The following is a 55,391-nucleotide window of genomic DNA, read 5'->3' on the forward strand; positions in this document are numbered from 1 at the left end:
TGCCGCCGCGCGCTCCGGTCGCGCCCGCGCCACCGGGCGCACAGGCCGCGCAGAGGAGCGCGGCCGCCAACACACAGAAAATCGTCTTCATCTTCGCATCGCGTCACATGCGGCGGCCCGCTGCCGCCGCGTCCGGCCATTCTACGCGTGCCCTGCAACCGCCCGCGGCCGGTCCGCGCAGCGGCGCCGCCGCTGCGTTCGACATTTCATCCGAAAGCGAAACATCGAATGCGGGCACCGACTACACTGCCCCTCATCCCGCTCGACGAGACACGACGATGACCGATCAAGACGACCACCATTTTCCAGGCCTGAGCCGCATCGGCGCGCTGCTCGCCGATCCCGGCCGCGCCGCGATGCTGTGGGTGCTGATGGACGGCAGCGCGCGCCCGGCCGGCGAACTGACGATGATCGCGGGGCTGTCGCCGTCCGCGGCCAGCGCGCACCTCGCGCGCCTGACCGAAGGCGGCCTGCTGGCCCTCGACGTGCGCGGCCGGCATCGCTACTACCGCATTGCATCGGCCGACATCGCGGCCTCGCTCGAAGCGATGGCCAACGTCGCCCGCGCGGCCGCGCCGCATCGGCCGGTTCCGCCGCCGTCGCGCGCGGTCCCGGCCGAACTGCGCTATGCACGCACCTGCTACGACCACATGGCCGGCGAGCTCGCGGTGCGCATCTTCGACGGCCTCACCGCGCGCGGCTGGCTGCTCGCAAACGGCGACGCGATCGAGACCACGGAGCTCGGCACGCAGGCGCTCGCGCAATGGGGCATCGACGTCGCGCAGCAGCGCACGCGCCGGCGCCGCTTCGCGTGCGGCTGTCTCGACTGGAGCGAGCGGCGCTCGCACCTCGGCGGCGCGCTCGGCGCGGCGCTGCTCGATAGCTTCTGTTCACACGGCTGGATCGAGCGTGCTGCCCGGCCGCGCGTGCTGCGCGTCACGGTGCGCGGGCAGCAGGTTTTCGACGCGTGGCTTACGTCCGCTTGACGCCGGCATTGCAACTGCACGACAACGGCGCGCGATGGAGAGGTTTTGTTACATCGCGTGCCACTCGACTTACAAAACACCGTGCCTTGAAACAGGCCAAGCGGATATTGTGAACTCGACGGCACGAATCGACGCGCCGCGATCACGACAATGACGCTCACCATGGCCACCCTGTTCACGCTCAAGCGCACCGCCCGCTGCACGCTGCTCGCGTTCGTCGCGCTTGCGGCGCTGCCGCCCGCCGTCGCGCAATCAGTCGACGCGCCGCCGAATATGACCGCGGCGCGGCAACCGGGCGGCGATCCGCCGGGCCGCGTCGCGCGGCTCAATTACCTGTCGGGCGCCGTGACGACCGAACCGGCCGGCACCGATACGTGGTCGTATGCGGCAGTCAACCGGCCGCTGACGACCGGCGACCAGCTCTGGAACGATGCCGGCGCGCGCTCGGAACTGCACGTCGGCTCGACCGCGGTGCGGCTCGGCGAATCGACGAGCCTGTCGGTGCTGAACCTCGACGACACGACGACGCAGTTGAAAGTGGGACTCGGCACCGTGTCGACGCACGTGCGCGGTCTGCCGGCCGGCGGATCGTACGAAATCGACACGCCGAATCTCGCGCTCGGCATCACGGGCCCGGGCGACTACCGCGTCGATGTCGCGCCGAATGGCGCGAGCACGACGGTGACGATGCGCAGCGGCAGCGCGACCGTCTACGGCAGCAACGGACAGTATCCGCTGTCGCCCGGCCAGCAGGTCGTGTTCACGGGCACCGACCTGCAGGTCGCGCAGCAATCGGCCGCACCGGCCCCCGACGCGCTCGACCAGTGGGCCGCCAGCCGCGACGCGGCCGAAGCGCGCTCGGTGTCGGCCCGGTACGTGTCCCGCGACATTCCGGGCTACCAGGATCTCGACGCAAACGGCACGTGGCGCGAAACCCCGAATTACGGCGCGGTATGGGTGCCGAACAACACGCCGGCCGACTGGGCGCCGTATCACGACGGTCACTGGATCTGGCAGGCGCCGTGGGGCTGGACCTGGGTCGACGACGCGCCGTGGGGCTTCGCGCCCTATCACTACGGCCGCTGGGCGTACGTCGACGACAGTTGGGCATGGGTGCCCGGCCCGATGGTCGTCAGCCAGCCGCCCGTCTACGCACCGGCGCTCGTCGCGTTCGTGGGCAGCGGTGGCGGCGGCGGTTCCGACTGGAGCGTCGCGCTCACGGTCGGCGGCGTGGCCGCGGCCGGCTGCGCATGGTTCGCGCTCGGCCCGGGCGAGGCGTGGCATCCGGGCTGGGGCGGCTGGAGCCCGCACTACTACGACCGCGTCAACCGCAACATCGTGGTGAACAACGTCAACGTGAACAAGACCGTGAACGTGACGAACATCACGAATATCACCAACATCAACAAGACGTACGTGAACTTGCGCGCGCCGCACGCGATCACGGCCGTGCCGGCCGCCGCGTTCGTGCACGGCCAGCCGGTCGCGCACTTCGCGCAGCCCGTCGATCCGCGGCAATGGCGCAACGCGCACGTGATGCCGGGCACGCCCGGCATCGCGCCGGTGCGCCAGAGTTTCACCGGCGGGCTGCGCAATGCCGGCTACCGCCCGCCGGCGGCGATCGCGCAGCACCCGTTCGTGGCGACGCGCAATCCGGCCGTGCCGGCCGCGTATCGCGACCAGGCCGCCGCCCACCTCGCGCAGCAGGGCGGGCGCGTACCGGGGGCCGGCGCGCCCGTCGTGAAGACGAACGTACCGGCCGACTATACGGCTCGCCCGGTCCGCGTGCCGGGCAAGCCGGGCGGCGGCGCATGGGCGATGCACAACGTGCAGCTCGTGAATCCGCACGGCCCGGTCGTGCAGCCGGCCCGCGCGCCGCGCGAAGGCCAGCCGGCCGACGTGCGGGCTGGACAGCCGGGCGCACCGGCGCCGGGCATGCCGAATGTCGCGCGGCCGGCGAACGGCGAAACGCCCAACGCACCGCGTTTCGCCAACGGCGGCACGCCGCAGGCGCCCGGCAATCCGATGCCGCATCAGGCGTTCGCGCCCGGCAATGGCGTCCCGCATCCGCCGGGCGCGAACGACGTTCCGGCGCGGACGGGCGATCCGCACGCAGCGAACGCGCCGTCGCCCGTGTGGATGCAGCCGCACACGCCGATGGCGCATCAGCGCCCTGCTCCAGCTGCCGCGCTACACGCGGCGGGACAGAACGCGCTGCCGCCCGTGCGCAGCGCGGCAATCCCGCATCCGGACGGCGTGCCGGCTCCGCAGGGTGGGCAATCCGGCGGGCGCAACGAAGCGCCTCGCGCGCTGCCGCAACCGCAGTCCGACCATACCGCGCAGATTCCGCAACCGCATCCGCGCCCCGATTTCCCGACGCCGGCCCGGCATGCGCAGCCGCAACCGGAGCGGGCCGCCCCCGCGCCGCAACCGCGCCCGGACTTCGCCCAACCGGCGCCCCGTCGCGAAGTCGCGCCGCCGCGCGTGAACGAGTACCGTCCGCCGGCGCCCGCGGTGCACGACATGCCGCGTCCGCAGCCGCAGGCGCCGCGCATGGAGCCGCGGCCGCAACCGGCGCCCCGCATGGAACCGCGCCCGTCGATGCCCGCCCCCCGGATGGAACCACGGCCGCAGCCGGCGCCGCACGTCGAGGCGCCGCGCCCGGGCAGCCCGCCGCCGCAGGGCGGCCACGAAGAGCGGCATCGCCAGTAAGTGCCGCGGACATGAAACAAAAGGCTCGACCGGCTGATACCGGTCGAGCCTTTTTGCGGCGTGCGGATCGATGAAACCGCGCGGCCCCGCCGCGCGATCAGACCGCCATCGGCGCGGTCAGCGGCTCATGGTGGCGATAGCCGACGAGCGAGAAATCGGACGGCTCGATCTGCTCCAGCCATTCCGGCGCATAGACGCCCGTCTTCGCGCACTCGGGCACGCGCTCGGCAATCTCGAGCCGCGGGCTTTCGTACGGGTCGCGCGTGAGCTGCCGTTGCAGCATGTCGAGCTGGTTCTCGTAGATGTGGGCGTCGCCGATGAAATACGTGAACCAGCGGGGCGTGTAGCCCGTCAGCCGGCCGACGAGCGACAGCAGCGCGGCGCCTTCGGTCAGGTTGAACGGCGTGCCGAGGCCGACGTCGTTGCTGCGGATGTACAGGCACAGCGAGATTTCGCGCTTCGTCGCGTTCGGCAGGAACTGGTACAGCAGATGGCATGCGGGCAGCGCGATCTGGTCGAGCACGGCCGGATTCCACGCGTGAAACAGGATACGGCGATCGGACGGGTTCTCGATGATCGTGTCCAGGCACTGGCGCAACTGGTCGATCGCCTTGTACAGCAGCACCTTCGACGTGCCGTCCTCATCGAAACGCGTGACGATCCGGAAGCCGCGGCGCGTCGCATCGGCGATCTGCGCGTCGGCGCTCGCGTCGAGCACCTTGTAGCCCGGCCACTGGCGCCATTGCACGCCGTAGACGTCGCCGAGATCGTCCACGCCCTGGCGATACGGGTTCGCGAGCCACTGCGCGTTCTCGTTCGCGTTCGCATCCCACACCTTGCAGCCGAGCGCGCGGAAATCGGCCGCGCTGCGCGATGCGCGCAGGAAGCCGACGAGCTCGCCGATCGCGGACTTGAACGCGAGCTTCTTGGTCGTCACGGCCGGGAAGCCTTGCTGCAGGTCGAAACGCAGCATCGCGCCCGGCATGCTGATGGTGCGGATTCCCGTGCGGTTCTCCTGCCAGGTGCCGGTATCGAGAATGGTACGAACGAGATCGAGATACTGTTTCATGCGGGTTCCTTCGGCCGCGAGGGGCGGCCGCACCCGCCAATTTTAGCAAGCGTGGCGCGGAAGCTCCGGCAACGGCGCCGAAAACCCTGCCAGCGTGTCGCCGCGCTCGCGCATGCCGTGCGCGCACATCAGCCGGTAGAGCGTGACGCGCGACACGCCGAGCTCCCGCGCGGCATCCGCGAAACGGCCGCGATGGCGCAGCAGCGCCTGCTCGATCGCCTGCCGTTCGGCCGCCTCGCGCGCCTCGAGCAGCGACACCGGCGCGAGCGTCGCATAGTCGTTCAGTTCGAGGTCGGTCGCGGTGATCATCCGGCCTTCCGACATCACGATCGCGCGGCGCACGCGATTGATCAGCTCGCGCACGTTGCCGGGCCACGAATAGCCGTACAGCGACGCGACCGCGTCAGGGGAAAAACCGCGCAGGCGGCGATGCGCATCGCCCTTGAAGCGCTCGAGCATGTGGCGCGCGAGCACCTCGATGTCCTTGCCGCGCGCACGCAGCGGCGGCTCCTCGATCTTCAGCACGCACAGCCGATGAAACAGGTCCTCGCGGAAGCGCCCTTCGCGCAGCGCCGCTTCCATGTCCACGTGCGTCGCGCAGATCACGCGTACGTCGACCGGCACCGACACGTGCGCGCCGAGCCGCTCGATCTTGCCCTCCTGCAGGAAACGCAGCAGGCTCGCCTGGCTTTCGAGCGGCAGATCGCCGATCTCGTCGAGAAACAGCGTGCCGCCGTTGGCGGCCTCGACGCGACCGATCTTGCGCTGGTTCGCCCCGGTGAATGCGCCGCGCTCATAGCCGAACAGTTCGGCCTGCAGCAGCGTCGACGGTATCGCCCCGCAATTGATCGCGATGAACGGCGCCTGCGCGCGCGACGACCGCTCGTGAATCGCGACCGCCGTCAGCTCCTTGCCCGTCCCCGACTCGCCGGAGATGAACACCGGTGCGTCCGTCGCCGCGACACGGCGGATCGTCCTGAAGAGCCCGAGCATCGCATCGCAGGTGCCGACCATCTCGCCTTCGGTACGCCCGGCGCCGACGGGCGGCGCAACGGCATCGGTCAGTGCGACCATGCCGTGCGCATGGCCGACGGTCTCGACGATGCGCGCCGTTTCGTACGGCATCGTCACGTAGTCGAAGCAATAGTCGCGGATGAGATGGCGCAGCGTCGCGTCCTGCAACTGGCCGCGCCGCGTCGCCGCGATCCAGCCGATGTGCTGGATGCTCAGGCAGGATTCGAGTTCGCGCAGATCCGACGGCTTGAAGCCCGGCGAAAAATCGAGCAGGCCGGCGGTTGCCACGCCCTGTTGCACGACGCGCCGCACGTCGCGCACGGTCTCGGCAAGATCGACGCGCCAGCCGCATTCGTCGAAATGGCCGCGCAACGCATCGTTCGGTTCGCGCGAATAGTAGATCACGTGCCGCTGATCGGCTCCCATATCCTCACCCCGTTCATCAACCGTCTAACGATTGCCGCACACGTCAGGTCGCGTGCAAAAGGATCGAATCGGGTCAGCCCAAGGTGGCTCGATTCGCCATGCCGATGCGCGGCAACGACAATGCCTCGCATGATGGCGCTTATCTTGCGTCCAGTTATTTTGATCAAACAGCTTGTTACAGGCGCAGAATACGACAAGCCCGTTTCAGCGCCGATGGCGATCCGGCCCAATCGCTCAGGAGGTCGATGCAGATCAATCATCTGCACATAGCGCATGCGCAGGAAGGGTTCGTCATCAACACACGCGCCGATTTTCATCCTTGAAGCGGGTTGGTTGAATCAGCAATATTCCCGAGCCCCCTCGTTTCAGGCCTGAAACATTTTCAGGCGTTTTCGGCCACAATTCTCAACGCTCGAGCGCGAATCGCAATGGCGGCAATGGTCCCGGTATCGTGGCATGTATTTCGCTGAATACGGAAACGACCGGAGACAGTCACCATGCGAAAAATCCTTTTACTTTCTTTCGTGCCGACGACGCTCCTGCTTTCGGCCGCCGGCCCGCCTGCCCCCGCATGCGCGGACGAAGGCATGCGGCCGGATCGCGCGATGCTGCTTGTCGAAAATGTGCCGGTCAGGCAGCACGGCAACGGGTTCGGTATCGTGACCGTGTCGGCGCCGCAACCGCTGCCGGCGCGCCAGGCCTCCGTGACGCTGTGGGACGAGATTCCACCGCCGCCCCAGTTGCCGATGCCGGCACCGCAACCGGGCAACATGCAGCATGCGATGGGAGGCAACGCGCGAAGCAATACGCATCCCTGATCATTTTCCGTGTCGATTCAATCAGGATTGCGTATTGAACCGACGATCCGGTCGGACGGAATGCCATCGACCGGAACCGGTATCGCCGATCTCGCGACGCAAAATGTTTTGGTGCTCCGTCCCCCGGCGGGCACTCTTTTTATTCGGACGGCCGCCGTGATGCGGGCATCCCGCGTCGCGGCGCACCGCGCAACACACGCCGATGCCCACGTGGGCAGGCGGAATCCGGCGCGCGCCGCCGTTCCGGTAAAATCGGCTCATTGCATGTCCCCTCTTCCCCGACCTTCATGACGACGTTGACCCTGATCGTCGCGCGTGCCCGCAACGGCATCATCGGCCGCGACAACCAGTTGCCCTGGAAACTTCCCGAGGATCTCGCGTTCTTCAAGCGCACGACGATGGGCGCGCCGATCGTGATGGGCCGCAAGACCCACGAGTCGATCGGCCGGCCGCTGCCCGGCCGCCGCAACATCGTCGTCACGCGCGACGCCACGCGCCGTTTCGAAGGCTGCGACACGGTCACGTCGCTCGCCGACGCGCTGGCGCTCGCCGCGCGCGACGGGGTGCCCGAGGCATTCCTGATCGGCGGCGCGCAACTCTATGCGGAAGGTCTCGCGCTCGCCGACAAGCTGGTCATCACCGAGATCGATGCCGATTTCGACGGCGACGCGTCGTTCCCGGCGCCCGACGCCGCGCACTGGCAGGAAGTCTCGCGCGACGCGCATCAGGCTGCCGCGCCGAACTCGTTCGGCTATGCGTTCGTCGTCTACACACGCAAGCGCGGCTGACGCCTTCTTCCGCACGATGAAAAAACCCGACCGGCTCACGCCGGTCGGGTTTTTCGTTGACTGTCGGCCTGCGCCGCGTGCGGCTTACTGCCCGGCGATCGTCATCTGCTCGATCAGCACCGAGCCGGTTTCCTTCGTGCCGCGCACGATCGAATCCGCACCGATCGCGACGATATGGCGGAACATCTCCTGCAGCGTGCTGGCGACGGTGATTTCCTCGACCGGATACTGGATCACGCCGTTCTCCACCCAGAAACCCGCCGCGCCGCGCGAATAGTCGCCGGTCACGTAGTTCACGCCCTGCCCCATCAGCTCGGTCAGCAGCAGGCCCGTACCGAGCTTCTTCAGCATCGCGTCGAAGTCGTCGCCCGCCTGCGTGTTCGAGCTGCGCAGCGCGAGGTTGTGCGAGCCGCCCGCGTTGCCGGTCGTTTGCGTGCCGAGCTTGCGCGCCGAATAGGTCGACAGGAAGTAGCCCTCCACGACGCCGTCCTTCACGACGCTGCGCGCACGCGTGCGCACGCCTTCCTCGTCGAACGGCGCGCTGCCCATCGCGCGCGGCACGTGCGGATCCTCGACGACCTGGATGTGCGGCGCGAACACCGGCTTGCCGAGGCTGTCGACGAGGAACGACGTCTTGCGGTACAGCGCGCCGCCGCTCACCGCCTGCACGAATGCGCCGAGCAGGCCGGCCGCGAGCGGCGCCTCGAACAGCACGGGCACCTTGCGCGTGTCGAGACGGCGCGCGCCCATCCGCGCGAGCGCGCGCTCGGCCGCGTAGCGGCCCACCGCTTCGGGCGCGGCGAGATCGATCGCGCTGCGCTTCGACGAATACCAGTCGTCGCGCTGCATGTGACGGCCGCTGCCCGCGATCGGTGCGCACGCAATGTAGTGGCGCGAGTACGGGTAGCCGGCGAGGAAGCCGCGCGACGTCGCGAGCACGAACTGCGAGTGCTGCGCCGACACGCTCGCGCCTTCCGAATTGCGAATCTGCGGGCTGACCGCGAACGCGGCGTCTTCCGCGCGGCGCGCCAGCTCGACGGCCTCGTCGGCGCTCAGCGCCCACGGGTGGTACAGATCGAGGTCGCGCGGGTCGGTTTCGAGCAACTCGGCTTCGGCAAGGCCGGCCGCTTCGTCCTCGGCCGTGAAGCGCGCGATGTTGTAGGCGGCGGCGACGGTATCCTTGATCGCGGCCGGCGAGAAGTCCGACGTGCTCGCGTTGCCGCGCTTCTTGCCGATGAACACGGTGACGCCGACCATCTTGTCGCGGTTGTGCTCGATCGTTTCGACTTCGCCGCGGCGCACCGACACCGACAGGCCGTCGCCCTCGGAGATTTCGGTCGCGGCGTCCGTCGCGCCGAGCGCCTTCGCATGGCGAAGGATGTCCGATGCGATTTCCTTGAGCTGGTCCTGCGTGTGCGGGAAATAGCGCGCTTGTACGTCGAGATTGGCTGCCATCGTCTTGGTATCCGGTGGCGGGCGGGCGCCCGCATGGTCAAAATGTTGCGTATCCCGCGATCATAGCAAGGTCCGGGGCCGCGCACAGACAAGCTTGGGGTGTCCGCGCCGCGATACAATGCGGCCCATGACACGCAAAACCCGAATCCAGCCGATCGAACCTGCCGTCGAGGACGACGACCATGGCTACGATCGCCCCAGCAAATCCCAGTTGAAGCGCGAAATGCACGCGCTGCAGGAACTCGGCCAGGCGCTCGTCGACCTGCCGAAGGATGCGCTCAAGCGCATGCCGATGCCCGAAGACCTCGCGGACGCCGTGCGCGAGGCGCGCCGGATCACCGATCACGAAGGCAAGCGCCGCCAGCTCCAGTACGTCGGCCGCGTGATGCGCTCGCTGACCGACGACGAAACGGCCGCGCTGCGCACCGCGCTCGACGCGCAACGCGGCGTAAACAAGGCCGCCACCGCCCGCCTGCACTGGATCGAGCGCACGCGCGAACAACTGCTCGCGAGCGACGACGCGCTGACCGAATTCCTGCGCCAGCACCCCGACGCCGACATCCAGGAAGGCCGCACGCTGATCCGCAACGCGCGCAAGGAAGCGCAGCAAGGCAAGCCGCCGCGCTATTTCCGCGAGCTGTTCCAGTGGATCAAGGCCGCGGGCGGCGCATCCGACAGCGACGACGAAGCGGCCGACGACGCCGGAGACGACCATGACGACGAAGCGTAACCATCCGGACGAGCTCGTGGTCGGCCTCGTGTCGATCAGCGACCGCGCGAGCACGGGGATTTACGAAGACAAGGGCATTCCGGCGCTGCAGGAATGGCTCGCCGGCGCGCTGGTTTCGCCGTGGCGCGCCGAGACGCGCCTGATCCAGGACGACACACCGACGATCTCGGCCACGCTCGCCGAACTGGTCGACGTCGCCGGCTGCGACCTCGTGCTGACGACGGGCGGCACGGGCCCCGCGCGCCGCGACGTGACGCCGGAAGCCACGCTGGCCGTGGCGACGAAGGAAATGCCGGGATTCGGCGAACAGATGCGGCAGATCAGCCTGAATTTCGTGCCGACCGCGATCCTGTCGCGGCAGGTCGCCGTGATCCGCGAAACGGCCGACCATGCGGCGCTGATCATCAACCTGCCCGGCCAGCCGAAGTCGATCCGGGAAACGCTGGAAGGGCTGCGCGACGCCGACGGCAAGTCGACTGTGCCCGGCATCTTCGCCGCGGTGCCCTACTGCATCGACCTGATCGGCGGCCCGTATATCGAGACCGACGCCGCGGTGGTCGCGGCGTTCCGGCCGAAAAGCGCGCGGCGCTGAGCGTTTGCCGCGCGCCGCACGCGTGCCGGCCTGCTCAGGCGGCCGGCACGGAATCGCCTGCCGGCGCCGAGGCGGCCGGAATCAGGAAATGCTCGCGGTAGTACTTCAGCTCGTCGATCGACTCGTGGATATCGGCGAGCGCCGTGTGCATCGCCCGCTTCTGAAAACCCTTGTAGATGGCCGGCTGCCAGCGGCGGCACAGCTCCTTGAGCGTACTGACGTCGAGATTGCGGTAGTGGAAGAACCGCTCGAATTCGGGCATCCAGCGCGCCATGAAGCGGCGGTCCTGGCAAATCGAGTTGCCGCACATCGGCGACTTGCCCGGCGACACGTACTGCGCGAGGAACGCCTGCAGTTGCGCGGCGGCTTCCGCCTCGGTCACGGTCGATGCGCGCACGCGGTCGATCAGCCCCGAACGGCCGTGCGTCGACTTGTTCCAGTCGTCCATCTTCGCGAGCGTCTCGTCGCTCTGGCGGATCGCGAACACCGGGCCCTCGACCGCGACGTCGAGCGTGGAATTGGTCACGACGACCGCGATCTCGATGATGCGGTCGTTATCCGGGTCGAGGCCCGTCATTTCCATGTCGAGCCAGACGAGGTTCAACTCGTTGCGCACGAGCGCGGGCTGGCTGGCGGAAGCGGCGGTATCGGTCATGATTCATCCTGGAAAATGGCGGACCGGGCGCGCCGATGCGGCGCCGCCCGGGCGGCCGGCATCGCGTGAGCGGGGCCGGTCCGCAAGAACATATAATTCTCGCATAGAACCCTTTGGCGCCTTCGATGTCACCCTTTTCGTTCACCCTGCTGTTCGCGATCGCCGTGCTCGCGATGGTCGTCACCAAGCTGTGGCTCGCGTCGCGGCAGATCCGCTTCGTCGCCGCGCACCGCAACGGCGTGCCCGCGCAGTTCAGCGCCACCATCCCGCTGACCGCCCACCAGCGCGCGGCCGACTACACGGTCGAGCGCACCCGGCTGACGATGTTCGAGATCGTCGTCAGCGCGGCCGTGCTGGTCGGCCTCACGCTGCTCGGCGGCGTGGGCGCGCTCGACACGCTGCTGACCGGCTGGCTCGGCCGCGGCTACGGGCAGCAGGTCGCCCTCGTCGCCGCGGTGCTCGTGATCACGGGCGTGATCGACGTCCCGTTCGAGTACTACCGCCAGTTCGGCATCGAGCAGCGTTTCGGCTTCAACCGAATGACGAAGCGGCTGTTCTTCACCGACATGCTGAAAAACACGTTGCTCGGCGCCGTGCTCGGCCTGCCGCTGCTGTTCGTCGTGCTGTGGCTGATGAATCAGGCCGGCAGCCTGTGGTGGCTGTGGACCTGGATCGTGTGGGTCGCGTTCCAGATGCTCGTGCTGCTGATCTACCCGACCTTCATCGCGCCGCTCTTCAACAAGTTCGAGCCGCTGAAGGACGATGCGCTGCGCGCGCGCATCGAGTCGCTGATGAAGCGCTGCGGCTTCGCGGCCAAGGGCCTGTTCGTGATGGACGGCAGCCGCCGCTCCGCGCACGGCAACGCGTACTTCACGGGTTTCGGCGCATCGAAGCGGATCGTGTTCTTCGACACGCTGCTCGCGCGCCTGTCCGGCCAGGAGATCGAAGCCGTGCTTGCGCACGAACTCGGCCACTTCAAGCGCCGCCACGTGATGAAGCGGATGCTCGTGTCGTTCGTGCTGAGCCTCGTGCTGCTCGCGCTGCTCGGCTGGCTCGCGCAACGCACGTGGTTCTATACGGGGCTCGGCGTCACGCCGTCGCTCGACACCAGCAACGCGGGCGCCGCGCTCGTCCTGTTCTTCCTCGCGATTCCCGTGTTCCTGTTCTTCGCGACGCCGTTCAGCAGCCTCACGTCGCGCAAGCACGAATTCGAGGCCGACGCGTTCGCGGCCAGCCAGACCGACGCGCAGGATCTCGTCAGCGCGCTCGTGAAGCTCTACGAGGACAACGCGTCGACGCTCACGCCCGACCCCGTCTACACGGCTTTCTATTACTCGCATCCGCCCGCGTCGCAGCGGATCGACCGCCTGCTGCAGCACGCATGAGCCGGCCGACCTCCCGCAAGCCGGCCGCGCGCGCGTCGGGCGCGCAACGGGCCGAAGGCCGCGTGATCGCGGCGCACGGCCGCCACTACATCGTCGCCCCAGACGACGGCGGCCCGATGCTGCAATGCTTCCCGCGCGGCAAGAAGAGCGACATCGCGGTCGGCGACCGCGTCGTGTACGAACTCGCGTCGGCCGACCAGGGCGTGATCGTCGAGATCGGCGAACGGCGCAACCTGCTGTACCGCTCCGACCAGTTCAAGTCGAAGCTGTTCGCGGCGAACCTCGACCAGTTGCTGATCGTGCTCGCGACCGAGCCCTATTTCAGCGAGGATCTCCTCGGCCGCGCGCTGATCGCGGCCGAAGCGAACGAACTGAAGCCGCTCGTCGTGCTGAACAAGATCGACGTCGAGGCCGCGCTGCCGGTCGCGCGCGAGCGCCTCGCGCCGTACCGCGCGCTCGGCTACGACGTGCTCGAGCTGTCGGTGAAGGGCGCGCCGGACGACGCGCGTGCACAACTGATGCCGCACCTCGCCGGGCATTCGACGATCCTGCTCGGCCAGTCCGGGATGGGCAAATCGACGCTCGTGAACCTGCTCGTGCCCGACGCCGAAGCCGCGACCCGCGAGATTTCGGCCGCGCTCAACAGTGGCCGTCACACGACGACGTTCACGCGCCTGTACCCGCTGGAAGGCGGCGGTGCGCTGATCGATTCGCCGGGCTTCCAGGAATTCGGCCTCTACCACCTGACCGAAGGCCGTCTCGAACGCGCGTTTCCGGAATTCCGGCCGTTGCTCGCGGACTGCCGTTTCTATAATTGTCATCATCTGCACGAGCCCGGCTGCGCGATCCTCGAAGCCGTCGCCGACGGCCGTATCGCGCCGTCGCGGCACGCGCTGTACGCGCAACTCGTGCACGAGGCGAGCCAGATCGTCCGCTGATCGCGCGAGGTGCGCGACGGCCGGCCGGCGCCATGCCGGCCTTCATCGACAGGAGCCGCGATGCGTTTCAAGGCACCCGACCTCGCGACCGCGCAGCATTGGGCCAACGTGCTCCAGGTGGCCGGCATCGGTTGCGAGCTGCACAACTGCTACGCGACCGGCGCACTCGGCGGCCTGCCCGCCGATGCGTGCACGCCCGAGCTGTGGCTCGACGACGAACGCGACGATGCACTCGCCCGCCGGCTCCTCGATGCCGCGTCGCACGGCCCGTCGGCCGGCGCGGCACCGTGGCGCTGCCGGCAGTGCGGAGAAGCGCTTGAAGCGCAATTCACCGCGTGCTGGCAATGCGGCGCCGTGCGCGACCCGCTCGACGACTGAACGCACTGCGCCGACCCACAGCGAAAAGGCCGACATCCAGCCGGCCTTTGTCTTTCATCGGGTACTGCGCTGCGCCGTCACGACACCCAGACGGCGAGCGTCAGCATCAGCAGCAGGATCATCCACAGGATCACCGCGCGCCACACGAGGCCGACTGCCGACTGCAGCGTGCGCGGCGTGCAATCGTCACCAACCGTCAACGGACCGCTGTCGCCGACCGCCAGCGCATCGAGGCTCGACGGTTCCGCGAGCGGCCCGGCGAGACGCGCACCGAGCGCCCCGCTGCCGGCCGCCAGCAGCACGCCGTCGTTCGGGTCGGGCCACTGGCGCGTATGGTTGCGCCACGCATAGATCGCATCCTCGAAATTGCCGACGATCGCGAAGCCGAGCGCCGTCAGTCGGGACGGAATCCAGTCGATCACGAAGAACGCGCGCTGCGCGAACGTCGAGAACGCGGCCGTGCGATCGTCGCCCGGCGTCGACCAGCTGCGCGCGAGGTATTCGGAAATCCGGTACAACACGGCGCCGGCCGGGCCGATCGGCAGCACGTACCAGAAGAACACGCCGAAGACGTGCCGATGCGACGCGACGACCGCATGGATCAGTGTATGGCGGACGATTTCGCCGACCGGCATGTCGACCGTGTCGATACCCGTCCACTCATGCAGGATTTCGCGCGCGCGCGGCACGTCGTCGTTGTTGAGCGCGAGATGGATATCGGTGAAGTAGTGGCTGAACTGACGGAAGCCGAGCGTGAAATACACGACGACGACGTTCCATATGAACGCGAGCACGAAGCTCACCTTGTACAACAGGAAATAGACCAGCGCGACGATCAGCACCCACGGCAGCACGACCGCGAGCCATGCGAGGAGCCCGTGCTTCTGCTTGCCGGCGTCGAGGCCATGCGCGACGGTTTCCGCATGAAACTGGAACAGCGCGAACACCGGATTGCTCGGCGACAACGCGCGGACCTGTTCGATGATGAGGGCGAGGAGAACCGAAAAGAAAGTCATGCGTGGCGCCGTCTTCGGAGTTATGTCATTTTTTGCATAACGATAGCACAGCGTCAGCCGCGCATGGCTGCCGGCGCGGTCGCCGGGCAGCCGCTCGCGCGCGCCGGCCGGCGCGCCCGCCTAGCCGGCGGCCAAGAAGCGATACAGATTGCGAAACATGGCGGCAGTTGCGCCCCAGATGAAGTATTGCCCGCCCGCTTCGCCGTTCGGGTAAGGCATGGCAAAAAAACGACGCTCGCCGCCTTCCCACCGAAACACGCGGACCTGATGGTTCGCGGGATTCATCAAGAACGCGAGCGGCACTTCGAAAATCTCGGCGACTTCGAACGTGTCGGCCTGCACGGTGAACGGCGGATGCACGAGGCTGACGACCGGTGTCACGCAGAAGCCCGTGCCGGTCAGGTAGTCGGGCAGCACGCCGAGAATCTCGACGCGTTCGGCGGCCAGCCCGATCTCCTCTTTCGCCTCGCGCAACGCGGTGGCGGTCGCGTCTCGATCGAACGGCTCGCGACGGCCGCCCGGAAAGCTGATCTGTCCGGCATGGTCGTTCAGGTGATCGGCGCGCTGCGTCAGCAGTACGGTGAGGCCCGTCTCGCGTGCGACGAGCGGCATGAGAACGGCCGCGCTGCGCGGATCGACACCTTCCTGCAGCCTCGCCTCGCCGGGCTCGACGCTCCATTCGAGCGTGCGTGAGAAACGTTCGCGCAGGCCGGACGGCGTCATCAGCCGGGAATCGATGACAGGCAGGCCGGCGCCGGTGCCTTCGACCGGCAATACTTCGGGATCGATGATGGGGCGGCGATTCAATGGGGCTCTCGGGTTCGTGTCGTATCGAGCATATTGTCGCGCCAGAATGAAAAAAGCACCCGGTTGGGTGCTTTTTCCTTACAGCTCTTACTCTTGGGAAGCTGCTGCGGCGCGATCCTTCGACACCAGCTTTTCCTTGATACGAGCCGACTTGCCCGAACGCTCGCGCAGGTAGTACAGCTTCGCACGACGCACATCACCGCGACGCTTCACGACGATGCTTGCCAGCAGCGGCGAGTACGTCTGGAACGTACGCTCGACGCCTTCACCCGACGAGATCTTGCGAACGATGAAGTTCGAGTTCAGGCCACGGTTGCGCTTCGCGATGACGACGCCTTCGTAAGCCTGAACGCGCTTGCGGTTACCTTCAACCACGTTCACGTTCACGATCACCGTGTCGCCCGGGGCGAAATCGGGGATCGTCTTGCCGGCGAGCGCGCGCTCGATCTCTTCCTGCTCAAGTTTTGCGATCAGATTCATTACTGACTCCTTATGCCATCGTGTCGGCGTTCGTACCCGCCTGCTTCCAGGCTCGGCCCCGATAGAGGATGGATTCACATCAGGCGCCGCACACGCATGTACGGCACCGCCAATTCCCGCCCGCGCAGCCGCCTCAGGAGGCGTCCTTCGCTTCGCGTGCGAGGTTCGCAAGCCACGCCTCGTCGGCCCGGCTCAACAACTTCTCGCGGCGCGCCCGGGCGATCAGGTCCGGGCGCTTCCGCAACGTATTCCTCAATGCTTCCTGACGCCGCCACTTCTCGATCTCGGCATGATGCCCGCCGAGCAGCACGTCCGGCACGCGCACGCCCTCGTATTCCTCGGGCCGCGTGTAGTGCGGACAATCGAGCAGACCGTCGGCGAAGCTGTCCTGCACGGCCGACAGCGAATCGTTCAGCACGCCGGGCAGCAGCCGCACGACTGCATCCATCAGCGCCATCGCCGGCAGTTCGCCGCCCGACAGCACGAAATCGCCGAGGCTGATTTCCTCGTCGACGCAACGATCCAGCAAGCGCTGGTCGATCGCTTCGTAGCGGCCGCACAGCACGACGACGCCGGGTTCCTGCGCCATCCGCACCGCACGATCATGCGTGAGCGGCGCGCCTTGCGGCGACATCATCACGACGCGCGTGCTCGCGATGCCCTGCTCCGCCTGCGCCGCTTTCGCGGCGTCGATCGCGGCTTCGAGCGGCCTGGCCAGCATCACCATGCCCGGACCGCCGCCGTACGGACGATCGTCGACCGTGCGGTAGTTGTCCGTCGTGAAATCACGCGGGTTCCAGGTGCGCAACCCGAAGCGCCCCTGCTTCACGGCCCGGCTGGTGATTCCCCAGTCGGTCAGCGCGCGGAACATCTCGGGAAAGAGCGTGACGACGTCGAACTGCACCGCGCGCTCGGTAACCTGGTTCATTTCAGTAATCGGCTTCCCAGTCGACGACGATGCGACGCGCCGCCTGATCCACCGTTTTGACGTAGACGCCGACGAACGGAATCAACCGCTCGTCGGTGGTCGGCTGACCGTCTTTGCCGGTCGCCGGATACTCGACACGCATGATCGAATGCACGCCGTTGTCGATCATCCCGCTCACCTTCCCGAGCGCCACCGATTGCTCGTTGACGACGTCGAGACCGATCAGGTCGACCCAATAGAATTCGTCCGCGGCCAGTGCCGGGAAATCTTCCCGGCGCACGAACACGCGAAAGCCGCGCATGGACAGCGCGGCATCGCGGTCGCTGACGCCCGCGGGTTGCGCAACGACAGTGTCGCTGTGCGTCTTCGACTGCATGATGCGGGCGGAAAGCCGCTCCGCACCGCGTTCCAGCCACCAGCGACGCGCGTTGAGCAGCGCGTCGCCACCGCGACCGGCATCGGCATGCGTCGCCACCTTGATCCAGCCTTTCAGGCCGTAGGCGTCGACCACCGCCCCGACCTCGACGGCATCGTCAGGCCAGGCTTGCGTCGCTTCGGGACTGCCTTGTTCGGCAGCCTGACCGGCGTTCGCGACCGTGTCGCGCTCGACCGGCTTGCGGACGAATGCGCCAAATGACGCACGCCCGCGCCTTGCATTACCGGAATCGTGACCCGCCATCAATGCACCTCACAGCCGGCACGACCGGCACACCGTGCCATGTCAGGCAGCCGGTTGCGCCTTTTGCGCTTCCTTCACGAGACGCTGGACGGTCGGCGACAGTTGCGCGCCAACGCCTTGCCAGTACGTCAGGCGATCCTGAGCGATACGCAGCGATTCGCCCTTCGTGGCGACCGGGTTGTAGAAGCCGACGCGTTCGATGAAGCGGCCGTCACGACGGTTGCGCGAATCGGTAGCAACGATGTTGTAGAACGGGCGCTTCTTCGAGCCGCCACGAGCCAGACGGATGATAACCATATGATGTCCTTCGGGAAAACCGGGTTCGAAACTACTGAAACACGCGATTATAGCCGGAAAGCAGAGGTACAACAAACACTTACGCGTAAAAATCCGCGGACGGCCCGTCCAGCAGGCATACAATCGGCGTGTCCACGACGCTCCCGACCGTCATGCCGCCCTTTCGCGCCGCCCCCGCGCGCCGCGCGCAGCACCGATTCGCGGTGCTGCTTGCCGGCCTTGCCTGCCTCGTCTCCCTGCCGGCGTTTGCCGCGCCGTTGCCGGTCAACGAACTCGTCGTGCCGCCCGGCTTCCACGTGGAAGTGCTGACGGACGCGGTGCCGGCCGCGCGCGAAATGGCGTGGTCGCCACGCGGCATTCTGTATGTCGGCACGCGGGAAGGCCGAGTCCATGCATTCGTGATGCGCGAGGGTCGGATCACCGCGCGCTACGTGATCGCGTCCGGACTCGATATGCCAGTCGGCGTCGCCTATCGCGATGGCGCTCTCTATATATCCGCCGTGTCGCGTATCGTGCGCGTCGACCGTATCGACGACCGGCTCGCCAGACCGCCCGCCCCCGTCGTCGTGACCGACGCGCTGCCGACCGACCACCATCACGGCTGGAAATTCATCGCGTTCGGCCCCGATGGCAAGCTCTACGTACCGACCGGCGCGCCGTGCAATGCCTGCCTCGCCGATCGCAGCCGCTACGCGATCATTGCGCGAATGAACGCCGACGGCAGTGGGCGCGAAGTGTTCGCCCGCGGCATACGCAATACGGTCGGCTTTGCATGGCACCCCGATTCGGGGGAGCTGTGGTTCACCGACAACGGGCGCGACATGATGGGCGACGACGTACCCGACGACGAGCTGAACCGTGCGCCGCGCGCCGGCCTCGACTTCGGCTTTCCATACTGCCACGGCGGCGATACGCCCGACCCCGAATTCGGCAGCGCCGACGTCTGCCGCCGTTATGTAGCACCCGTCCTGAAACTCGGCGCACACGTGGCGGCGCTCGGCATGCGCTTCTACACCGGATCGATGTTTCCGGCGTCGTATCGAAATAATGTCTTCATCGCCGAACACGGCTCGTGGAACCGCAGCACGAAGGTCGGCTACCGCGTGATGCGCGTGGTCGCCCCCCGTGGACGGCAGCCACGCACGTCAGACGCCGTTCATCGCCGGCTGGCTGCGGCCCGACGGCACGGTATGGGGACGCCCGGCCGACGTACTGCCGCTGCCGGACGGTTCGTTGCTCGTCAGCGACGATTACGCGGGCGCGATCTATCGCGTGACTTATGCGGCACCTTGACGCAGCCGAGGGGTGACCGGGCCCGACCGGGCATCGTAGAATGCGTGCCGGGCCGTGCGCCCGCGCCGGCTTGCCGGCCGCCCAAGCCAACGACAATACGCCGCCATCCATGTCCAGCAGCACCGCATCACCCCGCCGCTTCCGCTCCAAGACGCTCACCGCCGCCCTCGCGTTCCTGCTCGGATCGCTCGGTGCGCACCGCTTCTATCTGTACGGCTTTCGCGACGTGTACGGCTGGGCCCACCTGCTCGCGACGATCGTCGGCATCCCGGGCTTCCTGCTGCTCGCGGCAACCCAGCGCAGCGCCGGCCTCGGCTGGTGGCTCGCGGTGCCCGGCGCAATCTCGCTGCTGGCGGCGTTCCTCGCCGCCCTCGTCTACGGGCTGCGCCCCGACGAAAAATGGGATGCGCAATTCAATGCGGACACCGGCAAGCACAGCCAGTCGGGCTGGACCGTGATCTTCGTCGTGATTTTCTCGCTGCTGATCGGCGCGTTCCTGCTGATGACCGCACTCGCGCTGTCGTTCCAGACGTACTTCGAATCGCAGGTCCAAGCGGCCAAGCAGATTTCGCAGTAAGCCCGGCCAGCACGATCGATACGGGACACCGGCGACTACGTTGCTCGTCGGTCAGAACAGGCTCAACTGCATGTCGTCGCGCGACTTCGCGCCGGCTGCTCGAACCGCAACAGGCGGCGCCGACACCCCAGCGACCGGCGCGCCGCGGAATCGCGACAGATCCAGAATGCCGTTCGTGCGCTCGTTCAGCCCGAGCCGCTTGACGGCCTGACGGAAGCGTTGCCGCAACAGGTCGGCCCAGATCCCCTCGCCCTTCATCCGTTTCGAGAAGTCCGAATCGTAATCCTTGCCGCCGCGCATGTCGCGCACGCGGTTCATCACGCGCTCCGCACGATCGGGAAAATGCGCGGCAAGCCACTGCTTGAACAGCGGCGCGACCTCCCACGGCAATCTCAGGATGATGTAGCTCGCATGCGTCGCACCGGCTTCCGCGCAGGCTTCGAGCACGCGCTCCATGTCTGGCTCGGTGACGAACGGAATCACCGGTGCAATGCTCACGCCGACCGGCACACCCGCATCGCGTAGCGCCCGGATCGTGCGCAACCGCCGCGCCGGGGTGGCCGCGCGCGGCTCGAGCGTGCGCGCGAGCTCGGCATCGAGCGTCGTGATCGTGACCGCCGCCATCACCTGCCCGCGTTCGGCCATCGGCGCGAGCAGGTCGAGATCGCGCTCGATCAGCGACGATTTCGTGATCGCCGCGAACGGCAGCCCGCGATCGTGCATCACCTGGATCACGCTGCGCGTGATGCGCAGGTCGCGCTCGACCGGCTGGTACGCATCGGTGTTGACGCCGAGCGCGATCGGCTCGGGCACGTAGCGCTTGCGCGAAATCTCGCGCTCGAGCAGTTCGGCCGCGTTCACCTTCGCGTAGATGCGGCTTTCGAAATCGAGCCCCGGCGACAGCCCGAGATAGCTGTGCGTCGGCCGCGCGAAGCAGTAGATGCAACCGTGCTCGCAGCCGCGATACGGATTGAGCGACACGCTGAACGGAATGTCGGGCGACTGGTTGTGCGTGAGGATGCTCTTCGCCCGCTCCTCGAAGACCTGCGTGCGCAGCGGCGCGGGGAAATCGGCATCGTCGGACTCGTGCGTCCAGCCGTCGTCGACCGCTTCGCGCTGCGCGATTTCATACCGCCCCTGCAGGTTGTCGACCGCACCGCGCCCCTTGCGGGGCACGGGCGGCGCTACCGGAAATTCGTTGTCGGACCGATCGTCCATGTGCCCACCCATTCGCCTGTGCCCAATACTGTACATTTATACAGTATTGGGCACAGCATGCCAAGAGCGGGATAAAGGGCCCGACGGCCGGCCGGCGGCACGTCACTCGCCGACGGCGATCGTCAGCGTTTCCTTGATTTCCTCCATTACGACATAGCTCTTCGACTGCACGGCGCCCGGCAACTGCAGCAGGATGTCGCCGAGCAGCTTGCGGTAGTCGGCCATCTCGCCGATTCGCGCCTTGATCAGGTAGTCGAAATCGCCGGAGACGAGATGACATTCGAGCACCTCGTCGATCTTCATCACTTCCCGGCGGAATTGCTCGAACATGTTGCCGCCCTTGTGGCCGAGCGTGATCTCGACGAACACCAGCAGCGCGGCGCCCAATTGCCCCGGGTCGACCCGCGCGTGATAGCCGGTGATCACGCCGTCGCGCTCCATGCGCCGCACGCGCTCGATGCACGGCGTGACGGTCAGTCCGACCTGTTCCGCGAGGTCTTTCATCGCCATCCGGCCGTCGTCCTGGAGCAGTTTCAGGATGCGCCGGTCGAGCTTGTCGAGCGAGCGTACGGGCTGACGTTGCGTTCTCATTTGTTTATGCTGAAAACCAGAAAAATACAATAACAAAAACTGCAGATTCGACAATACCATAGCGCAAAAAACTAGATCAGCTAGAGGTAACACGGAGCCGCGGGTGCGCCCGGCCTCGACCTGATTCCTTCCATCTGGAGCAGCTATGCGAGTCGTCATTCTGGGCAGCGGTGTGGTGGGCGTGGCAAGCGCGTATTACCTCGCGCGCGCCGGCCACGAAGTCACGGTGATCGACCGGGAAGCCGGCCCGGCGCTGGAGACGAGCTTCGCGAATGCAGGCCAGATCTCGCCCGGCTATGCGGCGCCGTGGGCCGCGCCCGGCGTGCCGCTGAAGGCCGTCAAGTGGATGTTCGAAAAGCACGCGCCGCTCGCGATCCGCCTCGACGGCACGCGCTTCCAGCTCCAGTGGATGGTCCAGATGCTGCGCAACTGCACGGCCGAGCGTTATGCGGTGAACAAGAGCCGCATGGTCCGTCTCGCCGAATACAGCCGCGATTGCCTGCAGGCGCTGCGCGCCGATACCGGCATCCAGTACGAAGGCCGCACGGGCGGCACGCTGCAACTGTTCCGCACGCAGCAGCAACTCGACGGCGCGGCGAAGGACATCGCCGTGCTGCAGGAAGCGAACGTGCCGTTCGAACTGCTGTCGCCGGCCGAGCTGAAAAAAGCCGAGCCGGCGCTCGCCGCCGTCTCGCACAAGCTGACGGGCGGCCTGCGCCTGCCGGGCGACGAAACCGGCGATTGCCAGTTGTTCACGACGCGCCTCGCCGCGCTCGCCGAATCGCTCGGCGTGAAGTTCCGCTACAACACGCCGATCGATGCGCTCGCGATCGCGGGCGGCAAGATCGCCGGCGTGCAATGCGGCAGCGAGACGGTGCGTGCCGACGCGTACGTCGTCGCGCTGGGCTCGTACTCGACGCGCTTCATCTCGAACCTGATGAAGATTCCCGTCTATCCGCTCAAGGGCTATTCGATCACCGCGCCGATCGTCGACGAAGCCGCCGCGCCGGTGTCGACCGTGCTCGACGAAACCTACAAGATCGCGATCACGCGCTTCGACCAGCGCATCCGCGTCGGCGGGATGGCGGAAATCGTGGGCTTCGACAAGACGCTGCGCGCCGCACGCCGCGAAACGCTCGAGATGTGCGTGAACGACCTGTTCCCGGGCGGCGGCGACACGTCGAAGGCCACGTTCTGGACGGGTCTGCGCCCGATGACACCGGACGGCACGCCGATCGTCGGCCGCACGCCGGTGTCGAACCTGTTCCTGAACACCGGCCATGGCACGCTCGGCTGGACGATGTCGTGCGGCTCTGGCCAACTGCTCGCGGACCTGATCTCGGGCAAGATGCCGGCGATCCAGGCCGACGACCTGTCGGTGCATCGTTACCTGAAGGACGCGCCCGGCCAAGCGCGCCCGGCCTACGCGTAAATCGGAACGGCCCGCGGCGAGGCGGGCCCGTTTCCGTGACTGCGAGTGCGAGTGCGAGTGCGAGTACCGACTCGGCGCGACGCTTCAGTCAACGTGCACATGCTCCCGTCGCACGGCGAGCGAACCGACGCTGCCCGTCGGGTGTACGCGACGATATGTTCGGCACGGCACAGCACGATCGCGGATCTTCCAGGCGAACGACGCTCGCGCCGCTTCAGCCGACGACACAGCGAAAAAGGGGCGCTTATCGCGCCCCTTTTCTCGTGTGCTTACCGCTGAAGCGTCACGCCGCGTCAGCCGAGCTCGTTCACGAGCTCCGGCACGAGCGAGAACAGATCGCCGACGAGGCCGTAGTCGGCCACGCTGAAGATCGGCGCTTCGGGATCCTTGTTGATCGCGACGATCACCTTCGAATCCTTCATCCCGGCCAGATGCTGGATCGCACCCGAGATACCGACCGCGATGTACAACTGCGGCGCGACGATCTTGCCGGTCTGGCCGACCTGGTAGTCGTTCGGCACGTAGCCGGCGTCGACTGCCGCGCGCGATGCGCCGAGCGCTGCCGACAGCTTGTCGGCCAGCGGCTCCAGCACCTTCGTGTAGTTCTCGCCGCTGCCCAGACCGCGGCCGCCCGACACGATGATGCTCGCCGACGTCAGCTCCGGACGGTCCAGCTTCGTCACTTCACGGCTCACGAACTGCGACTTGCCTGCGTCGGCCGCTGCGTCGATCTTCTCGACCGCTGCGCTGCCGCCTTCCGCCGCCACCGGATCGAAACCCGTCGCACGCACCGTGATGACCTTGATCGGATCGCTCGACTGCACGGTCGCGATCGCGTTGCCCGCGTAGATCGGGCGCTCGAACGTGTCGGCCGAATCGACCGCCGTGATGTCCGAGATCTGCGCGACGTCCAGCTTCGCGGCGATGCGCGGCGCGACGTTCTTGCCGTAGGCCGTCGCCGGCGCGAGGATGTGCGAGTAGTCCTTCGCGATGTTCAGCGCGGTCGCCTCGACGTTTTCCGCCAGGCCTTCGGCCAGTTGCGGCGCGTCGGCCAGCAGCACCTTCGACACGCCCGCGATCTTCGCTGCCGCGTCGGCCGCCGCTTGCGCGTTGTGGCCCGCGACCAGCACGTGGATGTCGCCACCGATCTTCGCTGCCGCCGCCACCGTGTTCAACGTCGCGGCCTTGATCGACGCGTTGTCGTGTTCTGCAATCACCAGAATCGTCATTTCCTTGCGCTCCCTCTTACAGCACCTTGGCTTCGGTCTTCAGCTTCTCGACCAGCGTCTTCACGTCCGGCACCTTCACGCCGGCCGCGCGCTTCGGCGGCTCGGCCACCTTCAGCGTCTTCAGACGCGGCGCGACGTCCACGCCCAGGTCTTCCGGCTTCACGGTTTCCAGCGGCTTCTTTTTCGCCTTCATGATGTTCGGCAGCGTCACGTAGCGCGGCTCGTTCAGGCGCAGGTCGGTCGTCACGACCGCCGGCAGCGTCAGCGACAGCGTTTCCGCGCCGCCGTCGACTTCGCGCGCAACGGTTGCCTTGCCATCGGCGATCGTCACCTTCGACGCGAACGTCGCCTGCGGCAGACCTGCGAGCGCGGCCAGCATCTGGCCCGTCTGGTTCGAATCGTCGTCGATCGCCTGCTTGCCGAGGATCACAAGTTGCGGCTGTTCCTTGTCGACCAGTGCTTTCAGGATCTTCGCGACGGCCAGCGGCTCGACGCTGTCGTTCGACTCGACGAGGATCGCGCGATCCGCGCCGATCGCCAGCGCCGTGCGCAGCGTTTCCTGCGCTTGAGTCACACCCACCGACACCGCGATCACTTCGGTCGCGACGCCCGCTTCCTTCAGGCGCACGGCTTCTTCCACGGCGATCTCGTCGAACGGGTTCATCGACATCTTCACGTTCGCGATGTCGACACCCGTGTTGTCCGACTTCACGCGGACCTTCACGTTGTAATCGACCACTCTTTTCACTGGCACCAGGATTTTCATGCACACGCTCCAAAGTTACGAATACGACCAGAGGCCATTTTAAGCGAGGCCTCATGACTGCGCGGCCAGGCGGACCCAACCATGATGGTTGTCGAGGATACCGCTTCTTGGCGACGCGCCAATGATAGCGAACGGTCGTTCTATTTTAAAAGAGAAAAAACCCGGACGCAAAGCCCGGGTTTTCGATCATCGACTCTAATCGCGCCGGGCGTCCCGTGCTGCGGCCGTTACCAGGCGGCAATGACCGCGCCGCCGAACTTGCCTTCGATGAACTGTTTCACGTCGGCCGAGTGATAGGCCGCAATCAGCCTGGCGACCCACGGCTTGTTCCGGTCCGCCTCGCGAATCGCGAGGATGTTCGCGTACGGGCCGTTCGGGCCCTCGATCGCGATCGCGTCCTGCTTCGGTTTCAACCCCGCTTCCATCGCGTAGTTGGTATTGATCGCCGCCGCGTCGACGTCGCCGAGCGAGCGCGGAATCTGCGCCGCATCGAGCTCGACGATCTTCAGCTTGCGCGGATTGTCGACGATATCGAGCGGCGTCGCCTTCAACCCCGCATCCGCGCGCAGCTTCAGCAGCCCCTGCTTCTGCAGCAACAGCAGCGCGCGGCCGCCGTTGGTCGGATCGTTCGGCACCGCGACGCGCGCGCCCGGCTTCAGCTCGGCCAGCGACTTCACGCGCTTCGAGTAGATGCCCATCGGAAACGTGACGGTATCCGCGACCTTGATCAGCTTGTAGCCGCGATCCTTCACCTGCGCCTGCAGATACGGATCGTGCTGGTAGCTGTTCGCGTCGAGGTCGCCCGACGCGAGCGCGGCGTTCGGCTGCACGTAGTCGGAAAATTCGACGATGCGGATCTCGAGCCCCTCCTTCGCCGCGACCTTCTTCACCACTTCCATGATCTGCGCGTGCGGACCGCCCGTCACGCCGACCTTGATGGTTTCGGCCCGGGCTTGCGCGCCCGCGAACAGTGCGGCCGCGCCCAGCGCCGCCGCGAATTTCAGCATGAAGCGTCGTTGCATCGTCTCTCCCCTATCGAATCGGTCTGGTCTTATTTGTGGCTCAGCCGGCGCACCAGCCAGTCGCCGAGCGATTGCACGATCTGCACGAACACGATCAGGATCGCGACGACCGTCCACATCACTTCCGGCAGATAGCGCTGGTAACCGTAACGGATCCCGAGATCGCCGAGCCCGCCGCCGCCGATCGCGCCCGCCATCGCCGAATAGCCGACCAGCGACACGAACGTGATCGTCAGGCCCGCGACGACGCCCGGCAGCGATTCGGGCAACAGCACCTTGAATACGATCTGCGACGTGGTCGCGCCCATCGATTGCGCGGCCTCGATCAGCCCGCGATCGACTTCACGCAGCGCGGTTTCGACGAGACGCGCGATGAACGGCGCGGCCGCGAGCGTCAGCGGCACGACCGCCGCCGCCGTGCCGATCGACGAACCGGTAACGAGCCGCGTGAACGGAATCACCGCGACCAGCAGGATGATGAACGGCGTCGAGCGGACCGCATTCACGATGCCGCCGAGCACGCGATTGACCGCGAGATTCTGCAGCACGCCCTGGCGATCGGTCAGGTAGAGCAGCACGCCGAGCGGCAGGCCGACGAGCGCGCCGACCGCCCCGGAGATGCCGACCATGATCAGCGTCTCCCAGAACGACTGCACGAACATATCGAACATCTCACTCAACATACGAAAGCTCCTCTACCACCACACCTTGCTCGCGCAGGAACGCGAGCGCCTGCCCGACCTTGCCCGGCTCGCCGCCCGCGAGCACCGCGAGCGAACCGAATGCCTGCCCCTGGATCTCGTCGATCTGGCCATGCAGGATATTGAAATCGAGTTCGTACCGGCGGATCGTCTCCGACAGGATCGGCTGGTCGACGCCCGAGCCCGTGAACGCGAGCCGCAGCAGATGCCCGCTGCCCGTCTTCAGCCGCTCGGCCACGCGTGCCTTCAGCGCGGGCGGCAACTCCTGCGCGATCACGTCGCCGATCAGCGCGCGCGTCACTTCGTGATGCGGCTGCAGGAACACGTCGATCACGCGGCCTTCCTCGACCACGCGCCCCGCATCGAGCACCGCCACGCGATCGCAGACCTGCTTGATCACTTCCATCTGGTGCGTGATCAGCACGATGGTCAGGCCGAGCTCGCGGTTGATGCGCTTCAGCAGGTCGAGGATCGAACGCGTGGTTTCGGGGTCGAGCGCCGACGTCGCCTCGTCCGACAGCAGCACCTTCGGCTGGCTCGCCAGCGCGCGGGCGATGCCGACGCGCTGCTTCTGCCCGCCGCTGATCTGCGCCGGATAGCGATCCTTCTGCGCGGACAGCCCGACCAGGTCGAGCAGCGGCAGCACCGCGGCTTCGATGTCGGCACGGCTCGCGCCGGCCAGCTCGAGCGGTAGCGCGACGTTGTCGAACACCGTGCGCGACGACAGCAGGTTGAAGTGCTGGAAGATCATGCCGATTTCGCGGCGCGCTTCGCGCAGCGCGCCGGCCGACAGCAGCGTGAGATCGCGCCCGCCGACGACGACATTGCCTTCGGTCGGCCGCGTGAGCAGGTTGATGGTGCGCACGAGCGTGCTCTTGCCTGCGCCGCTTCGGCCGATGATGCCGAACACCTCGCCCTGCGGGATCGTCAGGTTGACGTTGTGCAACGCTTCGACCCAGCCGCCCGGGCCGGGGAAACGCTGCGAAAGATTGCGCAATTCGATCATGTAAACAAAACGGCGGCCGGCCGGCGAGTTGGCCCGCCAGTCGGCCGCCGATGCATCTGGAATAACCGGCGATTTTACCGCAAACCCCTCATTCCCCTTAATAATCGATTTCGATCTTTTCATAACCAAATGAAATTAGAGGGGCGCCGCTGGGCGCTCGCGAGAATCCCGCGACTATGATCCTGAACACGGACCAACGAACAGGGGGACACGCCAGATGAGCACGACCACCACGCCGGCCGCCGCACCCGCCACCGCCGGATCGGCGCCCGCGCCGCGGATGGGCCGGCTGCGTACCGCCGACGGGCTCGAACTGGCGTCGTACCGCTGGCCGGCCGGCGACGGCGCCGCGCCGCCGCGCGCGACGATCGCGCTGGTGCACGGTCTCGCCGAACACGCGGGCCGCCATGCCGCGCTCGCCGGCCGGCTGAACGCGGCCGGCATCGACGTGCTGGCGATCGATCTGCGCGGGCATGGCCACTCGCCCGGCAAGCGAGCCTGGGTCGAACGTTTCGACGACTACCTGAACGATGCGGACGCGCTGGTCGCCGAAGCCACGCGCGGCGACGCGCCGCTGTTCCTGATGGGACACAGCATGGGCGGCGCGATCGCGGCGCTCTACGCGATCGAACGTGCACCGGTACGCGGCCACGCACTGACGGGCCTCGTGCTGTCGAGTCCGGCGCTGGCGCCCGGGCGCGACGTGCCGCGCTGGATGCTCGCCGTCAGCCGCGTCATCAGCCGCGTGTGGCCCACTTTCCCCGCGATCAGGATCGATGCGGCGCTGCTGTCGCGCGATCCGGCCATCGTCGCGGCCAATCGCGCCGACCCGCTCGTGCATCACGGCGCCGTGCCCGCACGCACCGGTGCGGAGATTCTCGACGCGATGGCGCGCATCGAAAACGGCCGCGACACGCTGCGCGTGCCGGTGCTCGTCTATCACGGCACCGAGGACAAGCTGACCGAACCCGACGGCAGCCGCGCGTTCGGCGCACGCGTCCGCTCGCCCGACCGTACGCTGACGCTGTACGAAGGCGGCTTCCACGAAACGATGAACGATCTCGAACGCGATCGCGTGATCGACGCGTTGATCGCGTGGATTCACGCGCGCGTGCCGGCACGCTGAGCGCGCCTCGGCCCGACCGGTCGAGCGAGGATCAGATCCCGGCCAGCACGCGCAGGTGCGCGACGACGCTGCGCCCCAGCGCGGACAGGTTGTAGCCGCCTTCGAGGCAGCTGACGATGCGGCCCTGCGCATGCCGGCGCGCCACCTCGACGATCTGCGCGGTCAGCCATTCGAAGTCGGCCTCGACGAGACCGAGATTGCCGATGTCGTCCTCGCGATGCGCGTCGAAGCCGGCCGACACGAACAGCATTTGCGGCTTGAACGCGTCGAGGCGCGGCAGCCAGAACATGTCGACGGCTTCGCGGATCGCCATCCCGTTGCTGCGCGCGGGCATCGGCAGGTTGACCATGTTCGGCGCCTGATGATCGACGCCCGAGAACGGATACAGCGGATGCTGGAAGAAGCTGCACATCAGCACGCGCTCGTCGTTCGCGAACGCCGCCTCGGTGCCGTTGCCGTGGTGCACGTCGAAATCGATGATCGCGACCCGTTCGATGCCGTGTACGTCCAGTGCGTGCCGCGCGGCGATCGCGACGTTGTTGAAGAAGCAGAAGCCCATCGCTCGGGCAGGCTCCGCATGATGGCCGGGCGGGCGGACGCCGCAGAACGCATTCGCATAGCGGCCCTCGATCACCGCGTCGGTCGCCGCGATCGCGGCGCCGGCCGCGCGCAGCGCCGCGCGCCATGTGTCGGGATTCATCAGCGTATCGGGATCGATCTCGACGTAACCGTCGACCGGCGTCATGCTGCGGATGTAGTCGATGTGCGCCTGCGTATGCACGCGGCCCAGCGCGACCTCGCTCGCGAACGGCGCGGTTTCGTGCACGATCAGGTCGTCGATGCGGCTCGCAATCAGTTGATCCTGGATCGCCGACAGGCGGGCCGGGCATTCCGGATGCCACTCCCCCATCTCGTGCAGCATGCAGTCGGGGTGCGTATAGAAAGCGGTTGCCATAAGCTGTCATCCGTGGCGCAGGGTGCGCCGCAGGTCTCCCTCAATGATGTCCATCGTCTGCCGCGAATTCGCCGCTAACTTACCACAACGGGGGCCCGCTTCGGCCCGGCGCGCCGGATGCGTCGGGTATACTGCGCCGAACACCATCGCCCTGTCCGCCCGCTTCGACATGAATTCCAGCAAGCCTGCCGCCCTTCTCCCCGCGCTGTTCCGCGTTCGCGCTCCGCTCGTCGCCGCTGCCATCGCCACGGCCCTCGGCACCGCGCCTGCCGTCGCGCAGACGCAGCCGGCGAAGCCCGTCGGCACGCTCGTCGCGCAGGCCCAGCCGCAGCAGCCGACGCCGCAAGGCCAGACTTTCGAAGAGGAAATCGTTCCGCAGCGGTACGCGAACAACGCGAAGGTCGACGCGTTCATCGACGAGATGGTGAGCCGCAACGGCTTCGATTCGGCGAGCCTGCATGCGCTGTTCTCGCGCATCAGCTACTCGGCGACGGCCGTCAAGCTCGTGCGGCCCGCGCCCACGCCTTCGGTCAAGAACTGGCGCGTCTATCGCTCGCGCTTCATCGAACCGATCCGCATCAACGCCGGCGTGAAGTTCTGGAAAGCGAACCAGGCGACGCTGCAGCGCGCGTCCGAGCAGTTCGGCGTGCCGCCCGAGGTGATCGTCGGCATCATCGGCGTCGAGACCATCTATGGCCGCTACATGGGCAATTTCCGCGTGCTCGACGCGCTGACCACACTGACGTTCGACTACCCGGACACGCCGAATCGCGACAGCCGCCAGGCCACGTTCCGCAAGAACCTCGAAGACTTCCTGGTCTGGACCCGCGACAACCAGCTCGACCCGACCACCGTGCTCGGCTCGTACACCGGCGCGATCGGGATTCCGCAGTTCCTGCCGAGCAGCATCCGCGAATACGCGGTCGACTTCGACGGTACGGGCCACGTCGATCTGCGCAGCAGTCCTGTCGATGCGATCGGCAGCGTCGCGAACTACCTGAAGCAGCACGGCTGGGAAACCGACCGCCCGGTGGTCTGGCAGATCACGCCCGACACGGGCAGCCTGGGCATCGCGCAGGCCGCCGCGGACGGCCAGCCCGAACCGCACTGGGCACTGTCGCAACTGCTGCGCGCGGGCATGACGCTGAACGAGCCGACGGTCAACATCACGGCCGAAGCCAGCACGCCGGTGACCGTGGTCGACCTGCCGACGCCGGGGCGCGCGACCGAATACATGCTCGGCCTGAAGAACTTCTACGTGCTGACGCGCTACAACCGCAGCTTCTTCTACGCGCTCGCCGTGTACCAGCTCGGCGAGGCCGTGAAGGCGCAGATGGAAGCCAATGGCGCGCTGCAACCGGCCGCCGACGACGCGCAGCCGCAGTAAGCGCTGGTCGCCCAAAGAAAAAGCGCCGCGGTTCACGGAACGCGGCGCTTTTTTATCGACGCGCGAATCGCGCCCCGCTCTCGCTCAGGCGGGAAACACGCCCGTGGACAGGTAACGGTCGCCGCGATCGCAGACGATGAACACGATCGTCGCGTTCTCGACCTGCCGTGCGATGCGCATCGCGACTTCGCATGCGCCGCCCGACGAAATGCCCGCGAAGATGCCTTCGACCGCCGCAAGGCGGCGCGTCATCGTTTCCGACGCCGCCTGGCTCACGCTTTCGACGCGATCGACACGGCTGCGATCGAAGATGGTCGGCATGTACGCTTCCGGCCACTTGCGGATGCCGGGAATACGCGAGCCGTCTTCCGGCTGCGCGCCGATAATTTCGATCGCCGGATTCTGTTCCTTCAGGTAGCGCGACGTGCCCATGATCGTGCCCGTCGTGCCCATCGCGGACACGAAGTGCGTGATGCGCCCTTCGGTATCGCGCCAGATCTCCGGCCCCGTTCCTTCGTAGTGCGCGACGGGATTGTCGGGATTGCCGAACTGGTCGAGGATCACGCCCTTGCCTTCGCGCTGCATCTGCTCCGCGAGATCGCGCGCCAGCTCCATCCCGCCCTTCACCGGCGTCAGGATGATTTCGGCGCCATAAGCGGCCATGCTCTGGCGGCGCTCGACCGACAGATCCTCCGGCATGATCAGCACCATCTTGTAGCCGCGGATCGCCGCGGCCATCGCGAGCGCGATGCCCGTGTTGCCGCTCGTGGCCTCGATGAGCGTATCGCCCGGCTTGATGCGCCCGCGCGCCTCGGCCTTGCTGATCATCGACAGCGCCGGGCGATCCTTCACGGAACCGGCCGGATTGTTGCCCTCGAGCTTCGCGAGCAGCACGTTGTTGCGCGCGCGAATCTCGTCGTCCGGCAGGCGGACCAGTTGCACGAGCGGCGTATTGCCGATCGTGTCTTCGATAGTTTTGTAAGCCATGGATATACCGTGAGTGCGAGGCCGATCAATCGATCGATTGTAAACCAGCACCGGCACGCGCGCCGGCAACCCCATTACGACGATGGAATACGCGCGCCGCGCGGTTCGCGATCGTCGCGCAGCCCGCCGCACGCAAAAAACCCGCGGCATGCCGCGGGAAGCCGTCGCAACGACGGCGGCTGAAGGAGCCCTGTGTCGGGTATGTGCGACCCGTTATTTCTGCGCCGTGCGGGCCGGTGCGGCGGCGGGCTTTGCCGCCGCCGGCTTGCCCGCGGCCGGCGGCGTCGTACCCGTACCGGCCGCCGCACCGATCGTCAGCCCTTCCTGCTGAAGCCGCTCGACGGTATGCCCGCCCATGCCCTTCACGCGCGTGGCGAGATCGTCCGCATTCCTGAACGGACCGTGTGCGCCGCGCTCGTCGAGAATCGCCTTCGCCCGCGCCGGGCCAATGCCCTTGATGCCGACGAGCGCATCCTCGTTCGCGGTGTTGACGTCGACGGCCGCCCAGGCCGACGCCACCGCGCCGAGCATGACCGCCGCGGCAAACCATTTCCTGATCATGTGCTGGATCTCCGAAGAAAAACGGCCGGCGGCTGCCGACCGTGAGACCCAGTCTATCGATGTGACGCGCCGGTTTAAACCTGGCCGGATAGCCAACGGACGTAGCGATCGACGCCTTCCTGCACGGTCAGGAACGGTGCGTCGTAGCCGGCCGCGCGCAGTTTCGTCTGGTCGGCCTGCGTGAAGCACTGATACTTGCCGCGCAGCGCATCGGGGAACGGCACGTATTCGATCAAGCCCTGCTCGACCTGCTGCGCGAGCGTCAGCGGCGGCTGGTTGTCGAGCGCGCGCAGCGTGTTCACGACCGTCGACGCGATATCGTTGAACGGCTGCGCGCGGCCCGTGCCGAGATTGAAGATGCCCGACTTCTCCGGATGATCGAAGAAGAACAGGTTCACCTTGGTCACGTCCTCGACCGACACGAAATCGCGCGTCTGCTCGCCCGGCGCATAGCCGTTGTACTCGCCGAACAGCTTTACCTTGCCTTCCGCGCGGAACTGGTTGAAGTTGTGGAACGCGACCGACGCCATGCGGCCCTTGTGGGTCTCGCGCGGGCCGTACACGTTGAAATAGCGGAAGCCCGCGATCTGGCTCTTCGCGCTCGGCAGCACGCGACGGATCACCTGATCGAACAGGAACTTCGAATAGCCGTACACGTTCAGCGGCGCCTCGACGTCGCGCTCCTCGACGAAACGCGTCGAGCCGCCGTAGATCGCGGCCGACGAGGCATACAGGAACTGCGTGCCCTGCGCGAGGCAGGTATCGAGCACCGCACGGCTGTAGCGGAAGTTGTTGTCCATCATGTAGCGACCGTCGGTTTCCATCGTGTCCGAACAGGCGCCTTCGTGAAATACCGCGCGTACCTTGCCGAAATCGCCGCGCGCGAAGCGTTCGACGAATTCGGTCTTGTCGAGATAGTCGTCGATCTCGCAGTCGACGAGATTGCGGAACTTGTCCGCGCGCGTCAGGTTGTCGACCGCGATGATGCGCGTCTCGCCGCGCTCGTTGAGCGCCTTGACGATGTTCGCGCCGATAAAACCGGCTGCGCCGGTGACGATGAGGGTCATGATCGTCCTGCCTGAAAAGTGCGAGCCATGCGTGCGGCGCGCTCGTCGCGCCGCCGAATGCGCTCAGTGAAACAGTTCGTCGTAATCCACGGTGGCCGTGCCGAGCTTGCCGACCACGATGCCTGCCGCGCGATTCGCGAGCACCACGGCGTCGACGAGCGGCACACCGGCGCCGAGCATCGTCGCGACCGTCGCGATCACGGTGTCGCCCGCGCCCGACACGTCGAACACTTCGCGCGCGAGCGCCGGCGCATGCAGTTCGCCGCCCGCGGAAAAGAGCGTCATGCCCTCTTCCGAACGCGTGAGCAGCAGCGCGTCGATGCCGAGCTCCGCGCGCAGATTCGCGACGCGCGCGCGCAGGTCGTCTTCCGATTTCCACTGCCCGACCACCTCGCGCAGTTCCGCGCGATTCGGCGTGATCAGCGATGCGCCGCGATAGCGCGCCCAGTCGTCGCCCTTCGGGTCGACCAGGACCGCCTTGCCGGCCGCACGCGCCTTCTCGATCATCGTCGTCACGTGCGTGAGGCCGCCTTTGGCGTAATCCGACATCAGCACGACGTCGTGCTGCGGCAGCAGCACGTCGAAGCGTGCGAGCCCCGCGAGCAGCACCTCGTGCGTCGGCATCGCCTCGAAATCGACGCGCAGCAGTTGCTGCTGGCGCGCGAGCACGCGCAGCTTGATCGTGGTCGGGAGTGCGGGATCGCGCTCGAGATGCGGCGTCACGCCGCTGCTGCCGAGCAGCTCGACGATCCGCTCGCCGGGTTCGTCGCAACCGACGACGCACAGCAGGCCGGCCTGACCGCCGAGCGTCACGGCATTGCGTGCAACGTTGGCCGCGCCGCCGAGCCGCTCCTCCTGGCGCTGCACGTGCACGACCGGCACCGGCGCTTCAGGTGAAATGCGATCGACGTTGCCGAACCAGTAACGGTCGAGCATCACGTCGCCGACGACGAGCACACGCGAGCGCGCGAGTTGCTCGCGCGGCACCGGAACGATTTCGCGAAGAGTATTCATCGTACGTTCAGCTACGGGAGGACGACTGGGGATCGACGTACGGCCGGCCGATCGCGTAATAGTCGATGCCCAGCTCGGCCATCGCGTCCGGCTCGTACAGGTTGCGCCCGTCGAAGATCACCGGCGCCTTCAGTTCGGCCTTCAGGCGCGTGAAATCGGGGCTGCGGAATTCCTTCCACTCGGTCACGATCACGAGCGCATCCGCGCCGGTGACCGCGAGATCCTGCGTGTCGACGAGATGCAGCCGCGCCAGTGCGTGCGCATCGTCGCCGAAATCCAGCGCGAACACGCGCCGCGCTTCGTCCACCGCGACCGGATCGTACGCGCGCACGGTTGCTCCGCGCTCGAGCAGCGCGGCGATCAGGCGACGGCTCGGCGCCTCGCGCATGTCGTCGGTGTTCGGCTTGAACGCCAGGCCCCAGACCGCGAACTCGCGGCCCGTCAGGTCGGCGCCGAAGCGCTGCTCGATCTTGCCGATCAGCACGTCCTTCTGAGCATGGTTGGCGGCCTCGACGGCCTCCAGGATGCGCAGCGGCTGGCCGTTCTCACCCGCGGTGCGGATCAGTGCCTGCACGTCCTTCGGGAAGCACGAACCGCCGTAGCCGACGCCCGCGTACAGGAAGTGATAGCCGATGCGCGGATCGGAGCCGATCCCGCGTCGCACGGCCTCGATGTCCGCGCCGACCTTGTCGGCGAGATTCGACATCTCGTTCATGAACGAGATGCGCGTCGCGAGCATCGCGTTCGCCGCATACTTCGCGAACTCGGCCGAACGCACGTCCATGTAGATCGTGCGCTCGTGATTGCGGTTGAACGGCGCGTAGAGCTTCTTCATCTTCTCGCGCGCGGTCGTACCGGTTTCGTCATCGTCGACGCCGATGATGATCCGATCCGGACGCATGAAGTCCTCGACCGCGGCGCCTTCCTTCAGGAATTCCGGGTTCGATACGACCGAGAAGCGATGCGCGACGCTGCCCGCGAGCCCGCGTGCGGCAAGCGCCTCGTCGACCACGCCGCGCACGCGCTGCGCGGTGCCGACCGGCACCGTCGACTTGTCGACGATCACCTTGAAGCCCGTCATGTGGCGGCCGATGTTGCGCGCGGCCTCGAGCACGTATTGCAGGTCGGCCGAGCCGTCCTCGTCGGGCGGCGTGCCGACCGCGATGAACTGGATCTCGCCATGCGCGACGCTCGCCTCGATGTCGGTCGAGAAGCGCAGGCGCCCCGCCGTGCGGTTGCGCGCGATGATGTCCAGCAGCCCCGGTTCGTGAATCGGCATCCCGCCGTTGTTCAGGATGTCGATCTTGCGCGGATCGACGTCGAGACAGAAGACGTCGTGACCGATCTCCGCGAGGCAGGCGCCCGTGACGAGACCGACATAGCCGGTGCCGATGATGGTGATTTTCATAGATGTTCCGGTACTTCCCGGTAATTGACTAACTTGGCCGCCGGGACGAGCCCGGCGGCAACCGCTGCGCGTTGGCTCCGCGCGCCGGGATCAGCCCGGCATCGCAGGTTCGACGCGGCGCGGCGCATAGGTTTCCCAGCCGCTGCAGCCGGGGCACTGCCAGTAGAAGAGCCGTGCCCGGAAACCGCAATTCTGGCACGTATACCGTGGCAGATTTTTCGTGCGCTGCTTGATCAGCGCACGCATCATTTCAAGTTCCTTACGACGCGGTTCGTCGGCCGCCGCGATCTGCGCATCGAGCAGGTGCAGCATCCCCGACAGGTTCGGCGACTTTTCCATCTGCGTGCGCGCGAGCGTGTGCGCGGCATCCTGGCCGCGCAACCCGGCGATATGCTGATAGGCGATGTCGAGCAGGTCGTTCGACGGATAACGATCGACGTACCCCATCAGCAGCTCCGCGCCTTCGACGTTCTTGCCGAGTGCGACGTACGCCTTCATCAGTTTGTCGGCGACGAGCGGCAGATACGCCGGATTCTGCGCTTCGACGCGCTTCCAGTACTCGATCGCGGCCGCGTGGTCGCCCGCCGCTTCCGCCGCGTCGCCGGACAGAACCGTCGCACGGACGTTCTGCGGATTCACGGTCAGCGCAAGGCGCAGTTGCTCGGCCGCCGCTGCGGCATTCTTGCGCTGCAGCGCGTCCTGCGCGAGTTCGCAGTGAAACTGCGCAATTTCGATGCCGAGCGGCTTGTCGCTCATCGATTCGATGCGTTTGGCCGTGTCGATCGACTTGTTCCAGTCCTTCTCGATCTCGTAGATCGTCAGCAACGCCCGCTGTGCGCCGAGCGCGTAGTCGCCGTCCGCGAGCTTGTGGAACGCCTCTTCGGCGCGATCCAGCAGGCCGGCCTTCAGGAAGTCCTGGCCCAGTTCGTACAGCGCGTGGTCGCGCTCGTTGACCGGCAGATCGGTGCGGCTCAGCAGGTTCTGGTGCACGCGGATCGCGCGGTCGGTCTCGCCGCGACGGCGAAACAGGTTGCCGAGCGCGAAGTGCAGCTCGACCGTCTCGGGATCGAGCTTGGCCACCTCGATGAACGCATCGATCGCCTTGTCCGGTTGTTCGTTCAACAGAAAATTCAGGCCGCGAAAATACGAGCGCGGCAGGTTGGCACTCTCCGACAGGAGATTCTTGAGGTCATAGCGTGACGCCGCCCAACCGAGCGCGAATGCGACCGGAATCGCGAGCAACCACCAGAAATCCAGATCCATGCGAAATATCGAAGCAGAGACGAAAACCGCGCGAGGAATCGCGCGGCGTCCGTGTTAAATGACGGGCGGCATCGGCGGCTGGTCGATGACGGCGGGCGTTTCGCGCGCCGCACGCAGATCGCGCTTCAAACGCCCGTTCTCGAGGCGGAGGCGGAAGATCGAAGGCAGCGCGGACAGCAGGCCGGCCAGCAGCCCCACGACGAAGAATGCCAGGCCGATCAGGATCAGCGGCGCTTGCCATGCGTAGCCGGCAACGAAATTCAGCGTCGCGGTTTGTGTATTGGCCAGCGCGAGCACCAGCAGCAGGACGAACACCAATACCCGGATCAGCCAGACGATAAACTTCATGAAGCCCTCTCTTTGTTGAGGTTTGCCGCGGCGCGCGACTCCCCTTCGTCGCACCGAATCGACCCGTATTGTAAAGGAAGCGTTTCCGCGGCTGCGCACATCCTGTGCGCCCGCGTTGCACACCCGTGGCCCGAAATGAAAAAAGCGCCCGCAAGGGGCGCTTTTCTTTTCAGCCTTCGCCGGACAGGTTCCGGGCACACCGAACGACGCTCAACGCTCGTCGTCCGGATCGTCAGCCTTCAGCGGTTCACCGGCGCGGCCGTCGACGCGTTCACGCAACTCCTTGCCAGGCTTGAAGTGCGGCACGAACTTCTCGGGCACCTGCACTTTCTCCCCCGACTTCGGGTTGCGTCCGACGCGCGCCGGGCGACGGTTGAGGCCAAAGCTGCCGAAACCCCGAATTTCAATGCGATGCCCTTTCGCCAGGGCGTCGGACATCGCATCGAGCATCGTTTTCACCGCGAAATCCGCATCCTTGAGGACAAGTTGCGGAAATCGCGATGCCAGCTGCGCGACCAACTCGGATTTGGTCATACTTCAGCAGACCTCGTAAGGCTTACTGGTTCTGGCCGTCGAGCTTCGCCTTCAGCAGCGCGCCGAGGTTGGTCGTACCGGTCGCGGCAGCGCTCGTGTCCGACTGCAGGCCGCGGATCGCTTCCTGTTGCTCGGCCGAATCCTTCGCCTTGATCGACAGGTTGATGCCGCGCGACTTGCGATCGATGTTGATCACCATCGCGTTGACCTTGTCGCCTTCCTTCAGCACGTTGCGTGCGTCTTCGACGCGATCCTGCGAGATTTCCGACGCACGCAGGTAGCCTTCGACGTCGCCCGTCAGCGTGACGACCGCACCCTTCGCATCGACCGTCTTCACGACGCCGTCGACGATCGAGCCCTTGTCGTTCATGGCAACGTAGTTGCTGAACGGGTCGCCTTCGAGCTGCTTGATGCCGAGCGAAATGCGCTCCTTCTCGACGTCGATACCGAGCACGATTGCTTCGACTTCGTCGCCCTTCTTGTACTTGCGAACGGCTTCTTCGCCGGCTTCGCTCCACGACAGGTCCGACAGGTGGACCAGGCCGTCGATGCCGCCCGGCAGACCGATGAACACGCCGAAGTCGGTGATCGACTTGATCGCGCCCGTGATCTTGTCGCCCTTCTTGAAGTTGCGGCTGAAGTCATCCCACGGATTCGGCTTGCACTGCTTCATGCCGAGGCTGATACGACGGCGGTCTTCGTCGATCTCGAGGACCATGACTTCGACTTCGTCGCCCAGCTGGACAACCTTCGACGGCGCAACGTTCTTGTTGGTCCAGTCCATTTCCGACACGTGGACGAGGCCTTCGATGCCCGATTCCACTTCGACGAATGCGCCGTAGTCGGTGATGTTCGTGACCTTGCCGAACAGGCGCGTGCCCGACGGGTAGCGGCGCGAGATGCCTTCCCACGGATCGTCGCCCAGTTGCTTGATGCCCAGCGAGACGCGGTTCTTCTCCTGGTCGAACTTGAGGATCTTCGCGGTGACTTCCTGGCCAACCGACAGGACTTCGCTCGGGTGACGCACGCGACGCCATGCGATGTCGGTGATGTGCAGCAGGCCGTCGATGCCGCCGAGGTCGACGAACGCGCCGTAGTCGGTGATGTTCTTGACCACGCCGTTGACGATCGCGCCTTCCTTCAGCGTCTCGAGCAGCTTCGCGCGCTCTTCGCCTTGCGTGGCTTCGATCACTGCACGACGCGACAGCACGACGTTGTTACGCTTGCGATCGAGCTTGATCACGCGGAACTCGAGCGTCTTGCCTTCGTACGGGGTCGTGTCCTTGACCGGACGCGTGTCGACCAGCGAACCCGGCAGGAACGCGCGGATGCCGTTGACCATCACGGTCATGCCGCCCTTCACCTTGCCGGTGATGGTGCCGGTGACGAGCTCGTTGTTGTCGAGCGCCTTTTCCAGCGACAGCCACGATGCAAGGCGCTTCGCCTTGTCGCGCGACAGGATCGTGTCGCCGTAGCCGTTTTCGAGTGCGTCGATCGCGACGGACACGAAATCGCCCGACTGCACCTCAACCTCGCCCTGATCGTTCAGGAATTCCTCGATCGGAATGTAAGCCTCGGACTTCAGGCCTGCATTGACGACCACGAAGTTGTGGTCGACGCGCACGACTTCGGCGGAGATCACTTCGCCGGCGCGCATGTCTTGGCGGGTCAGCGACTCTTCGAACAGAGCCGCAAAGGATTCGGTATTCGGGTTGGAGGTTTGCAGGTCGGACATAAAAATCTGATTGTGCATGGCTCGCTGTGCCACGCCGGCCGGAATGGCAGGCTGAAAGGGCCAGATCGAGGACCACACGGGGTTAAGGGTTCGAAACACGCTCCGCGCTTGCGACGCGAAGCACCTACCGCTGCCTGCCTTCTCAGGCCGGCTGGCCGAGTGCCCGGTACCACTGCAGCACTTGGTCGACGGCTTCATCGACCGAAAGTGCCGACGTATCGAGCAGCTTGGCATCTGCCGCAGGCTTCAGCGGCGCGGCCGCGCGATTGCTGTCGCGCGCGTCACGTTCACGAAGATCCCGGAGCAAGTCATCTATATTAGCAGAAAAACCTTTTTGCATCAATTGCTTATGCCGCCTGGTCGCGCGTGCCTCGGCGCTGGCCGTCAGGAACACCTTCAGCACGGCGTCCGGGAAGATCACGGTGCCCATGTCGCGCCCGTCCGCCACGAGGCCCGGCGTCTTGCGGAACGCGCGCTGGCGCGCGACGAGCGCGGTGCGCACGGGCCCGTGCACGGCGATGGCCGACGCGCGGTTGCCGACCGCTTCGGCGCGGATGTCGTTCGACACGTCGACGCCGTCGAGCTGCGCGCAACCTTCACGGAACGTGATGTGCAGGTCGTCGATCAGCTTCACCAGCGCGTCGACGTCTTCCGCGGCGATGCCGTAGCGCACGCTCGCGAGCGCCGCGAGCCGGTACAGCGCGCCGCTGTCGAGCAGGTGAAAACCCAGGTGCGCGGCGACGAGCGCCGCGACGGTGCCCTTGCCGGAAGCGGTCGGGCCGTCGATCGTGATGACGGGAGTCGGGTGAAAGGGTCGGGTGGATTTCATCGGAACAGTCGGGTCAGGCCTTGGCGAGCGCGGCGAAGCGGTCGAAATAGTCGGGGAACGTCTTGCCGACGCACTTCGGATCGTTGATCCGCACGGGCACGCCGCCCAGGCTGACGAGCGAGAAGCACATCGCCATCCGGTGATCGTCGTACGTATCGATCGCCGCATTCGGCGTGAGCTTTTCCGGCGGCGTGACGACGAGATAGTCGGGGCCTTCCTCGACGATCGCGCCGACCTTGCGCAGCTCGGTCGCCATCGCGGCGATGCGGTCCGTCTCCTTCACGCGCCAGCTCGCGATGTTGCGCAACGTGCTCGTGCCGTTCGCGAACAGCGCCGCGACCGCGATGGTCATCGCCGCGTCGGGAATCAGGTTGAAGTCCATGTCGATCGGCTCGAGCTTGCCGTGATCGTGGCCGATGCCGCGCACGTCGATCCAGTCGTCGCCCATCGTCACGTTCGCGCCCATCTGCATCAGCGCGTTCGCGAAACCGACGTCGCCCTGGATACTCGCGCGCCCCACGCCCTCGACCCGCAACGGGCCGCCGCCCAACGCGCCGGCCGCGAGAAAGTACGACGCGGACGACGCGTCGCCCTCGACCATGATCCGCCCCGGCGAGCGGTAGCGGACGCCGGCCGGCACGACGAAGCGCTGCCAGCCGTCGCGCTCGACGGTCACGCCGAAACGCGCCATGAGCCGGATCGTGATGTCGATGTACGGCTTCGAGATCAGCTCGCCGTCGACTTCGACGACGGTCCTGCCCTCCTTCGCCTTCACGAGCGGCAGCGTCATCAGCAGCGCAGTGAGGAACTGGCTCGACACGTCGCCGCGCACGCGGATCGGCGCGTCGACCGAGATCGTCGCCGGCTTGATCCGCAGCGGCGGGTAGCCGTCGTTGAGCTCGTAGTCGATCTGCGCGCCGATCTGGCGCAAGCCGTCGACGAGATCGCCGATCGGCCGCTCGTGCATGCGCGGCACGCCGTGCACGCGGTAGTCGCCGCCGTTCACCGCGAGCGCGGCGGTCAGCGGCCGAACGGCCGTGCCCGCGTTGCCGAGGAACAGGTCGGCCGTCTTCGCGGTGAACGCGCCGCGCGTGCCGGTGACGACACAGGTGTCGCCGTCGCGCGCGAGCTTCACGCCGAGCTTGCCGAGCGCGTCGAGCATCACGCGCGTGTCGTCGGAGTCGAGCAGGTTGGTGATCGTCGTTTCGCCTTCGGCGAGCGCCGCGAGCAGCAGCACGCGGTTCGAAATGCTCTTCGAGCCGGGCAGGCGCACGGTGCCCGATGCGCTGGAGTATGGGCCGAGATCGAGATAGTCCATGGGAATCGTCCTGTTATTTCTTGACCGGTTCGGCAGCCGGCGTGCCGCCGCGTTCCTGCCATGCCTTGCGTGCGGCGCGCGAGCGCGTGAATACGGCTTCGAGCGCCGCGCCGTCGCCGGCGTCGATCGCCGCGCGCAACCGCGTGAGCACGCGCGTATAGCCGTCGAGCTCGTCGAGCAGCGCCGCGCGATTCGCGACGCACACGTCGCGCCACATTTCCGGGTTCGACGCCGCGATGCGCGTGAAATCGCGGAAACCGCCGGCCGCGTACGAGAATTTCAGTTCCGCGTCGGCTTCGCCGAGAATCTGCTCGACGAGCGCGAACGACAGCACGTGCGGCAGATGGCTGATCGACGCAAATACGCGATCATGCTGCTCGGTGCTCATCGTGCGCACGTCGGCGCCGGTCGCGCGCCACATCGCATCGATCCGCGCCACGGCTTCGGGCGCGTTCTCCGGCAACGGGCAAAGCACGACGTTGCGGCCGACGTAGAGATCCGGCAACGCGGCCTCGACACCGCTCGATTCGCGCCCCGCGATCGGATGACCCGGCACGAACTGCGCGATGCGCGCGCCGAGCGCTTCGCGCGCCGCCGCGACGACATCGGACTTGGTGCTGCCCGCATCGGTGACGATCGTCGCGCGGTCGAGCCACGGCGCGATGCGCGCGAGCAACGGGCCCGTCTGCGCGACGGGCGCGGCCAGCAGGACGAGATCGGCGCCGGCCAGCGCGTCGCGCAATTGCGCGTCGTCGTCGAGCGCCGCCGCACGGTCGATCACGCCGAGCGACAGCGCGCGCTCGACCGACGCGTGCGAACGGCCCACGCCGACGATCTCGCCCGCGCTGCCCGGCGCGCGCTCGCGCAACGCGCGCGCGAGCGACCCGCCGATCAGGCCGACGCCGAAGATGACCAGTTTGTTGAATGCAAAGCCTGACACGACAAGAGCCAAGTTACGCGCGCGAAACGACGCCCCGCACGCGGAATTCCAGATTCCGGGCAACGGGCCCGCACCCGGCGCAATCTGCACCGGATACTGCCCGAGCCCGCCTTCGGCAGCGCCGACCGGCCTGCCCTGCCCGCCCGGCCACCACGCCTGCGCAAGCAGGCGCCGGGCCGCAGCGCGTCACCGTGCGCGCGGATACGAGCCGAGTATCTTCAGGAACGCGGCCTTCTGACCGAGTTCCGCGAGCGCGGCCGCCACCGCCGCATCGTCGCGGCGCCCTTCGATGTCGATGTAGAAGTAGTACTCCCACGTGCCGACGCGGGCCGGACGCGATTCGAAGCGCGTCATCGACACGCCGTGCCGCGCGAGCGGCTCGAGCAGCTTGAACACGGCGCCCGGCTCGTTCTTCACCGACACGATCAGCGACGTCTGGTCGTGACCGCTTTGGCCGGCCGGCTGCTTGCCGACGATCACGAAGCGCGTGCGGTTGTGTGGGTCGTCCTGGATCAGCGAGAACGCGATCTGCAAACCGTAGTGCGCGGCCGCGCGGTCGCCCGCGATCGCGGCGACGGTCGGATCGGCCGCTGCGAGGCGCGCGGCCTCCGCGTTGCTCGCCACGGCTTGCCGCTCGAGCTGCGGCGCATTCGCCGCGAGCCACTGCTGGCATTGCGCGAGCGCCTGCGCATGTGCGCAGACACGTTTCACGCCGTCGAGCGTGCCGCTCTGCGTGAGCAGGTTGTGATGGATGGGCAGCGCGAGCTCGCCGCTGATCACCAGCTGGGTCTGCAGCAGCAGGTCGAGCGTGCGCGAGACGGCGCCTTCGGTCGAATTCTCGACCGGCGCGATGCCGAATGCGGACGCACCGGCCTCGACCGAGCGGAACACCTCGTCGATCGACGGGCACGGCAGCCCTTCGATCGACTGGCCGAAATACTCGAGCATCGCCTGCTCGCTATACGTGCCGACCGGCCCGAGGAACGCGACGTGGATCGTCTGCTCGAGCGCGCGGCTCGCCGCCATGATCTCGCGCCAGATGGCGCTGATGTGCTCGCTCGCGAGCGGCCCGGCGCTCATGTCCTGCAGCCGCGCGATCACCTGCAGCTCACGCTCCGGCCGGAACACCGGCGCGTTGAAATGCTTCTTGACCTCGCCCACCTCGAGGGCCACCGCGGCGCGCTGGTTCAGGAGCGCGATCAGCTGCGCGTCGATCGCGTCGATGCGGTCGCGCAGCGGTTTCAGGCGGGAATTCAGTTCGTCGTCCATGCGTTTTGCCGTGCTGTTTGAACAGCGCCGCCGTCAGGCGCCGCGCCGCTCGAAGTCCTTCATGTACTCGACGAGCGCCTTCACGCCCTCGAGCGGCACCGCGTTGTAGATCGACGCCCGCATGCCGCCGACGGACTTGTGGCCCTTCAGCTGCAGCAGCCCGCGCGCCTTTGCGCCGGCAAGGAAGTCTTCGTTGCGCGATTCGTCGGCCAGGAAAAACGGCACGTTCATGCGCGAACGTGCTGCCGGCTCGACCTTGTTCAGATAGAAACTGCTCGCGTCGATCGTGTCGTAGAGCAGCTTCGCCTTTTCGGTGTTGCGGGCCTCGATCGCTTCGAGGCCGCCCTGCCGCTTCAGCCACTGGAACACGAGGCCCGCGATGTAGATCGCGTAGGTGGGCGGCGTGTTGTACAGCGAGTTGTTCGCGGCGATGGTCTTCCATTCGAACGCGGACGGACAGATCGACAGCGCGCGATCGAGCAGATCCTCGCGCACGATCACGACCGTCACGCCGGCCATCCCGATGTTCTTCTGCGCGCCGCCGAACAGCACGCCGTATTTCGCGACGTCCATCGGGCGCGACAGGATGTGCGACGAGACATCCGCGACCAGCGGCACGTCGCCGAGATCGGGAATCTCGAACGTCTCGACGCCGTCGATCGTCTCGTTGGTGCACAGATGCACGTAGGCCGGATCGTCGGACAACTGCCATTCGGCCCGCGCGGGCGCACGCGTGAAGCCGTCCTCCGTCTTGCCGGTCGCGGCCAGATGCGGCGTGCAGAACTTCTTCGCCTCGCCGAACGATTTCTGCGACCACGAACCCGTCACGACGAAGTCGGCCGTCTTGCGCGAGCCGAGCAGGTTCATCGGCACGATCGCGTTTTCCGCGATGCCGCCGCCCTGCAGGAACAGGATCCGGTGGCTCGCCGGCACGCCGAGCAGGTCGCGCAGATCGGTCAGCGCGGCCTCGTGGATCGACATGAATTCCTTGCCGCGATGGCTCATCTCCATCACGCTCATGCCGCTGCCGTGCCAGTCGAGCATTTCGTCGGCGGCTTGCCGCAGCACTTCCTCGGGCATCGCCGCCGGGCCGGCGGAGAAATTAAAGACGCGCATCGTGAAAACCTCGGGAAGGACGCGACCGGCTTGCCGCCGGCAAAACGCGCCAGAAAAGAAATGGCCGTTTGCGCTCGCGCGCAAACGGCCATTATCGCACTGTCGTCAGGCTCCCGCCAAACCCGGCCGAACGGCCGGGGGCGCGCCCGGACGGCTTACTTGCCCGGCTTGACTGCTGCGACTTCCTTGTCAGCCTGCGTACGCGTTGCCTGGATCGCTTGCGGCATGTACTTCTGCATCAGGCCGTTGACCACGTCGCGACCGACCTGATCCTGAACCTGGATGAACTTGCGGCCCGTCGGGCTCTTGTAGAACGTCGTCAGATCCTTGATCTCCGACGTGCTGTAGTACTTCGCGTACGCGTCGTACTGCGCCGACATCGCATCGCTCTGGAACTGCTGCGTGCCGAACACCTTGCCTGCGCCGTCGACCAGCTTCGGCACCGCGTTCTTCTGCAGCGTCGGAACGGCAGCCTGCTTCTGCTTGTCGTTCAGCGTCTTGTTTTCCGACAGCGCGTCCGACAGGATGGCCGGTACGAGCTGCTTCGCCTGCATTTCGGCGCTGTTGCCGATTGCCGACACGAGCTTCGGCGCGTCGATCGCGTCGAGCAGATCCTTGATCGCAGCCTTCTTGTCGGCGTCGATCGGCGCAGCTGCCGCCGGAGCAGCCGGTGCGGAATTCGACAGCGCCTGCGCCATCGCGAACGTCGGCACCAGTGCAGCCAGCAGAACCAGTTGCTTGAATTGCTTTTGCATCATCACTCCCTTTTGGAAATATGAATGGTTGCTCGCCGGCCGCGGCGCTTTTCGCCCGCGGCGGCCAGAGTCTCATCCGTTCTTCAGGCTTCGCCGTCCGACGCCTCGTCGGCTTCGCCCTCTCCCTCTTCGGCCTCCGCGATCTGCTGCAGGCCAGAGAGCTTGGTACCCTCATCGAGACTGATGAGTGTAACACCTTGCGTGGCGCGCCCCATCTCGCGTATCTCGGAAACACGGGTGCGAATCAACACGCCGGCCGTCGTGATCAGCATGATCTGATCCTCGGCGTCGACGAGCGTCGCGGCCACGACCTTGCCGTTGCGCTCGGACGTCTGGATCGCGATCATACCCTTCGTGCCGCGGCCATGGCGCGTGTACTCGGTGATCGGCGTGCGCTTGCCGTAGCCGTTTTCGGTCGCGGTGAGCACGGTCTGCTCCTCGCTGCCGGCAACCAGCATCGCGATGACCTGCTGCCCGTCCTCGAGCTGCATGCCGCGCACGCCGCGCGCCTCGCGCCCCATCGGACGCACGTCGTTCTCGTCGAAACGCACGGCCTTGCCGGCGTCGGAGAACAGCATCACGTCGTGCGCGCCGTCGGTGATCGACGCACCGATCAGGTAGTCGCCGTCGTCGAGGCCGACCGCGATGATGCCCTTCTTCATCGGGCGGCTGAATGCCTCGAGCGGCGTCTTCTTCACGGTGCCGAGCGACGTCGCCATGAAGATGAACTTGTCGGCCGAGAATTCCTTGACCGGCAGCACGACGTTGATCTTCTCACCTTCCTGCAGCGGGAACATGTTGACGATCGGACGGCCGCGCGAGTTGCGCGAGCCCTGCGGCACTTCATAGACCTTGACCCAGTACACGCGGCCGCGGTTCGAGAAGCACAGGATGTAATCGTGCGTGTTCGCGATGAACAGCGTCTCGATCCAGTCGTCTTCCTTCATCTGCGTCGCCTGCTTGCCGCGACCGCCGCGCTTCTGCGCGCGGTACTCGGACAGCGGCTGCGACTTCACGTAGCCCGCGTGCGACATCGTGACGACCATGTCCTGCGGCGTGATCAGATCCTCGGTGTTCAGCTCGGTCGCGTTCAGCTCGATCCTCGAGCGGCGCGCGTCGCCGAATTCGGCCTTCACCGAGGTCAGCTCGTCGCCGATCATCGTCGTGATCCGCTCGGGGCGCGCGAGGATGTCCAGCAGGTCGGCGATCTGCGCCATCACGTCGCGGTACTCGCCGATGATCTTGTCCTGCTCGAGGCCGGTCAGGCGCTGCAGACGCATCTGCAGGATTTCCTGCGCCTGCGTGTCGGACAGGCGGTACAGCCCGTCGCCCTGCATCCCGAACGCCGGGTTCAGGCCTTCCGGACGGTACGCGGAACGGCCGCCGGCCGCCGCGTTCTCGCTCTCGGCGCGCGTCAGCATCTCGCGCACGAGCGACGAATCCCACGGCTTCGCCATCAGCTCCTGCTTCGCGATCGGCGGCGTCGGCGCGGCCTTGATGATCGCGATGAATTCGTCGATGTTCGCAAGCGCGACCGCGAGACCTTCGAGCACGTGGCCGCGTTCGCGGGCCTTGCGCAGTTCGTAGATCGTGCGGCGCGTCAGCACTTCGCGCCGGTGCGACAGGAAGCACTGCAGGATTTCCTTCAGGTTCAGCAGCTTCGGCTGGCCGTCGACGAGCGCGACCATGTTCATGCCGAACGTGTCCTGCAGCTGCGTCGCCTTGTACAGGTTGTTCAGCACCACTTCGGGCACTTCGCCGCGCTTGAGCTCGATCACGACGCGCATGCCGCTCTTGTCGGACTCGTCGCGGATGTCGGAGATGCCCTCGAGCTTCTTCTCGTTGACGAGCTCGGCGATCCGCTCGAGCAGCGAGCGCTTGTTCACCTGGTACGGCAGCTCGTCGACGATGATCGCCATCCGCTGGCCGCGGTCGATCTCCTCGAAGTGCGTGGCCGCGCGCATCACGACGCGGCCGCGCCCGGTGCGGTAGCCGTCGCGCACGCCGGCGACGCCGTAGATGATGCCGGCCGTCGGGAAGTCCGGCGCCGGGATGATCTCGATCAGCTCGTCGATCGTCGCGTCCGGGTTGCCCAGCAGGTGCTGGCACGCGTCGACGACTTCGTTCAGGTTGTGCGGCGGGATGTTGGTCGCCATGCCGACCGCGATGCCCGACGAGCCGTTGATCAGCAGGTTCGGGATGCGCGACGGCAGGACCGACGGCTGCATTTCGTTGCCGTCGTAGTTCGGCTCGAAATCGACCGTTTCCTTGTCGATGTCGGCGAGCAGCTCGTGACCGATCTTCGCCATGCGAATTTCGGTGTAGCGCATCGCCGCGGCATTGTCGCCGTCGATCGAGCCGAAGTTGCCCTGCCCGTCGATCAGCATGTAGCGCAGCGAGAAATCCTGCGCCATCCGCACGATCGTGCCGTAGACCGCGGTATCGCCGTGAGGGTGGTATTTACCGATCACGTCACCGACGATACGCGCCGACTTCTTGTACGCGCGGTTCCAGTCGTTGTTCAGTTCGTGCATCGCGAACAGCACGCGCCGATGCACGGGCTTCAGGCCATCGCGGACATCCGGGAGGGCACGTCCGACGATCACGCTCATCGCGTAATCGAGATACGAACGGCGCATTTCCTCCTCTAGGGAGGTGGGCAGGGTCTCTTTGGCGAATTGATCCATGTATCCGTATCGTTTCGGAGCGAAGACGGCGAACGCCTTTCGCGTGGGCGCTGCATGCGCAACGCAACGCGAGATTCTAACATGCGCCCATCAGCCGCCAATTCGCCTCCCCCTCTATATATAGATAGCGAAAATCGCGGCGGCGGCAAGCCGGACGCAACCGCGCGCCCGGCTCGGACCCGACATCGCGGACGACTGCGCGGCGCGCGTTTCGTGCGCACGCGTAAACAACCGCACGCCGGCGCGCAACCTCACGCGCGCTCTTGACAATTTCTAAAAGTTGCGGCAGGCCGGTGTTGCGCATGCACCACAAAGTTGAAGCGATCTTGGGGTGGGGAGGATTTTTTTTTCGTAGGAAGGGAACGATATGGCAAAATGCCAACGCACTGAAAGTTAGACGCTGCTCGAAGTCTACCTACAAGGAGCGGCGCCGCATTTTTGTGCCGCACCAATGTTATACTTCGAGCAATGTATGACTTGTCACCGTCAACAGGCTCGCAGTAAACCTGCGGTAATCTCAATTTCGAGAGGAGAAATATGAATAAACTTTCAAAGCTCGCGTTCATTGCAGCTACCGCAGTTATGGCTGCATCCGCTTCGGCACAATCGGTGCCGGCGTCGCGTCAGGCCGTCAATGACAACTGGGTGAACGGCACGGGCGAATGGGTGTGGATGAACGGCACGAACGAGCTCTGCTGGCGCGATGCGTTCTGGACGCCGGCCACCGCCAACGCCAAGTGCGATGGCGCACTGGTCGCCCAGGCACCGCAGCCGCCGGTCGCTCCGGTCGCTCCGGTCATCTCGAGCCAGAAGATCACGTATCAAGCCGACGCACTGTTCGACTTCGACAAGGCAACGCTGAAGCCGCTGGGCAAGCAGAAGCTGGACGAACTGGCTTCGAAGATCCAAGGCATGAACACGGAAGTGGTCGTTGCAACGGGCTACACGGACCGCATCGGTTCGGACAAGTACAACGACCGCCTGTCGCTGCGCCGTGCTCAAGCCGTGAAGTCGTACCTGGTCAGCAAGGGTGTGCCGGCCAACAAGATCTACACGGAAGGCAAGGGCAAGCGCAACCCGGTTACGACTGGCTGCAACCAGAAGAACCGCAAGCAACTCATCGCCTGCCTCGCACCGGACCGCCGCGTGGAAGTCGAAGTGGTTGGTACGCAGCAAGTGGAAAAGACGACCGTTCCGGCAAACTAAGCCGCGGCTCTCGACTGCTTCAAAGCCCCGCTCCGGCGGGGCTTTTTCATTGACGCCCGTCCAGGCGCTCGCTGGCCTCGTCGTTCGCCCGCTTATATACTCGGGGCTGACGCACCGAAGCACCGCCCTCCTCTCGTAGCCCGTTTGCCGACATGACCAACGCCGATCCGCACGAACTCCAGAAATTCAGCGACCTCGCCCATCGGTGGTGGGATCCGAATGCCGAATTCAAACCGCTGCACGACCTGAACCCGGTCCGGCTCGGCTGGATCGATGCCCATGCGCATCTGGCCGGCAAGCGCGCGCTCGACATCGGCTGCGGCGGCGGCATCCTGTCCGAATCGATGGCCGGGCTCGGCGCCCAGGTGAAAGGCATCGATCTGTCGACCGAAGCGCTGGGCGTGGCCGACCTGCACAGCCTCGAAAGCGGCATTTCGGTCGAATACGAGGCGATCGCCGCCGAAGCGATCGCCGCGCGCGAACCCGGCACCTACGACGTCGTCACGTGCATGGAGATGCTCGAGCACGTGCCGTCGCCCGGCGATATCGTGGCCGCGTGCGCGACGCTCGTGAAGCCGGGCGGCTGGGTGTTCTTCTCGACGCTGAACCGCAACCTGAAGTCCTACCTGTTCGCCGTGATCGGCGCGGAGTACATCGCGCAAATGCTGCCGAAGGGCACGCACGACTACGCGCGCTTCATCCGCCCGTCGGAACTGGCCGGTTTCGTGCGCGCGACGGATCTGCACATCGTCGAGATCAAGGGCATCACGTATCACCCGATCGGCAAGCGCTTCGCGCTGTCGAACGACACCGACATCAACTACCTCGTCGCGTGCCGCCGCGGCGCGTGACCCTACGAACGGCATGACGACTCCCCTTTCGACCGCGCGGATCGCAGACGAACCGCGCCTGCTGCACTGCGATGCGGTCCTGTTCGACCTGGACGGCACGCTCGCCGACACAGCGCCCGATCTCGCGGCAGCCGTCAACAAGATGCAGCGCGCGCGCGGCCTGCCCGAAACGCCGCTCGACGTGTTGCGGCCGCTGGCGTCCGCCGGCGCGCGGGGCCTGTTGGGCGGCGCGTTCGGCATCGATCCGCACACGCCCGGCTACGAAGCGATGCGCGACGAGTTCCTGATCAATTACGCAACGGATATCTGCGTACATACCACGCTGTTTCCCGGCATCGGCGACGTGCTCGACGAACTCGATGCGCGCGGCGTGCGCTGGGGCATCGTCACGAACAAGGCGATGCGCTTCACGGCGCCGCTGGCCGACCTGCTCGGCCTGTCGTCGCGCGCGGCCTGCATCGTCGGGGGCGACACAACGCCGCACTCGAAGCCGCACCCGGCTCCGCTGCTGCATGCGGCAGCGCAGATGGCGCTCGCGCCCGAGCGCATCGTCTATGTCGGCGACGATCTTCGCGACATTCAGGCCGGAAGCGCCGCTGGCATGGCGACGGTCGCCGCCGCGTACGGCTACTGCGGCGACGGCGCGGCGCCGGCTGACTGGCAAGCGCAGCATCTCGTCGGTTCGACGCAGGAACTGCGGCACCTGCTGCGCGATGTTGGGCTATAATGGTTGATCTTATCCGCGGGGGCGACCTGGTTTCGACAGGGGTTGTGAAGCGGCTAGGGCATGTCGAGGACCCGTCACCTCGTTAATCAATGGGAAAATCGTAACTGCAAACGACGATACGTTCGCACTGGCAGCCTAAGGGCCGCCGTCCTCTGCCTAGTTCACTGACGGGCTAGTGTCGCAAGACCGGTAGCAATACCGCCAGAGGTCATTTACGTCAGTTAAGCCCTGTCGGCGTCGCGACGCCAGGGTCGAAAACTTAGCGAATCGCCGTAGTGCAGCGTGTTCGTCCGCGTCGCTGCGGTTAAATCAAAAGACCGAACTAAACATGTAGAACTAGTCGTGGAGCGCTTCTGGACGCGGGTTCGATTCCCGCCGCCTCCACCAAATTCCGTGCTCGTCGCACGAACCCCGCATGACGCCAGTCTGCGGGGTTTTTTGTTGCCGGCGACACGCACGCCGACTCCTTCCGAAAAAGCACCCAGCCCCGGACGGGCCGGGCGGAATGCCACCGGTGCTCCGGCGGCAGGAGGTGACGGATGTCCTGGCGCGGTCGCCCCATCAGCGATTGCGCCGCGCAGCGGCCGGCCCGCTGGTCAGGGTTTGGGCACAACTTGGGCCCCGACCGTGACCGGCGACGCGGGGCTCAACTGCCGCGATACAGCGACTTCATTTCGTCCGCGCTGGCCGGGCGCACGCCCATTGCGCGCGAACCCGACGCCGATGCGCCCTGTGCCTGCGCACCGTAGCCGCTGGCGTCGGCGCCTTGAGCTTGAGCCAGGGCGCTGCGCTGCTGCTCCGCGACACGCGCGGTTGCGGCCTGGATCGCTTCCGGATAATGCGGATCTTCGCCGCGGGCGGAGTTGTAACCGGCTTGCTGGAGTTGAACCAGTTCGGCGCGGACCTGCGCACGGGTGATCGTCGAGCCCGACTGGGCGAACGACGCAACCGGGGCAACGAGAGCGGCAGCAACGACAACGGCTTGAACGAGCGACTTCATGATGACCTACCTCCAGATTTGTCTGATTCGGCGGTGAACACTCTTGATCAGCGCCGACAAACCGAAGTTTATGTAGGTGGATGCTTAAGAATAAGGCAGGTTTCAGGAAGACATCCTTCCTGATTTACGGGTTAACCCTAGACCCCTGCCCGAAAGGTGATGCGGGCAAATCGCCGTTTCGTCTCCCGCGTTGCATGAAGGGCCGCGGAAAAGCACGAGCCCCGCAAAGCGCAGGCTTCGCGGGGCTCGAACAAAGCAGGATGGGGTGGAGCGCGGGTAGCAGGTCTGTCGGTTGATCGATCCGTGACGCAGAAGACAGCACCCCACTTGGGCACAGGCCAACTGCCTGCGCGCTACCGGGCATCCATCGGGCACTTCAGGTTGCAGCCGTTCGGGTCGCCCAGGTCGCCCTTGCGGCGCAACGCCGACTTCTTGCCGGTCTGGTATTTGTCCGACGGCGCCGATGCCGCGAACGGCATCTGCGGATGTTCGTTCAGTCGGAACTGTTCGCTCAGGATGCCGCCGGGCACGCCCGGGGAATTCTGCGCGAACGCAAACGGCGAAGCGACGACCAGCAACCCCGCGGTCAACGCTGCCGCGGCAAGGGGAACGGGAAATTTCATGGCGGGATGACGCCTGAACGGCGTGCTTGTTGGAACGTTGATCAAGCGGCAAGCGTAGCGCAAATCCCCCGCTGCTGCAGCGCGGTTCGATCGCGTCCTCGTTACCGGGAATTGCCGTCCGGCACGCTCGTGCCGTCGCCGCCGGCCAGCCCGGTCGCGATGCGCTCCAGCGCGCCGCACGCAGCCGGATCGTAGCCGTCGAGACGCGCGACGCGTTCGACGAAGCGTGCGTCGCGCAGCAGCGCCAGCACATCGGCGAGCGGCCGCACATCGAGCCGCGCGCGTTCGCATGCGAAGTAATAGTCTTCGTCGACGATCGGGATGAAGTCGAGCCCGAAGTGACGGGCGGCCGGCTCGACGCCGAAGCCGAGATCGGCCATGCCGCTCGCGACGAACGCCGCGATCGCCGAATGCGTGAGTTCGGCCGACGCATAGCCGTCGATGCGCTCCGGATCGATGCCGATCGAGCGCAGCGCGAGATCCAGCAGCATGCGCGTGCCCGACCCCGGCTGGCGGTTGACGAAGCGGATGTCGTCACGCGCGAGATCCGCCAGCCCGCGCACCTGCTTCGGGTTGCCGCGCGGCACGAACAGCCCCTGCTGGCGGCGTGTCAGGTGGATCAACACGTGGCGCGCGTCGTCGAGCCACGGCCGGTAGATCTGCGCGCACTGCGCGCGAAACGCGCCGCGCGGCAAATGGAAACCGGCGAGGTCGCATTCGCCGCGGGCGAGCGCCTGCACGGCCTCGACGCTCTCGCGATACTTGATGTCGACGGCCGCCTGCGCATCGACGAGCGCGGAAACGAGCGTCGCGACCGCATAACCGTGCGACGCATGGATGCGCACGGCGCCGTCGCGCTGCGCGAGCCGCCGGTTCAGGTCGCTGGCCACCTCGGCCGCCAGCGTGCGCAGGTTCCCGTCGAGGCGACTATGCGCCAGACGCTGCGCATCGACGACCGCCCGGCCGAGCGCCGACAACGTCGAACCCTTGCCGCGCGCGGTTTCGATCAATTCCCCGCCGATGCACGATTCCAGCGCGCGTAGCATGCCCCACGCGTGCCGGTACGACAGTCCCTTGGCTTGCGCGGCCTGCGCGATGCTGCCCGTATCGGCCACGAGTTCCAGCAGCGGAGCGACGTCCGACAGACTGGCCGACCGGCCTTCCGTGTCGCGTACGGTCAGATACGCGTCGCATTCGACCCGAATCAATTATGCACTCCGATTTCCTATTGCGACCGCGAAATCTTCCGCTTATCGTGGATGAAAATCAATCAGAACGAAGTCGCGATGCGCACTATATGAATTTCGAGCGCATATGAGGCTTTGGAGGAGCAAAACCGATGTCCCCGAATTCCCCTGCGCCCGACGTGCTCGTCGAGCGCCATGCGCGCGCCGGCCGCTCGCTCGTCGCGATCCTGCATGCGATCCAGGACGACGCGGGCTACGTGCCGGCGGGCTGCATCGCGCCGCTGGCCAAGGTGCTGAACCTGTCGCGCGCGGAAGTACATGGCGTCCTGACCTACTACCACCACTTCCGCACCGCGCCGCCCGCCCGCGTGACGATCCAGATGTGCCGCGCCGAAGCGTGCCGCAGCATGGGCTGCGAGGCGCTCGCCGCCCACGCGCAAGCCCGCACGGGCTGCCGGTTCGACGCCAAGCACGGCGATGCCGCCGCGGCCCGTACGCCCGACGACGTCG

Annotated in this window: 56 protein-coding genes, 1 other RNA gene and 1 pseudogene (2 of these 58 only partly in view); 19 read left to right on the forward strand and 39 right to left on the reverse strand. The window is 66.4% G+C overall.

The genetic code is table 11. The features are described 5' to 3' along the window. Positions 1 to 91 carry the 5' portion of a hypothetical protein gene (locus tag LGN10_RS04835; protein ID WP_185722998.1) on the reverse strand. It extends 50 nt beyond the left edge of the window, so 91 of the gene's 141 nt are visible here — the first part of the coding sequence; its start codon is at positions 89 to 91; its stop codon lies beyond the left edge, outside the window. A 187-nt stretch (positions 92 to 278) separates the two neighbouring features. Between LGN10_RS04835 and LGN10_RS04840 the strand changes: the two genes are divergently transcribed. Both LGN10_RS04840 and LGN10_RS04845 read left to right on the forward strand, forming a co-directional pair. Continuing rightward, on the forward strand, positions 279 to 986 hold the full coding sequence (locus LGN10_RS04840; protein ID WP_059638245.1) for an ArsR/SmtB family transcription factor: 708 nt from the start codon (positions 279 to 281) through the stop codon (positions 984 to 986). Positions 987 to 1,136: 150 nt separating this feature from the next. Further along, positions 1,137 to 3,698, forward strand: a complete 2,562-nt coding sequence (locus LGN10_RS04845) for a DUF6600 domain-containing protein (protein ID WP_226222021.1) — start codon at positions 1,137 to 1,139, stop codon at positions 3,696 to 3,698. 97 nt (positions 3,699 to 3,795) lie between these two features. Here the strand turns inward: LGN10_RS04845 and LGN10_RS04850 are convergent, their stop codons facing one another. From LGN10_RS04850 to LGN10_RS04860, 3 genes are read right to left on the reverse strand one after another with little or no spacing between them, the layout of a single operon-like run. Continuing rightward, positions 3,796 to 4,767: a thymidylate synthase gene (locus LGN10_RS04850; protein ID WP_226222023.1), complete on the reverse strand. Its 972-nt coding sequence runs from the start codon at positions 4,765 to 4,767 to the stop codon at positions 3,796 to 3,798. Positions 4,768 to 4,809: 42 nt separating this feature from the next. Further along, on the reverse strand, positions 4,810 to 6,207 hold the full coding sequence (locus LGN10_RS04855; protein WP_226222024.1) for a sigma-54 dependent transcriptional regulator: 1,398 nt from the start codon (positions 6,205 to 6,207) through the stop codon (positions 4,810 to 4,812). Further along, positions 6,183 to 6,524: a hypothetical protein gene (locus LGN10_RS04860; protein WP_226222025.1), complete on the reverse strand. Its 342-nt coding sequence runs from the start codon at positions 6,522 to 6,524 to the stop codon at positions 6,183 to 6,185. The genes LGN10_RS04855 and LGN10_RS04860 overlap by 25 nt, the downstream gene beginning before the upstream one ends. 288 nt (positions 6,525 to 6,812) lie before the next feature. On the opposite strand from LGN10_RS04860, the gene LGN10_RS04865 reads away from it, so the two are divergent. Next, on the forward strand, positions 6,813 to 7,025 hold the full coding sequence (locus tag LGN10_RS04865; protein ID WP_226093723.1) for a hypothetical protein: 213 nt from the start codon (positions 6,813 to 6,815) through the stop codon (positions 7,023 to 7,025). A gap of 287 nt (positions 7,026 to 7,312) precedes the next feature. Next, positions 7,313 to 7,813 carry a dihydrofolate reductase gene (locus LGN10_RS04870; protein WP_226222026.1) on the forward strand — a complete coding sequence of 167 codons (501 nt, stop codon included), beginning with the start codon at positions 7,313 to 7,315 and terminating at the stop codon, positions 7,811 to 7,813. Positions 7,814 to 7,897: 84 nt separating this feature from the next. On the opposite strand, the gene pmbA is transcribed toward LGN10_RS04870, so the two are convergent. Continuing rightward, the gene (gene pmbA / locus LGN10_RS04875) at positions 7,898 to 9,268 is read right to left on the reverse strand and encodes a metalloprotease PmbA (protein WP_059574040.1); all 1,371 of its coding nucleotides are present in this window, start codon (positions 9,266 to 9,268) and stop codon (positions 7,898 to 7,900) included. Between the two features lie 127 nt (positions 9,269 to 9,395). On the opposite strand from pmbA, the gene yjgA reads away from it, so the two are divergent. Then, on the forward strand, positions 9,396 to 9,998 hold the full coding sequence (gene yjgA / locus LGN10_RS04880; RefSeq protein WP_275906232.1) for a ribosome biogenesis factor YjgA: 603 nt from the start codon (positions 9,396 to 9,398) through the stop codon (positions 9,996 to 9,998). Next, positions 9,982 to 10,590: a molybdopterin adenylyltransferase gene (gene mog / locus LGN10_RS04885; protein WP_124657629.1), complete on the forward strand. Its 609-nt coding sequence runs from the start codon at positions 9,982 to 9,984 to the stop codon at positions 10,588 to 10,590. Before yjgA ends, mog begins: the two co-directional genes overlap by 17 nt. 34 nt (positions 10,591 to 10,624) lie before the next feature. On the opposite strand, the gene orn is transcribed toward mog, so the two are convergent. Further along, positions 10,625 to 11,245, reverse strand: coding sequence for an oligoribonuclease (orn, locus tag LGN10_RS04890; protein WP_226222027.1), 621 nt, complete (start codon positions 11,243 to 11,245; stop codon positions 10,625 to 10,627). Between the two features lie 125 nt (positions 11,246 to 11,370). Here orn and LGN10_RS04895 point away from each other — a divergent pair, with 125 nt between their 5' ends. The 3 genes from LGN10_RS04895 to LGN10_RS04905 are packed head-to-tail and all read left to right on the forward strand — an operon-like array spanning position 11,371 to position 13,946. Further along, a complete protein-coding gene (locus LGN10_RS04895) occupies positions 11,371 to 12,630 on the forward strand; it encodes a M48 family metallopeptidase (RefSeq protein ID WP_124657630.1) in 1,260 nt (419 codons plus the stop codon). Continuing rightward, positions 12,627 to 13,568 carry a ribosome small subunit-dependent GTPase A gene (gene rsgA / locus LGN10_RS04900; protein ID WP_124859513.1) on the forward strand — a complete coding sequence of 314 codons (942 nt, stop codon included), beginning with the start codon at positions 12,627 to 12,629 and terminating at the stop codon, positions 13,566 to 13,568. The genes LGN10_RS04895 and rsgA overlap by 4 nt, the downstream gene beginning before the upstream one ends. A 60-nt stretch (positions 13,569 to 13,628) precedes the next feature. After that, positions 13,629 to 13,946: a putative signal transducing protein gene (locus tag LGN10_RS04905; protein WP_011351362.1), complete on the forward strand. Its 318-nt coding sequence runs from the start codon at positions 13,629 to 13,631 to the stop codon at positions 13,944 to 13,946. 77 nt (positions 13,947 to 14,023) lie between these two features. Here LGN10_RS04905 and LGN10_RS04910 read toward each other — a convergent pair whose 3' ends face one another. The 6 genes from LGN10_RS04910 to rpsP form a co-directional block, all read right to left on the reverse strand. Continuing rightward, entirely contained in the window at positions 14,024 to 14,962 is a 939-nt protein-coding gene (locus LGN10_RS04910) for a CobD/CbiB family protein (protein ID WP_059574045.1), read from the reverse strand. 120 nt (positions 14,963 to 15,082) lie between these two features. Continuing rightward, positions 15,083 to 15,769: a CoA pyrophosphatase gene (locus tag LGN10_RS04915; RefSeq protein WP_060313186.1), complete on the reverse strand. Its 687-nt coding sequence runs from the start codon at positions 15,767 to 15,769 to the stop codon at positions 15,083 to 15,085. A gap of 87 nt (positions 15,770 to 15,856) precedes the next feature. After that, a complete protein-coding gene (rplS, locus tag LGN10_RS04920) occupies positions 15,857 to 16,249 on the reverse strand; it encodes a 50S ribosomal protein L19 (RefSeq protein WP_059574047.1) in 393 nt (130 codons plus the stop codon). 133 nt (positions 16,250 to 16,382) lie between these two features. Next, complete coding sequence (gene trmD, locus LGN10_RS04925; RefSeq protein ID WP_059638231.1) at positions 16,383 to 17,177, reverse strand: tRNA (guanosine(37)-N1)-methyltransferase TrmD; 795 nt, start codon at positions 17,175 to 17,177, stop codon at positions 16,383 to 16,385. Between the two features lies 1 nt (position 17,178). After that, positions 17,179 to 17,856 carry a ribosome maturation factor RimM gene (gene rimM, locus LGN10_RS04930; protein WP_060313183.1) on the reverse strand — a complete coding sequence of 226 codons (678 nt, stop codon included), beginning with the start codon at positions 17,854 to 17,856 and terminating at the stop codon, positions 17,179 to 17,181. Positions 17,857 to 17,898: 42 nt separating this feature from the next. Beyond that, entirely contained in the window at positions 17,899 to 18,153 is a 255-nt protein-coding gene (gene rpsP, locus LGN10_RS04935; protein WP_006476550.1) for a 30S ribosomal protein S16, read from the reverse strand. 152 nt (positions 18,154 to 18,305) lie between these two features. On the opposite strand from rpsP, the pseudogene LGN10_RS04940 reads away from it, so the two are divergent. Both LGN10_RS04940 and LGN10_RS04945 read left to right on the forward strand, forming a co-directional pair. Next, positions 18,306 to 19,446 (forward strand): annotated as a pseudogene (locus LGN10_RS04940) (PQQ-dependent sugar dehydrogenase). Positions 19,447 to 19,555: 109 nt separating this feature from the next. After that, the gene (locus LGN10_RS04945; RefSeq protein WP_059574326.1) at positions 19,556 to 20,023 is read left to right on the forward strand and encodes an NINE protein; all 468 of its coding nucleotides are present in this window, start codon (positions 19,556 to 19,558) and stop codon (positions 20,021 to 20,023) included. Positions 20,024 to 20,074: 51 nt separating this feature from the next. Here LGN10_RS04945 and LGN10_RS04950 read toward each other — a convergent pair whose 3' ends face one another. Both LGN10_RS04950 and LGN10_RS04955 read right to left on the reverse strand, forming a co-directional pair. Further along, positions 20,075 to 21,253: a PA0069 family radical SAM protein gene (locus tag LGN10_RS04950; RefSeq protein ID WP_059638225.1), complete on the reverse strand. Its 1,179-nt coding sequence runs from the start codon at positions 21,251 to 21,253 to the stop codon at positions 20,075 to 20,077. A gap of 90 nt (positions 21,254 to 21,343) precedes the next feature. After that, on the reverse strand, positions 21,344 to 21,832 hold the full coding sequence (locus LGN10_RS04955; RefSeq protein ID WP_012492860.1) for an Lrp/AsnC ligand binding domain-containing protein: 489 nt from the start codon (positions 21,830 to 21,832) through the stop codon (positions 21,344 to 21,346). 145 nt (positions 21,833 to 21,977) lie between these two features. Here LGN10_RS04955 and LGN10_RS04960 point away from each other — a divergent pair, with 145 nt between their 5' ends. After that, on the forward strand, positions 21,978 to 23,264 hold the full coding sequence (locus tag LGN10_RS04960; RefSeq protein ID WP_059574052.1) for a D-amino acid dehydrogenase: 1,287 nt from the start codon (positions 21,978 to 21,980) through the stop codon (positions 23,262 to 23,264). A gap of 293 nt (positions 23,265 to 23,557) precedes the next feature. Here LGN10_RS04960 and LGN10_RS04965 read toward each other — a convergent pair whose 3' ends face one another. From LGN10_RS04965 to LGN10_RS04985, 5 genes are all read right to left on the reverse strand, one after another. Then, positions 23,558 to 24,493 (reverse strand): electron transfer flavoprotein subunit alpha/FixB family protein, encoded by a 936-nt coding sequence (locus tag LGN10_RS04965; protein WP_059574053.1) that lies wholly within the window; start codon positions 24,491 to 24,493, stop codon positions 23,558 to 23,560. Between the two features lie 16 nt (positions 24,494 to 24,509). After that, on the reverse strand, positions 24,510 to 25,259 hold the full coding sequence (locus LGN10_RS04970; RefSeq protein ID WP_021157446.1) for an electron transfer flavoprotein subunit beta/FixA family protein: 750 nt from the start codon (positions 25,257 to 25,259) through the stop codon (positions 24,510 to 24,512). Positions 25,260 to 25,486: 227 nt separating this feature from the next. Continuing rightward, entirely contained in the window at positions 25,487 to 26,281 is a 795-nt protein-coding gene (locus LGN10_RS04975; protein ID WP_124859515.1) for a MetQ/NlpA family ABC transporter substrate-binding protein, read from the reverse strand. Between the two features lie 29 nt (positions 26,282 to 26,310). After that, positions 26,311 to 26,964 (reverse strand): methionine ABC transporter permease, encoded by a 654-nt coding sequence (locus LGN10_RS04980; RefSeq protein WP_059574055.1) that lies wholly within the window; start codon positions 26,962 to 26,964, stop codon positions 26,311 to 26,313. Next, positions 26,954 to 27,988 carry a methionine ABC transporter ATP-binding protein gene (locus LGN10_RS04985; RefSeq protein WP_059574056.1) on the reverse strand — a complete coding sequence of 345 codons (1,035 nt, stop codon included), beginning with the start codon at positions 27,986 to 27,988 and terminating at the stop codon, positions 26,954 to 26,956. Before LGN10_RS04985 ends, LGN10_RS04980 begins: the two co-directional genes overlap by 11 nt. A gap of 217 nt (positions 27,989 to 28,205) precedes the next feature. Between LGN10_RS04985 and LGN10_RS04990 the strand changes: the two genes are divergently transcribed. Beyond that, a complete protein-coding gene (locus LGN10_RS04990) occupies positions 28,206 to 29,114 on the forward strand; it encodes an alpha/beta hydrolase (protein WP_226222029.1) in 909 nt (302 codons plus the stop codon). A 31-nt stretch (positions 29,115 to 29,145) separates the two neighbouring features. Here the strand turns inward: LGN10_RS04990 and LGN10_RS04995 are convergent, their stop codons facing one another. Continuing rightward, on the reverse strand, positions 29,146 to 30,069 hold the full coding sequence (locus LGN10_RS04995; RefSeq protein ID WP_059574058.1) for a histone deacetylase family protein: 924 nt from the start codon (positions 30,067 to 30,069) through the stop codon (positions 29,146 to 29,148). A gap of 43 nt (positions 30,070 to 30,112) precedes the next feature. On the opposite strand from LGN10_RS04995, the gene mltB reads away from it, so the two are divergent. Then, positions 30,113 to 31,456, forward strand: coding sequence for a lytic murein transglycosylase B (gene mltB, locus LGN10_RS05000; RefSeq protein WP_124859521.1), 1,344 nt, complete (start codon positions 30,113 to 30,115; stop codon positions 31,454 to 31,456). Positions 31,457 to 31,540: 84 nt separating this feature from the next. Here mltB and cysM read toward each other — a convergent pair whose 3' ends face one another. From cysM to gyrA, 16 genes are all read right to left on the reverse strand, one after another. Then, complete coding sequence (cysM, locus tag LGN10_RS05005) at positions 31,541 to 32,443, reverse strand: cysteine synthase CysM (RefSeq protein ID WP_059574060.1); 903 nt, start codon at positions 32,441 to 32,443, stop codon at positions 31,541 to 31,543. A gap of 213 nt (positions 32,444 to 32,656) precedes the next feature. Next, positions 32,657 to 33,004, reverse strand: coding sequence for a ComEA family DNA-binding protein (locus LGN10_RS05010; RefSeq protein WP_060313163.1), 348 nt, complete (start codon positions 33,002 to 33,004; stop codon positions 32,657 to 32,659). Between the two features lie 74 nt (positions 33,005 to 33,078). Further along, on the reverse strand, positions 33,079 to 34,071 hold the full coding sequence (gene rfaD, locus LGN10_RS05015; RefSeq protein ID WP_006496538.1) for an ADP-glyceromanno-heptose 6-epimerase: 993 nt from the start codon (positions 34,069 to 34,071) through the stop codon (positions 33,079 to 33,081). A 63-nt stretch (positions 34,072 to 34,134) separates the two neighbouring features. Continuing rightward, positions 34,135 to 35,085, reverse strand: a complete 951-nt coding sequence (gene rfaE1, locus LGN10_RS05020; protein WP_059574062.1) for a D-glycero-beta-D-manno-heptose-7-phosphate kinase — start codon at positions 35,083 to 35,085, stop codon at positions 34,135 to 34,137. Positions 35,086 to 35,092: 7 nt separating this feature from the next. Then, positions 35,093 to 36,493 carry a UDP-glucose dehydrogenase family protein gene (locus LGN10_RS05025; protein ID WP_226222031.1) on the reverse strand — a complete coding sequence of 467 codons (1,401 nt, stop codon included), beginning with the start codon at positions 36,491 to 36,493 and terminating at the stop codon, positions 35,093 to 35,095. A 90-nt stretch (positions 36,494 to 36,583) separates the two neighbouring features. Then, positions 36,584 to 37,756 carry a lipopolysaccharide assembly protein LapB gene (gene lapB / locus LGN10_RS05030; RefSeq protein WP_059574064.1) on the reverse strand — a complete coding sequence of 391 codons (1,173 nt, stop codon included), beginning with the start codon at positions 37,754 to 37,756 and terminating at the stop codon, positions 36,584 to 36,586. Between the two features lie 54 nt (positions 37,757 to 37,810). Beyond that, positions 37,811 to 38,104: a lipopolysaccharide assembly protein LapA domain-containing protein gene (locus LGN10_RS05035; RefSeq protein ID WP_034183038.1), complete on the reverse strand. Its 294-nt coding sequence runs from the start codon at positions 38,102 to 38,104 to the stop codon at positions 37,811 to 37,813. A gap of 210 nt (positions 38,105 to 38,314) precedes the next feature. Continuing rightward, positions 38,315 to 38,638 (reverse strand): integration host factor subunit beta, encoded by a 324-nt coding sequence (locus LGN10_RS05040; protein ID WP_006486894.1) that lies wholly within the window; start codon positions 38,636 to 38,638, stop codon positions 38,315 to 38,317. A 22-nt stretch (positions 38,639 to 38,660) separates the two neighbouring features. Beyond that, positions 38,661 to 40,373 (reverse strand): 30S ribosomal protein S1, encoded by a 1,713-nt coding sequence (rpsA, locus tag LGN10_RS05045; RefSeq protein WP_059574327.1) that lies wholly within the window; start codon positions 40,371 to 40,373, stop codon positions 38,661 to 38,663. A gap of 142 nt (positions 40,374 to 40,515) precedes the next feature. Continuing rightward, complete coding sequence (gene cmk, locus LGN10_RS05050) at positions 40,516 to 41,202, reverse strand: (d)CMP kinase (protein ID WP_059574065.1); 687 nt, start codon at positions 41,200 to 41,202, stop codon at positions 40,516 to 40,518. Positions 41,203 to 41,215: 13 nt separating this feature from the next. Further along, entirely contained in the window at positions 41,216 to 42,520 is a 1,305-nt protein-coding gene (gene aroA / locus LGN10_RS05055; protein WP_059638209.1) for a 3-phosphoshikimate 1-carboxyvinyltransferase, read from the reverse strand. A 13-nt stretch (positions 42,521 to 42,533) separates the two neighbouring features. Beyond that, positions 42,534 to 43,460: a prephenate dehydrogenase gene (locus LGN10_RS05060; protein ID WP_124657635.1), complete on the reverse strand. Its 927-nt coding sequence runs from the start codon at positions 43,458 to 43,460 to the stop codon at positions 42,534 to 42,536. Between the two features lie 186 nt (positions 43,461 to 43,646). Beyond that, the gene (pheA, locus tag LGN10_RS05065; protein WP_226222033.1) at positions 43,647 to 44,729 is read right to left on the reverse strand and encodes a prephenate dehydratase; all 1,083 of its coding nucleotides are present in this window, start codon (positions 44,727 to 44,729) and stop codon (positions 43,647 to 43,649) included. Positions 44,730 to 44,762: 33 nt separating this feature from the next. Next, positions 44,763 to 45,845, reverse strand: coding sequence for a 3-phosphoserine/phosphohydroxythreonine transaminase (gene serC, locus LGN10_RS05070; protein ID WP_059574068.1), 1,083 nt, complete (start codon positions 45,843 to 45,845; stop codon positions 44,763 to 44,765). A 155-nt stretch (positions 45,846 to 46,000) separates the two neighbouring features. After that, a complete protein-coding gene (locus LGN10_RS05075) occupies positions 46,001 to 46,600 on the reverse strand; it encodes a DUF2059 domain-containing protein (RefSeq protein WP_006486966.1) in 600 nt (199 codons plus the stop codon). Positions 46,601 to 46,683: 83 nt separating this feature from the next. Beyond that, complete coding sequence (gyrA, locus tag LGN10_RS05080) at positions 46,684 to 49,287, reverse strand: DNA gyrase subunit A (RefSeq protein WP_226222035.1); 2,604 nt, start codon at positions 49,285 to 49,287, stop codon at positions 46,684 to 46,686. Positions 49,288 to 49,824: 537 nt separating this feature from the next. Here gyrA and ompA point away from each other — a divergent pair. The 4 genes from ompA (at position 49,825) to ssrA (ending at position 52,458) form a co-directional block, all read left to right on the forward strand. Then, positions 49,825 to 50,493, forward strand: coding sequence for an outer membrane protein OmpA (ompA, locus tag LGN10_RS05085; protein ID WP_059574070.1), 669 nt, complete (start codon positions 49,825 to 49,827; stop codon positions 50,491 to 50,493). A gap of 152 nt (positions 50,494 to 50,645) precedes the next feature. After that, positions 50,646 to 51,344, forward strand: a complete 699-nt coding sequence (ubiG, locus tag LGN10_RS05090) for a bifunctional 2-polyprenyl-6-hydroxyphenol methylase/3-demethylubiquinol 3-O-methyltransferase UbiG (protein WP_023475819.1) — start codon at positions 50,646 to 50,648, stop codon at positions 51,342 to 51,344. 13 nt (positions 51,345 to 51,357) lie between these two features. Next, entirely contained in the window at positions 51,358 to 52,071 is a 714-nt protein-coding gene (gene gph, locus LGN10_RS05095) for a phosphoglycolate phosphatase (RefSeq protein ID WP_226222037.1), read from the forward strand. Positions 52,072 to 52,088: 17 nt separating this feature from the next. After that, positions 52,089 to 52,458, forward strand: a transfer-messenger RNA (tmRNA) gene (gene ssrA, locus LGN10_RS05100). Positions 52,459 to 52,717: 259 nt separating this feature from the next. On the opposite strand, the gene LGN10_RS05105 is transcribed toward ssrA, so the two are convergent. The 3 genes from LGN10_RS05105 to LGN10_RS05115 all read right to left on the reverse strand — a co-directional run bounded on the left by LGN10_RS05105 (position 52,718) and on the right by LGN10_RS05115 (position 54,902). Further along, complete coding sequence (locus LGN10_RS05105) at positions 52,718 to 53,071, reverse strand: DUF4148 domain-containing protein (protein ID WP_099316180.1); 354 nt, start codon at positions 53,069 to 53,071, stop codon at positions 52,718 to 52,720. 353 nt (positions 53,072 to 53,424) lie between these two features. Further along, on the reverse strand, positions 53,425 to 53,694 hold the full coding sequence (locus LGN10_RS05110) for a hypothetical protein (RefSeq protein WP_059574073.1): 270 nt from the start codon (positions 53,692 to 53,694) through the stop codon (positions 53,425 to 53,427). 101 nt (positions 53,695 to 53,795) lie between these two features. Then, positions 53,796 to 54,902, reverse strand: coding sequence for a substrate-binding domain-containing protein (locus LGN10_RS05115; RefSeq protein WP_226222039.1), 1,107 nt, complete (start codon positions 54,900 to 54,902; stop codon positions 53,796 to 53,798). A 131-nt stretch (positions 54,903 to 55,033) separates the two neighbouring features. Between LGN10_RS05115 and LGN10_RS05120 the strand changes: the two genes are divergently transcribed. Beyond that, positions 55,034 to 55,391, forward strand: the 5' portion of a protein-coding gene (locus LGN10_RS05120) for an NAD(P)H-dependent oxidoreductase subunit E (RefSeq protein ID WP_226222041.1). 143 nt of this gene lie beyond the right edge of the window; the window shows 358 of its 501 coding nt (coding positions 1–358); its start codon is at positions 55,034 to 55,036; the stop codon falls past the right edge of the window.

The organism is Burkholderia sp. AU32262 (genome assembly GCF_020419985.1).
In the GTDB taxonomy this organism is placed as follows: domain Bacteria; phylum Pseudomonadota; class Gammaproteobacteria; order Burkholderiales; family Burkholderiaceae; genus Burkholderia; species Burkholderia semiarida.

Coding starts and splice junctions, on each gene's coding strand:
- LGN10_RS04840 (WP_059638245.1), top strand. CDS start 279: ATGACCGATCAAGACGACCACCATTTTCCAGGCCTGAGCCGCATCGGC.
- LGN10_RS04845 (WP_226222021.1), top strand. CDS start 1,137: ATGACGCTCACCATGGCCACCCTGTTCACGCTCAAGCGCACCGCCCGC.
- LGN10_RS04850 (WP_226222023.1), bottom strand. CDS start 4,767: ATGAAACAGTATCTCGATCTCGTTCGTACCATTCTCGATACCGGCACC.
- LGN10_RS04855 (WP_226222024.1), bottom strand. CDS start 6,207: ATGGGAGCCGATCAGCGGCACGTGATCTACTATTCGCGCGAACCGAAC.
- LGN10_RS04860 (WP_226222025.1), bottom strand. CDS start 6,524: ATGAAAATCGGCGCGTGTGTTGATGACGAACCCTTCCTGCGCATGCGC.
- LGN10_RS04865 (WP_226093723.1), top strand. CDS start 6,813: ATGCTGCTTGTCGAAAATGTGCCGGTCAGGCAGCACGGCAACGGGTTC.
- LGN10_RS04870 (WP_226222026.1), top strand. CDS start 7,313: ATGACGACGTTGACCCTGATCGTCGCGCGTGCCCGCAACGGCATCATC.
- pmbA (WP_059574040.1), bottom strand. CDS start 9,268: ATGGCAGCCAATCTCGACGTACAAGCGCGCTATTTCCCGCACACGCAG.
- yjgA (WP_275906232.1), top strand. CDS start 9,396: ATGACACGCAAAACCCGAATCCAGCCGATCGAACCTGCCGTCGAGGAC.
- mog (WP_124657629.1), top strand. CDS start 9,982: ATGACGACGAAGCGTAACCATCCGGACGAGCTCGTGGTCGGCCTCGTG.
- orn (WP_226222027.1), bottom strand. CDS start 11,245: ATGACCGATACCGCCGCTTCCGCCAGCCAGCCCGCGCTCGTGCGCAAC.
- LGN10_RS04895 (WP_124657630.1), top strand. CDS start 11,371: ATGTCACCCTTTTCGTTCACCCTGCTGTTCGCGATCGCCGTGCTCGCG.
- rsgA (WP_124859513.1), top strand. CDS start 12,627: ATGAGCCGGCCGACCTCCCGCAAGCCGGCCGCGCGCGCGTCGGGCGCG.
- LGN10_RS04905 (WP_011351362.1), top strand. CDS start 13,629: ATGCGTTTCAAGGCACCCGACCTCGCGACCGCGCAGCATTGGGCCAAC.
- LGN10_RS04910 (WP_059574045.1), bottom strand. CDS start 14,962: ATGACTTTCTTTTCGGTTCTCCTCGCCCTCATCATCGAACAGGTCCGC.
- rplS (WP_059574047.1), bottom strand. CDS start 16,249: ATGAATCTGATCGCAAAACTTGAGCAGGAAGAGATCGAGCGCGCGCTC.
- trmD (WP_059638231.1), bottom strand. CDS start 17,177: ATGAACCAGGTTACCGAGCGCGCGGTGCAGTTCGACGTCGTCACGCTC.
- rimM (WP_060313183.1), bottom strand. CDS start 17,856: ATGGCGGGTCACGATTCCGGTAATGCAAGGCGCGGGCGTGCGTCATTT.
- rpsP (WP_006476550.1), bottom strand. CDS start 18,153: ATGGTTATCATCCGTCTGGCTCGTGGCGGCTCGAAGAAGCGCCCGTTC.
- LGN10_RS04945 (WP_059574326.1), top strand. CDS start 19,556: ATGTCCAGCAGCACCGCATCACCCCGCCGCTTCCGCTCCAAGACGCTC.
- LGN10_RS04950 (WP_059638225.1), bottom strand. CDS start 21,253: ATGGGTGGGCACATGGACGATCGGTCCGACAACGAATTTCCGGTAGCG.
- LGN10_RS04955 (WP_012492860.1), bottom strand. CDS start 21,832: ATGAGAACGCAACGTCAGCCCGTACGCTCGCTCGACAAGCTCGACCGG.
- LGN10_RS04960 (WP_059574052.1), top strand. CDS start 21,978: ATGCGAGTCGTCATTCTGGGCAGCGGTGTGGTGGGCGTGGCAAGCGCG.
- LGN10_RS04965 (WP_059574053.1), bottom strand. CDS start 24,493: ATGACGATTCTGGTGATTGCAGAACACGACAACGCGTCGATCAAGGCC.
- LGN10_RS04970 (WP_021157446.1), bottom strand. CDS start 25,259: ATGAAAATCCTGGTGCCAGTGAAAAGAGTGGTCGATTACAACGTGAAG.
- LGN10_RS04975 (WP_124859515.1), bottom strand. CDS start 26,281: ATGCAACGACGCTTCATGCTGAAATTCGCGGCGGCGCTGGGCGCGGCC.
- LGN10_RS04980 (WP_059574055.1), bottom strand. CDS start 26,964: ATGTTGAGTGAGATGTTCGATATGTTCGTGCAGTCGTTCTGGGAGACG.
- LGN10_RS04985 (WP_059574056.1), bottom strand. CDS start 27,988: ATGATCGAATTGCGCAATCTTTCGCAGCGTTTCCCCGGCCCGGGCGGC.
- LGN10_RS04990 (WP_226222029.1), top strand. CDS start 28,206: ATGAGCACGACCACCACGCCGGCCGCCGCACCCGCCACCGCCGGATCG.
- LGN10_RS04995 (WP_059574058.1), bottom strand. CDS start 30,069: ATGGCAACCGCTTTCTATACGCACCCCGACTGCATGCTGCACGAGATG.
- mltB (WP_124859521.1), top strand. CDS start 30,113: ATGATGTCCATCGTCTGCCGCGAATTCGCCGCTAACTTACCACAACGG.
- cysM (WP_059574060.1), bottom strand. CDS start 32,443: ATGGCTTACAAAACTATCGAAGACACGATCGGCAATACGCCGCTCGTG.
- LGN10_RS05010 (WP_060313163.1), bottom strand. CDS start 33,004: ATGATCAGGAAATGGTTTGCCGCGGCGGTCATGCTCGGCGCGGTGGCG.
- rfaD (WP_006496538.1), bottom strand. CDS start 34,071: ATGACCCTCATCGTCACCGGCGCAGCCGGTTTTATCGGCGCGAACATC.
- rfaE1 (WP_059574062.1), bottom strand. CDS start 35,085: ATGAATACTCTTCGCGAAATCGTTCCGGTGCCGCGCGAGCAACTCGCG.
- LGN10_RS05025 (WP_226222031.1), bottom strand. CDS start 36,493: ATGAAAATCACCATCATCGGCACCGGCTATGTCGGTCTCGTCACGGGC.
- lapB (WP_059574064.1), bottom strand. CDS start 37,756: ATGGATCTGGATTTCTGGTGGTTGCTCGCGATTCCGGTCGCATTCGCG.
- LGN10_RS05035 (WP_034183038.1), bottom strand. CDS start 38,104: ATGAAGTTTATCGTCTGGCTGATCCGGGTATTGGTGTTCGTCCTGCTG.
- LGN10_RS05040 (WP_006486894.1), bottom strand. CDS start 38,638: ATGACCAAATCCGAGTTGGTCGCGCAGCTGGCATCGCGATTTCCGCAA.
- rpsA (WP_059574327.1), bottom strand. CDS start 40,373: ATGTCCGACCTGCAAACCTCCAACCCGAATACCGAATCCTTTGCGGCT.
- cmk (WP_059574065.1), bottom strand. CDS start 41,202: ATGAAATCCACCCGACCCTTTCACCCGACTCCCGTCATCACGATCGAC.
- aroA (WP_059638209.1), bottom strand. CDS start 42,520: ATGGACTATCTCGATCTCGGCCCATACTCCAGCGCATCGGGCACCGTG.
- pheA (WP_226222033.1), bottom strand. CDS start 44,729: ATGGACGACGAACTGAATTCCCGCCTGAAACCGCTGCGCGACCGCATC.
- serC (WP_059574068.1), bottom strand. CDS start 45,845: ATGCGCGTCTTTAATTTCTCCGCCGGCCCGGCGGCGATGCCCGAGGAA.
- LGN10_RS05075 (WP_006486966.1), bottom strand. CDS start 46,600: ATGCAAAAGCAATTCAAGCAACTGGTTCTGCTGGCTGCACTGGTGCCG.
- gyrA (WP_226222035.1), bottom strand. CDS start 49,287: ATGGATCAATTCGCCAAAGAGACCCTGCCCACCTCCCTAGAGGAGGAA.
- ompA (WP_059574070.1), top strand. CDS start 49,825: ATGAATAAACTTTCAAAGCTCGCGTTCATTGCAGCTACCGCAGTTATG.
- ubiG (WP_023475819.1), top strand. CDS start 50,646: ATGACCAACGCCGATCCGCACGAACTCCAGAAATTCAGCGACCTCGCC.
- gph (WP_226222037.1), top strand. CDS start 51,358: ATGACGACTCCCCTTTCGACCGCGCGGATCGCAGACGAACCGCGCCTG.
- LGN10_RS05105 (WP_099316180.1), bottom strand. CDS start 53,071: ATGAAGTCGCTCGTTCAAGCCGTTGTCGTTGCTGCCGCTCTCGTTGCC.
- LGN10_RS05110 (WP_059574073.1), bottom strand. CDS start 53,694: ATGAAATTTCCCGTTCCCCTTGCCGCGGCAGCGTTGACCGCGGGGTTG.